This window comes from Pseudomonas sp. EA_15y_Pfl1_P101, from assembly GCF_963970835.1.
GTDB classification, from domain to species: domain Bacteria; phylum Pseudomonadota; class Gammaproteobacteria; order Pseudomonadales; family Pseudomonadaceae; genus Aquipseudomonas; species Aquipseudomonas tritici.
In genome coordinates, this window is sequence record NZ_CAXAPA010000012.1 from 57,672 (window position 1) to 115,342 (window position 57,671).

The 57,671-nt window shown below is 59.9% G+C and carries 48 protein-coding genes and 1 other RNA gene (2 of these 49 cut by a window edge); 20 read left to right on the forward strand and 29 right to left on the reverse strand.

Annotated features, from left to right (window positions below):
* Positions 1–240: the beginning of a DNA polymerase III subunit gamma/tau gene (gene dnaX / locus AACY36_RS19380; protein WP_339436439.1), read on the reverse strand. Its footprint begins 1,824 nt before the window's first position; the window shows 240 of its 2,064 coding nt (coding positions 1–240); its start codon is at positions 238–240; its stop codon lies beyond the left edge, outside the window.
* A gap of 133 nt (positions 241–373) precedes the next feature.
* Here dnaX and AACY36_RS19385 point away from each other — a divergent pair, with 133 nt between their 5' ends.
* Positions 374–1,132 (forward strand): substrate-binding periplasmic protein, encoded by a 759-nt coding sequence (locus tag AACY36_RS19385; protein ID WP_339418758.1) that lies wholly within the window; start codon positions 374–376, stop codon positions 1,130–1,132.
* On the opposite strand, the gene AACY36_RS19390 is transcribed toward AACY36_RS19385, so the two are convergent.
* The gene (locus AACY36_RS19390; protein WP_339418759.1) at positions 1,086–1,982 is read right to left on the reverse strand and encodes a DMT family transporter; all 897 of its coding nucleotides are present in this window, start codon (positions 1,980–1,982) and stop codon (positions 1,086–1,088) included. The genes AACY36_RS19385 and AACY36_RS19390 overlap by 47 nt on opposite strands.
* Positions 1,983–2,084: 102 nt before the next feature.
* On the opposite strand from AACY36_RS19390, the gene AACY36_RS19395 reads away from it, so the two are divergent.
* Entirely contained in the window at positions 2,085–2,948 is an 864-nt protein-coding gene (locus tag AACY36_RS19395) for a LysR family transcriptional regulator (RefSeq protein WP_339418760.1), read from the forward strand.
* A 61-nt stretch (positions 2,949–3,009) separates the two neighbouring features.
* Positions 3,010–3,912, forward strand: a complete 903-nt coding sequence (locus AACY36_RS19400) for a DUF2167 domain-containing protein (protein WP_339418761.1) — start codon at positions 3,010–3,012, stop codon at positions 3,910–3,912.
* Positions 3,913–4,001: 89 nt separating this feature from the next.
* On the opposite strand, the gene AACY36_RS19405 is transcribed toward AACY36_RS19400, so the two are convergent.
* Positions 4,002–4,511 (reverse strand): hypothetical protein, encoded by a 510-nt coding sequence (locus tag AACY36_RS19405; protein WP_339497430.1) that lies wholly within the window; start codon positions 4,509–4,511, stop codon positions 4,002–4,004.
* A gap of 260 nt (positions 4,512–4,771) precedes the next feature.
* Between AACY36_RS19405 and AACY36_RS19410 the strand changes: the two genes are divergently transcribed.
* The gene (locus tag AACY36_RS19410) at positions 4,772–5,338 is read left to right on the forward strand and encodes a hypothetical protein (RefSeq protein WP_339418764.1); all 567 of its coding nucleotides are present in this window, start codon (positions 4,772–4,774) and stop codon (positions 5,336–5,338) included.
* Positions 5,339–5,403: 65 nt separating this feature from the next.
* Here AACY36_RS19410 and AACY36_RS19415 read toward each other — a convergent pair whose 3' ends face one another.
* The 8 genes from AACY36_RS19415 to AACY36_RS19450 all read right to left on the reverse strand — a co-directional run bounded on the left by AACY36_RS19415 (position 5,404) and on the right by AACY36_RS19450 (position 17,376).
* Positions 5,404–7,365 (reverse strand): hypothetical protein, encoded by a 1,962-nt coding sequence (locus tag AACY36_RS19415; protein ID WP_339497432.1) that lies wholly within the window; start codon positions 7,363–7,365, stop codon positions 5,404–5,406.
* 38 nt (positions 7,366–7,403) lie between these two features.
* Positions 7,404–7,835: a hypothetical protein gene (locus tag AACY36_RS19420; protein WP_339418767.1), complete on the reverse strand. Its 432-nt coding sequence runs from the start codon at positions 7,833–7,835 to the stop codon at positions 7,404–7,406.
* Positions 7,836–7,961: 126 nt separating this feature from the next.
* An RNA gene (ffs, locus tag AACY36_RS19425) (signal recognition particle sRNA small type) lies at positions 7,962–8,058 on the reverse strand.
* A 212-nt stretch (positions 8,059–8,270) separates the two neighbouring features.
* Entirely contained in the window at positions 8,271–9,437 is a 1,167-nt protein-coding gene (locus tag AACY36_RS19430; RefSeq protein WP_339427942.1) for a zinc-binding metallopeptidase family protein, read from the reverse strand.
* 203 nt (positions 9,438–9,640) lie between these two features.
* A complete protein-coding gene (ligA, locus tag AACY36_RS19435; protein ID WP_339418771.1) occupies positions 9,641–11,998 on the reverse strand; it encodes an NAD-dependent DNA ligase LigA in 2,358 nt (785 codons plus the stop codon).
* An 87-nt stretch (positions 11,999–12,085) separates the two neighbouring features.
* Positions 12,086–12,955, reverse strand: a complete 870-nt coding sequence (gene zipA, locus AACY36_RS19440; protein WP_339418773.1) for a cell division protein ZipA — start codon at positions 12,953–12,955, stop codon at positions 12,086–12,088.
* 270 nt (positions 12,956–13,225) lie between these two features.
* Positions 13,226–16,714: a chromosome segregation protein SMC gene (gene smc / locus AACY36_RS19445; protein ID WP_339418774.1), complete on the reverse strand. Its 3,489-nt coding sequence runs from the start codon at positions 16,712–16,714 to the stop codon at positions 13,226–13,228.
* A 2-nt stretch (positions 16,715–16,716) separates the two neighbouring features.
* Positions 16,717–17,376: a GntR family transcriptional regulator gene (locus AACY36_RS19450; protein WP_339418775.1), complete on the reverse strand. Its 660-nt coding sequence runs from the start codon at positions 17,374–17,376 to the stop codon at positions 16,717–16,719.
* Positions 17,377–17,656: 280 nt separating this feature from the next.
* Here AACY36_RS19450 and xdhA point away from each other — a divergent pair, with 280 nt between their 5' ends.
* From xdhA to guaD, 4 genes are all read left to right on the forward strand, one after another.
* Positions 17,657–19,105: a xanthine dehydrogenase small subunit gene (gene xdhA, locus AACY36_RS19455; protein WP_339418777.1), complete on the forward strand. Its 1,449-nt coding sequence runs from the start codon at positions 17,657–17,659 to the stop codon at positions 19,103–19,105.
* A complete protein-coding gene (gene xdhB, locus AACY36_RS19460) occupies positions 19,098–21,497 on the forward strand; it encodes a xanthine dehydrogenase molybdopterin binding subunit (protein ID WP_339418779.1) in 2,400 nt (799 codons plus the stop codon). Before xdhA ends, xdhB begins: the two co-directional genes overlap by 8 nt.
* A gap of 67 nt (positions 21,498–21,564) precedes the next feature.
* Entirely contained in the window at positions 21,565–22,404 is an 840-nt protein-coding gene (xdhC, locus tag AACY36_RS19465; protein ID WP_339418780.1) for a xanthine dehydrogenase accessory protein XdhC, read from the forward strand.
* A 12-nt stretch (positions 22,405–22,416) separates the two neighbouring features.
* The gene (guaD, locus tag AACY36_RS19470) at positions 22,417–23,721 is read left to right on the forward strand and encodes a guanine deaminase (RefSeq protein WP_339418782.1); all 1,305 of its coding nucleotides are present in this window, start codon (positions 22,417–22,419) and stop codon (positions 23,719–23,721) included.
* A 74-nt stretch (positions 23,722–23,795) separates the two neighbouring features.
* On the opposite strand, the gene AACY36_RS19475 is transcribed toward guaD, so the two are convergent.
* Positions 23,796–24,560, reverse strand: a complete 765-nt coding sequence (locus tag AACY36_RS19475; protein ID WP_339418784.1) for a GntR family transcriptional regulator — start codon at positions 24,558–24,560, stop codon at positions 23,796–23,798.
* Positions 24,561–24,786: 226 nt separating this feature from the next.
* Here AACY36_RS19475 and AACY36_RS19480 point away from each other — a divergent pair, with 226 nt between their 5' ends.
* A complete protein-coding gene (locus tag AACY36_RS19480; RefSeq protein WP_339418786.1) occupies positions 24,787–25,977 on the forward strand; it encodes a benzoate/H(+) symporter BenE family transporter in 1,191 nt (396 codons plus the stop codon).
* Positions 25,978–26,051: 74 nt separating this feature from the next.
* Here AACY36_RS19480 and AACY36_RS19485 read toward each other — a convergent pair whose 3' ends face one another.
* A complete protein-coding gene (locus tag AACY36_RS19485) occupies positions 26,052–26,396 on the reverse strand; it encodes a YggL family protein (protein WP_339418787.1) in 345 nt (114 codons plus the stop codon).
* Between the two features lie 238 nt (positions 26,397–26,634).
* Here AACY36_RS19485 and dacB point away from each other — a divergent pair, with 238 nt between their 5' ends.
* On the forward strand, positions 26,635–28,092 hold the full coding sequence (dacB, locus tag AACY36_RS19490) for a D-alanyl-D-alanine carboxypeptidase/D-alanyl-D-alanine endopeptidase (RefSeq protein ID WP_339418788.1): 1,458 nt from the start codon (positions 26,635–26,637) through the stop codon (positions 28,090–28,092).
* A gap of 120 nt (positions 28,093–28,212) precedes the next feature.
* Here the strand turns inward: dacB and AACY36_RS19495 are convergent, their stop codons facing one another.
* Together AACY36_RS19495 and rlmKL are read right to left on the reverse strand one after the other, a co-directional pair.
* Positions 28,213–30,612: a sensor domain-containing diguanylate cyclase gene (locus AACY36_RS19495; protein WP_339497434.1), complete on the reverse strand. Its 2,400-nt coding sequence runs from the start codon at positions 30,610–30,612 to the stop codon at positions 28,213–28,215.
* A gap of 139 nt (positions 30,613–30,751) precedes the next feature.
* A complete protein-coding gene (gene rlmKL, locus AACY36_RS19500; protein ID WP_339418792.1) occupies positions 30,752–33,016 on the reverse strand; it encodes a bifunctional 23S rRNA (guanine(2069)-N(7))-methyltransferase RlmK/23S rRNA (guanine(2445)-N(2))-methyltransferase RlmL in 2,265 nt (754 codons plus the stop codon).
* A gap of 543 nt (positions 33,017–33,559) precedes the next feature.
* Between rlmKL and rmf the strand changes: the two genes are divergently transcribed.
* Positions 33,560–33,775, forward strand: a complete 216-nt coding sequence (gene rmf, locus AACY36_RS19505; protein WP_002553055.1) for a ribosome modulation factor — start codon at positions 33,560–33,562, stop codon at positions 33,773–33,775.
* Between the two features lie 144 nt (positions 33,776–33,919).
* Here the strand turns inward: rmf and AACY36_RS19510 are convergent, their stop codons facing one another.
* The 5 genes from AACY36_RS19510 to sctC all read right to left on the reverse strand — a co-directional run bounded on the left by AACY36_RS19510 (position 33,920) and on the right by sctC (position 37,720).
* Complete coding sequence (locus AACY36_RS19510; RefSeq protein WP_339418794.1) at positions 33,920–34,939, reverse strand: quinone-dependent dihydroorotate dehydrogenase; 1,020 nt, start codon at positions 34,937–34,939, stop codon at positions 33,920–33,922.
* Positions 34,940–35,028: 89 nt separating this feature from the next.
* Complete coding sequence (locus tag AACY36_RS19515; protein ID WP_339418796.1) at positions 35,029–35,487, reverse strand: transglycosylase SLT domain-containing protein; 459 nt, start codon at positions 35,485–35,487, stop codon at positions 35,029–35,031.
* Positions 35,480–35,884, reverse strand: a complete 405-nt coding sequence (locus tag AACY36_RS19520) for a winged helix-turn-helix domain-containing protein (RefSeq protein ID WP_339418889.1) — start codon at positions 35,882–35,884, stop codon at positions 35,480–35,482. The genes AACY36_RS19515 and AACY36_RS19520 overlap by 8 nt, the downstream gene beginning before the upstream one ends.
* 156 nt (positions 35,885–36,040) lie before the next feature.
* Complete coding sequence (locus tag AACY36_RS19525) at positions 36,041–36,265, reverse strand: FliM/FliN family flagellar motor switch protein (protein WP_339418798.1); 225 nt, start codon at positions 36,263–36,265, stop codon at positions 36,041–36,043.
* A gap of 15 nt (positions 36,266–36,280) precedes the next feature.
* A complete protein-coding gene (gene sctC, locus AACY36_RS19530) occupies positions 36,281–37,720 on the reverse strand; it encodes a type III secretion system outer membrane ring subunit SctC (protein WP_339418890.1) in 1,440 nt (479 codons plus the stop codon).
* 274 nt (positions 37,721–37,994) lie between these two features.
* Between sctC and AACY36_RS19535 the strand changes: the two genes are divergently transcribed.
* The 5 genes from AACY36_RS19535 to cobA all read left to right on the forward strand — a co-directional run bounded on the left by AACY36_RS19535 (position 37,995) and on the right by cobA (position 43,672).
* The gene (locus tag AACY36_RS19535; protein ID WP_339418799.1) at positions 37,995–39,221 is read left to right on the forward strand and encodes a CmpA/NrtA family ABC transporter substrate-binding protein; all 1,227 of its coding nucleotides are present in this window, start codon (positions 37,995–37,997) and stop codon (positions 39,219–39,221) included.
* A 13-nt stretch (positions 39,222–39,234) separates the two neighbouring features.
* Positions 39,235–39,810 (forward strand): ANTAR domain-containing response regulator, encoded by a 576-nt coding sequence (locus AACY36_RS19540; RefSeq protein ID WP_339418800.1) that lies wholly within the window; start codon positions 39,235–39,237, stop codon positions 39,808–39,810.
* Between the two features lie 210 nt (positions 39,811–40,020).
* The gene (locus AACY36_RS19545; RefSeq protein WP_339418802.1) at positions 40,021–41,232 is read left to right on the forward strand and encodes a nitrate/nitrite transporter; all 1,212 of its coding nucleotides are present in this window, start codon (positions 40,021–40,023) and stop codon (positions 41,230–41,232) included.
* A complete protein-coding gene (locus AACY36_RS19550; protein ID WP_339418804.1) occupies positions 41,232–42,902 on the forward strand; it encodes a bifunctional protein-serine/threonine kinase/phosphatase in 1,671 nt (556 codons plus the stop codon). The genes AACY36_RS19545 and AACY36_RS19550 overlap by 1 nt, the downstream gene beginning before the upstream one ends.
* Before the next feature lie 26 nt (positions 42,903–42,928).
* Positions 42,929–43,672 (forward strand): uroporphyrinogen-III C-methyltransferase, encoded by a 744-nt coding sequence (cobA, locus tag AACY36_RS19555; protein WP_339418806.1) that lies wholly within the window; start codon positions 42,929–42,931, stop codon positions 43,670–43,672.
* A gap of 60 nt (positions 43,673–43,732) precedes the next feature.
* Here cobA and AACY36_RS19560 read toward each other — a convergent pair whose 3' ends face one another.
* From AACY36_RS19560 to ppsA, 8 genes are all read right to left on the reverse strand, one after another.
* Positions 43,733–44,713, reverse strand: coding sequence for an OmpA family protein (locus AACY36_RS19560; protein ID WP_339418808.1), 981 nt, complete (start codon positions 44,711–44,713; stop codon positions 43,733–43,735).
* Positions 44,714–44,820: 107 nt separating this feature from the next.
* On the reverse strand, positions 44,821–45,411 hold the full coding sequence (gene sigX / locus AACY36_RS19565) for an RNA polymerase sigma factor SigX (RefSeq protein ID WP_003175518.1): 591 nt from the start codon (positions 45,409–45,411) through the stop codon (positions 44,821–44,823).
* An 87-nt stretch (positions 45,412–45,498) separates the two neighbouring features.
* Positions 45,499–46,323, reverse strand: coding sequence for a mechanosensitive ion channel family protein (locus AACY36_RS19570; RefSeq protein ID WP_131699687.1), 825 nt, complete (start codon positions 46,321–46,323; stop codon positions 45,499–45,501).
* A 2-nt stretch (positions 46,324–46,325) separates the two neighbouring features.
* Complete coding sequence (locus AACY36_RS19575; protein WP_025854229.1) at positions 46,326–46,571, reverse strand: hypothetical protein; 246 nt, start codon at positions 46,569–46,571, stop codon at positions 46,326–46,328.
* Between the two features lie 86 nt (positions 46,572–46,657).
* Positions 46,658–47,653: a zinc transporter ZntB gene (locus AACY36_RS19580; protein ID WP_339418813.1), complete on the reverse strand. Its 996-nt coding sequence runs from the start codon at positions 47,651–47,653 to the stop codon at positions 46,658–46,660.
* Between the two features lie 13 nt (positions 47,654–47,666).
* The gene (rraA, locus tag AACY36_RS19585; protein WP_339418815.1) at positions 47,667–48,158 is read right to left on the reverse strand and encodes a ribonuclease E activity regulator RraA; all 492 of its coding nucleotides are present in this window, start codon (positions 48,156–48,158) and stop codon (positions 47,667–47,669) included.
* A gap of 188 nt (positions 48,159–48,346) precedes the next feature.
* On the reverse strand, positions 48,347–49,336 hold the full coding sequence (locus AACY36_RS19590) for an alpha/beta fold hydrolase (protein ID WP_339418817.1): 990 nt from the start codon (positions 49,334–49,336) through the stop codon (positions 48,347–48,349).
* 106 nt (positions 49,337–49,442) lie between these two features.
* Entirely contained in the window at positions 49,443–51,818 is a 2,376-nt protein-coding gene (gene ppsA / locus AACY36_RS19595) for a phosphoenolpyruvate synthase (protein ID WP_339418818.1), read from the reverse strand.
* 178 nt (positions 51,819–51,996) lie between these two features.
* On the opposite strand from ppsA, the gene ppsR reads away from it, so the two are divergent.
* Positions 51,997–52,815, forward strand: coding sequence for a posphoenolpyruvate synthetase regulatory kinase/phosphorylase PpsR (gene ppsR, locus AACY36_RS19600; RefSeq protein ID WP_027603681.1), 819 nt, complete (start codon positions 51,997–51,999; stop codon positions 52,813–52,815).
* A 107-nt stretch (positions 52,816–52,922) separates the two neighbouring features.
* On the opposite strand, the gene AACY36_RS19605 is transcribed toward ppsR, so the two are convergent.
* Positions 52,923–54,347, reverse strand: coding sequence for an aminotransferase-like domain-containing protein (locus AACY36_RS19605; protein ID WP_339418822.1), 1,425 nt, complete (start codon positions 54,345–54,347; stop codon positions 52,923–52,925).
* Positions 54,348–54,507: 160 nt separating this feature from the next.
* On the opposite strand from AACY36_RS19605, the gene AACY36_RS19610 reads away from it, so the two are divergent.
* The 3 genes in view from AACY36_RS19610 to AACY36_RS19620 are tightly spaced (at most 38 nt apart) and all read left to right on the forward strand, a layout consistent with a single transcriptional unit that may run on beyond the window.
* Positions 54,508–55,401 (forward strand): DMT family transporter, encoded by an 894-nt coding sequence (locus AACY36_RS19610; RefSeq protein WP_339497493.1) that lies wholly within the window; start codon positions 54,508–54,510, stop codon positions 55,399–55,401.
* A gap of 38 nt (positions 55,402–55,439) precedes the next feature.
* Positions 55,440–57,302, forward strand: a complete 1,863-nt coding sequence (gene moeB, locus AACY36_RS19615) for a molybdopterin-synthase adenylyltransferase MoeB (RefSeq protein WP_339418824.1) — start codon at positions 55,440–55,442, stop codon at positions 57,300–57,302.
* Between the two features lie 15 nt (positions 57,303–57,317).
* Positions 57,318–57,671, forward strand: the beginning of a protein-coding gene (locus AACY36_RS19620) for a PLP-dependent cysteine synthase family protein (RefSeq protein WP_339418826.1). The gene runs 561 nt beyond the window's last position; the window shows 354 of its 915 coding nt (coding positions 1–354); its start codon is at positions 57,318–57,320; the stop codon falls past the right edge of the window.

The window sequence follows — 57,671 nt, forward strand, 5'->3', positions numbered from 1 at the left end:
CTTGCACACCGAGCAGGTGCCGCAGGGCGTCGAAGTGATACCGGTTTCACAGTTCAGGCATTTGGCGATGATGCGCGCAATGGTGGTCTTGCCCACTCCTCGGGTACCGGTGAACAGGTAGGCGTGGTGCAGCCGTTGGCTGTCCAAGGCATTGATCAGAGCCTTGAGCACATGGGTCTGGCCGACCATTTCGCGGAACGAGCGCGGACGCCATTTACGTGCAAGAACCTGATAACTCATCGAAAACCGTCGCAACTGGGAAGCGGAAGCCGGTAATGCTAGCGGAGCAAGGGGGAAATTGCATCCGGCACGCTCGCCTAATCTGACTAAGCTCTCCTGATTGGCCCCAAAAAGGCCTGAACCCGGAGAGCATATGCGCGTAGTCCTGGGCGCCTTATGGATGATCACCACAGCGAGCCTGGCAGCGCCCGCACCGTTGCGTTTCTCGGTTTCCGACAGCTGGGCGATGCCCATGGTGCAATTGGAGGACGGACGGCCCACCCAGGGCATTTTGTATGACCTGATGTTGAGCCTGGCCACCCAGGTCGGTCAGCCGGCCGAATTCCACGTATTGGCACGCGCGCGAATCTCCAGCGCCATGGAGCATGGCGAGATTGACGTGCGCTGTTATGTCACCCAGGCCTGGGTCGACAACCTGTCGGGTGATTACACGTGGAGTATCCCGTTGATGGTGCAGCGCAACCTGTTGGTCAGCACTCAGATACCTGCGCAGCCGCTTCAGGTTGGCAAACTTGCGCCACAGGCCATCGGCACGGTGCTCAATTATCGCTACGCCATCCTTGAGCCTTTGTTTGCCAGCGGCCGGCTCAGCCGTGACGATGCCCGCAGCGAAGAGCAGGTGCTGCAAAAACTGGTGGCCGGGCGCTTCAAGTTCGCCGTGACCAATGAATGGATACTCGACCGGTTCAACCAGCGGATGCCGGTCGGCAAACGCCTGCACAAGGCCGCAGTGATCGATCAGCAGAACCTGGGCTGCACTGTGCGCAATGATCCGAATGTGCCGGTGCAAAAAATCCTGCGCACCTTGTTGCGCATGAGGATGTCGGGCGAGATCGACGAAATCATCAAGCTGTATACCGGAGAGGCCACCGCCAACGCCCTTCCAGACTGATCGCTGCCACGCTGGCCAACACAATCACGCCGCCCAGCACCACTTGCAGGGCGATGTGCTCACCCAGCAACGTCGCCGCCATCACCATGGCGACGGGCGGGATCAGGTACATCGCCAACGAGGCGCGGCTGACTTCGACATGCTTCAACACGTAGCCCCACGCCAGGTACGCCAAAGCACTGGGGAAAATCCCGAGCACAAGCACCGCAAGGTTTTCCGGCAACGGCGCCTGCACCACGGCAGCGGGCAGGCCAGGCAGGTTCACGCAGAGCATCAACGTGCCCCCCCACACCATGTAGCACGCCATCGTCAGCGGGCTATAGCGATGGGCATAGTGTTTCTGGATAACGAAGTACAGGCTCCACGACACCGCCGCCAGCAGGATCAGCACACCGCGCGGGTCGATATCGCCCACGCCGTGATCGCCCCAGATCACCACCAGCACGCCAAACAAGCCAAGTAACACGCAGCTCCAGCGCCAGAGGCTGACCCGCTCCTTCAAGCAGAAAAACGCGATCAACACACTGAACAGTGGTGCCGATTGCGCCAGTACGCTGGACGCCGCCGCACTCACGAATTGCTGTCCATAATTGAGGCTGGTGTGATGCAGGAACACCCCGAAAAAGCTCAACACCAGCAGCCACGGCACATCCCGCAGGCGCGGCCGGCCGATGCCCATCACCAGCGCCACACCGGCCATGAACAGCGAAGCGATCAGAAACCGCAGCAGCGCGAGCTGCCCAGGGCTGTAGCTGTTCAGCCCCATGTGCACGCCAATCGGCGAATAGGCCCAACAGAGGATGACGCTGGCAATGACTAGCGTAAGCTTCAGGGGTGACGGGGTGTTCATCGACGGCATCCGAAAACTGAGAAGGAATGCCGTCAGTCTTGGCCCGGGCAAGGCGTAGGACAATTAAGCGTTTCTGACTTCTGAATTCACTGGAACTGAGTAATGGAACTGGCCCAACTGAAAATGGTGCGAGCCGTGGCGCAGACCGGCAGCGTGGCCCATGCTGCCCTGCAATTGCACTGTGTGCCGTCCAACATCACCACGCGTATCAAGCAGTTGGAAGGCGAGCTGGGCACGCCGCTGTTTATCCGCGCCGGGCGCGGGCTGGCGATCAGTGCTGCCGGTGAGATATTCCTGGAGTATTGCGAGCGCATCCTGGCATTGGTGGACGAATCCAAACGCGCGGTGGATGCCAACGCCATTCCCCGTGGCCCCCTGCGCATCGGTGCGGTGGAGTCCAGCGCCAGCGGCCGTCTGCCGCCGCTGCTGGCGGAGTATCACCGGCGCTACCCGGATGTCAGCCTGGAGCTGGTCACCGGCGCATGGGGCGAACTGCTCGATGACCTGCAACACCACCGCCTGGATGTGGCGCTGGTGGCAGCCGGCAACAAAAGCACGAAGCTCGAGCACAGCGTGGTCTACAGCGAACGCCTCGTATTGATCGCCAGCGCCTCCAGCGCACCGATCCACAGCGCCGAGGACCTCGCCGGCCGTACCCTGCTGGTGTGGCCGCCCGGCTGCCCATATCGGGCGGCGCTGGAGAACTGGGTCAAGCCCCACGCCTTCAAGCCGGCCATCGCCAGCTATGCCAGTTGGGGCACGATCATCGGTTGCGTCAGCGCGGGCATTGGCGTGGCGCTCGCGCCGGAAGGCATCCTGGCCCGCTATGAGCAGGCCAATCAGTTGGCGTCGTACCGATTTGATGAACTGCAGGCCGTGGACAACCTGCTGTTCTGGCACAAGGACACCCAGCGGCACCTGGCGCGGGATGCGTTTGCCGGGTTGTTGCGGGAGACCTTTCGCTAACCCGTAGCAGGTCCTTTCAGTTATTATTTTGCGAAATTAATTCAAAATGTAAGGGACTACCATGAATTACTTCCGCCTGTTGTTGGCGGCGGCCGCTTTGAGCCTGCCTGCCGCCCCCGCCTTTGCCGCTTCCCCACCCGCGCCCGTTGAAGCCAGTGCGCCCGCCGAAACGGCCGAACATTTCCTCAAGTCCCTCAAACAGAAGACCGGCACGGTCACCTTGCCCAGTGGCATTGCAACCCTCAAGCTCAACGACGAGTTCTATTACCTCGACCCCGCCGACACCGAGCGCTTGCTGACGGATGGCTGGGGCAACCCGCCGGGCTTCAAGACACTGGGCATGATCGTGCCAAAAGCCGTTAGCCCATTGTCGGAGCGCGGCTGGGGCGTGATCGTCAGCTACAAGGCCGACGGGCACATTTCCGACGAGGACGCCGCAAAAATCGACTACGCCGAACTGCTCAAACAGATGCAGGAAGAGGACGAGGCCGAAAACAAAGAACGCCAGCAACAAGGCTACGCCGGCTTGCACTTGCTGGGCTGGGCCGAGCCGCCGCACTACGACGACAGCACCCACAAGATGTATTGGGCCCGCGAACTGAAGGCCGACGACGCCGAGCAGACCACCCTCAACTACAGCATCCGTGTGCTGGGCCGTGAAGGCGTGCTGGAACTCAACGCCGTCGCCGCCATGGCCGACCTGCCCACCATCAAGCAGGAATTGCCCAAGGTCTTGGCCTTTACCAACTTCACCGACGGCAACCTGTACACCGACTTCAACCCGAGCACCGACAAGCTTGCCACTTACGGTCTCGCTGCGTTGGTCGCCGGTGGGATTGCAGCCAAAGCCGGGTTGTTCGCCAAAATCGGCATCTTCCTGTTGGCTGCAAAGAAATTTCTGGTGATTGGCGTGGTGGCGTTGTTCGCCGTGATCCGTAAGCTGTTCAACCGCAACAAAGCCTGAAACCAGACATGAGAACGCCGCAACGTGCGTGGCACGTTGCGGCGTAATCGGAGGTTCTGACTAGGGCTCTGTCTGCCTGGGGCGCGTGGCTAGGGTTTAGGCGCAGACAAACGGCTGTACTGATCCTGCCTGATCCGACCGGTAAACGAACGGGTCTGAGCATTGATGAACTCGACCTGCGCCCAGCCATGCTTGAAGGCCAGCACGCCGACCACGTCGTTTTTGACAATGTAGGGCCGCTTAGCCGCCTTGGCACTTGGGGTTTTCAGCAGGTACGCCTTGTCGGCGGACACCTTCGCCAGGCCGATCCATTTCTTGTTCGCGGTCTGGGTCAAGTCCAGGCCGGTGGCGATCTCTGGCATCAGCACGTTCAAGCAACCGGGGTGGGCGTATTTGAGGTGACGGAACTGGTACTGGCTGATGCACTGCACCAACTGGCCATCGCACTTGCCATTCTCGGCCAGCGGAAAACCCAGTTTGGGAATGATCAGATTGAATAAATACTGGATGCACTGCACATCGGCGGGCAAGTTGCGGGCTTCAGCGGGAGCCCCTACCGAAGCACTGATAAGACACGGTAACCCGTGCAGGCTTTTCATCACAGACATCCTTGTTAGTTAAAGAGGCGATAGCACTTCAATATCAAACGCTCACCCTTGTCATACTCTGAAATAAGTGGCTGGCGGAAACTAACAAGGTGGTTTGGGGTTGTTCAGAAAGTGTTTTAAAGCTGTGAGGGAGCCCTCAAGGACAGATCGGGAAAATGCAGTTTCTCAACTAAATAGGCGGTATTCAGCCGCCGGCTGGACTACTGTCTTTCGCGCAAGAGACTTGCCTCAAACTATTTTCAAGGATTGAAATGAAAATCACGCTAGTTGTTTTGTCTGTCTTGGCCCTGCTCTGCGGTTGCGCTTCGCCTCCAGCCACTGTTGCCCCCGACCTGTCGCGCCCCTCCATTGCCGAAACCAAATCGGTGGTGTTCGACGGCAAGACGTTCGTCCTGAAATTTCAGAAACCCGGCCTGTGGGAATACTTCCCGGCGCAGGAAAGCGTCGATGCCTGGAATGAGATGGTGGATTTTACCGTGGTCCCTCGCGAGATGAACCGTTTCGAACCCCTCGACCTCGCCAGGAATACCGTCCGGCTTCACCAGCAGGAAAACCCGAATATGCCGTCGATACTGGCGACGGACAATGCCACCGGCATCGTGTATTTGGTGATGTATTTCCACGAGTCTCTGCGCAAGGATGGGCGCTTCTCTGAAGTCAGTTTCTTCAAATACTACCGGGACAGTGGCACCGGCCAGACCATCATCTTTCACTTTGCCAGGAACATTCCCACACCGAGCAATCCGCCAAAAACGGTGGAGGCGATGGGCCCGGAAATAGTCCCGGTGATCAAGGCATTCCCGGTGTACCGGCCGTAATGCCGCTAAGCAGGCAGGCCCCATCGTCGGCCTAACCTGCTCGCCGCCAGTGCCTGTGAGTTCAATCAGTAACCGTGCGACCCTCTGAATCCCTGATAATTGTGGTACCCGAGCCATTCGACCACATCGTAAGGGACGTAAAGCTGTTGCTTTGCGCGGGAAATTGCGATGTACACGGCACAGATCCGCTGGTCGAACGCGTAGGCATCCTTGAACTTCACGTTGGTCAGCAGCTCAGGGGTCAGCAGCACCCGATCGAATTCCATGCCACCTGCCTCTTCCGCCAGCATCAGCAGGCAACGCTTGCCGGGGACCCCGCCCAGTCGGTTCAAGCGTGTGATATCGGCGACATTGAAGCCTTTTTCCAGCTCACTCTCGACCCACAGAAACGACTCATCGAACTGGCTGGCATCACGCACCTGTTGCCAGTCAGCCATGTCGCTGAAATACACGTGTGGCCCGTTTTCGTTGTGCTCGTTGCTGTAGAACTGCGGCTTGAACAAGGCGATGACGCTGACCATGAAGCGTTGGAGATCCTGCTGCGCCGCGTTGTCGGGGAACCCGAACGGGCAGTTGGCCTGCTGCAACTGAATGGCCCACTTCATGGTGTCCCAAGGCGAGGCGGTCAAGACCACGCAGCCTTCCGGCGGCACGAAGCCCTGGGGGTAATGTTCGATGCCGACGTCGGCATCCCGCGCGCCTTCGAAGGGGGTCTTGCATTTCTGCGAGTGCACGCTGATCAACGGGTTGACCAGCCGCTCGACGTTGCGGCCCGAGCGCACGGAATAACTGATGTCGGTGTGCCGGACTTCGCGCTTTCTTCTGACCATCACTCCGTTGGCCAATTGGTACTCATCGCCGAGGGTGATCAGCACTTGGCGGCCGCGTTCGATAATCTGCAACAACGAAGGCGGGATGTCCTGGCTTTCATCAATCAATACATGGGTGTACCGAGGCGGCACCACACAACCGTCGAGGCTCGCGCGCTTGATCAGCAACAGCGCCGCGAACGCGAGTGGGCTGGCCCATTGCGGGTTGGCCTCCAGGTAAGTCCACACACGGCTGGAATACTCCAGTAACACCTGGGCATCCACACCTGACAACGGTTGTTTGAAATGCGGCAAATGACTGGCCGACAGGCTGTGATGGCTGGAGTGGCAATAGCGTTCGAGCACCTTGAGACACACCTCGACGGTCACTGGACCATCGTGCCCGCGCCACCCATGGATATCCAGGGTTTGCGCCACAGCCAGTTTGCCGGGCAACCTGGCCGGCGCTGCCTGCGCGGGCGGGCGTGGCCCGTGCAACAGGGACTTGGCGAACGCGGCAAACGTCGAGCCGGCCTTGCTGTCGCGCCCCAACCCCATACGCTCGCGAAGTGTCGCCAGCTTTGCTTGCGTGCGCGCCAGTATGAGGGTCGTTTCAGGCCGCAGGCACTCCATCAACGCGCCGAGCAGGTGGCTCTTGCCGATGCCCGCGTAGCCTTGAACATGCAAGTCTTCATTCAAGTTGGCGCGAAAGGTGCGCACCAGCTTGTCCTGGGCCGGGCTGAGCCAGCGTTCGCGATGCCGGGGTGTAATCATCTGCTGGCTGAACGGATCATTGCTGCGCAGATGGCGGACCTTGTAGCCGATATCCCATTTACCCGTAGGCAACAGGTAATCCCGCGCCGCAACTTCTTCAGCTGAAAGCAGGCGCAGGTTCACGCTTTTGAGCGCGTTAAAACCAAAGTACAGCTTGCGCGGGTCGAACAGCCGTTGCGCCTCAGACAGCAACGCGGCAGCGACCGCAGGCGGTGAATCGACTGCCCAGCCGAGCAACTTTTCCAGGATGCGCTCGGCACCCGCGCACGTCAGGTCTTTTTCCGCGGCCTGGGCCAGGTTCTGGATGACGAGCACGGCGGCCAGCTCCGGGTCCGTCAGGCCGACCAAGGCCTCGGCACCGTCCGTGCCGAGCAGTGCGGTGCAGGTTTCATCCGTGACAGGCAGGAAGACGGGGCTGGATAAATCAAAGTGTTCCGGTTGCATAGTTCCTCGCAGCCAGGGGCCGACGTACGTCGCGTGGATCAGGCATGGTCCTGGCTACCCAGTTCGAACCGATACTCGCCCAGGGAGCCTGACATGCCACCGCAATGGGCCGGCAAGTCAGCCCCAGAGGCCATCGCATTGATCTGCTGCTGGAGTTCGAAAACCGCCATCTCAAGCAACCTGCGCAAATCTTCGGCGCTCTGCGCGGCCACATTCAATTGCAGCGTGCAGGCGCCCGCGAGTGGCAGCGGCGCGGGCTCGGCGATCAGCACCGGGGCATCCGTCACTTCCTCGGCCCGGATCATTTGCGCCTGGCTGAGGATTTGCGCGTGTTCGTCGTCCATGAGGTCCAATACCCTCGACAATTCCAGGGTCTGTTCAGGATGCGATTGAATACGGTCCTTGATCTCCAGGCGCCGCATCTGCCATTCCCGCAGTTTTTCGCGCGTGAGGTCGTCGACTTTTTCCACGTGTGCTGTCTCCGGATGCCAGGCATGGAGTATGCCGCCATGGACTGCACGATGGCAGATGGCGTGAAAGCATTTTTTTGAATTGAAAGTGATGAGATGTTGCTAGGAGGAGCGTTATGGAGGCAACCCCACCAGCCACACCCCGGCACACAATGTTCCCGCTGTGGCTGCTGCCTTCCGGCTCTGACCAGGTTCACGGGTAATCGTTGCGGGGGGACCGATGGGGTCACCATAACGACGCCTGCCTCTCGGCAAGCGGGGCCATTGTACCGATCTCATAGGAAGTTACAACCATTGGGCCGGATAAAAAATATGAAGGGGCTCAAGCACTTGTCTGCGCCCGTGGGAGCAATATAGAACGCTGTGGGAGCCGGGCTTGCTCGCTCTGCTGGCGACTCGGTCTGCCTGGGCTACCGAGCTGCCACACAAGGCGGATTACTGCGCCTGTACCACCTCCTCCGCACGGCCGCCCTCTTCCTGGATCACCAGGTGAATAAAGTGCAGCTTGGCGATCACCGCCGGTGGCAGCACGAAGGGATAGAAATCCGGCTGGCCCATGCTGCGCGATAGTTCGTTAAGCATGCCGGCCAGTTCGATCCAGGCATTGACGAACGACAGGAACGCTGCACCGCCAGGGTGTTCAGGGTCGTAGAGCGTGCTGAGCGGGAATGGCTGGTAATCCAGCTCCATCGTGCGGGCGCTCATGCCGAAGCCGAGGGCGGTGTCGACCGCGTCCATCATGTGCAGGTAATGGGCCCAGGTTTCGGCCCAGTCTTCCCAGGGGTGCATGGTGGCGTAGGCACTGACGCAGGTTTGCTGCCAGTCGGCGCGTGGGCCGTTCTGGTAGTGCTGGTCGAGCGCATCGGCATAACTGGCGCGTTCGTCGCCGAACAGGTTGCGAAACGCTTCAAGCCAGTGGGTATTGGCGATCAGGCGATCCCAGTAATAATGGCCGACTTCGTGACGAAAGTGCCCGAGCAAGGTGCGATAGGGCTCACGCATTTGCACGCGGAGTTTTTCACGGTGGGCGTCGTCGGCTTCCTTGATATCGAGGGTGATCAGGCCGTTCGCATGGCCTGTCATGGGGGCGTTGCCTTCCAGGTCGACACCGACGAAGTCGAAGGCCAGGCCGTTATCTTCATCGGCACTCTTGGGCACCACGCGTAAACCCAGGCTGATCAGTTGCGCGACCAAGCGGCGCTTGGCGGTTTCGACTTTGCGCCAGCGATCGTGGTTTTCCGCGATCGACAGGTCGGGGATGGTGCGGTTTAAGCTGCAGGCCACGCACAGCGATGCGGTGCTGTGGGCCGGGATCAGCCAGTTGCAGGCGGCCGGCGTGTCGAGGTTGGCGCAGCGGCGGAAGGCGCCGGCGGCGAGGTTGTCGTCCTGTAGCCAAGTGCCTTCGACGGGCCCGGGTTGCAGGGAGGACAGGCGGCTTTGTGGCGCTTGATACCCCAACAACGCCTGGCAGGCCAGGCATTGGCTGTTGCGAAAAAACAGCGATTGGCCGCAGCGGCACTGCCACACCTTGCTATCGCGAGACGTGCCGGCTACGAACGGTGCAGCGATGCGCGAACTGAGTTGTTCGAAGTAGCGGAACATGGCGATCTTTTCCTGCCTTGAGTACCAACAATAACCGCGTAGCAGCTGTCGAGCTTAAGCGAGGCTGCGTCGGCAACACTGCCCATCCAGCGCCGCGCTCTGCACCGCATCGCCGCCAACGCAGCCTCGCTGGCGCTCGACAGCTGCTACGGGGCGCGCGTAGGAACTCTGAGCATTGCCAGTAAGAGATCGTTCAGTAAGAATCAGACCGTGATGTTATGCGTGGCCAGGAAGGCGACGAAAGCTTCTTCGTCCAATACCTTCAAGCCCAGCTCGCTGGCCTTGGCCAGCTTGGAGCCGGCGCCTGGCCCAGCCACCACGCAATGGGTTTTCGCCGAGACGGAACCCGCCACCTTGGCGCCGAGGCTTTCGAGCTTTTCCTTCGCCACGTCACGACTCATCAGCTCCAGGGAGCCGGTGAGCACCCAGGTGTGCCCGGCTTCGGGCAAACCTTCGACGACTCTCTTCTCGCTCAGCCAGTGCATGCCGAAGTCCTTGAGCTGCTGCTCGATGGCCAGGGCGCGGTTGGCATTGCCTTCGCTGTCGAAAAAGTCGCGGACGGCCTTGGCCTGTTTCTCGGGCAGGGCCTGGCGCATGTCCAGCCAGTCCGCCTTGATCACGCCCTCGAGGGTGCCGAACTTGTCCGCCAGTTTCTGCGCAGCGCCCGGGCCGACGCTCGGCACGTGCAACTTGTCGAGCAAACCGCCCAACGTGGTGCTGGCGGCGAATTCGGCACTCAGGTCGCCCTGATCCTGCAATTGCAGACCGCATTCATCCGGCGACAGCAGCGCGCCGATCACGTCTTGGTTATGGCTGTCTTCAAAGAAGCTGTGGATCTCGTGCGCCACTTCCAGGCCCACGTCCGGCAAGTACGTCAGCACTTCCGGCAAGGCCTTCTGCACACGTTCCAGCGAGGCCAGGGAACGCGCCAGCACCTTGGCGGTCTCCTCGCCTACGTCGGGAATACCCAGGGCATAGATAAAGCGCGCCAGGGTCGGGGTCTTGCTGTTTTCGATGGCGGTAATCAGCTTCTTGCTGGAAATATCGGCGAAGCCTTCCAGGTCGATAATCTGCTCGTACTTAAGTTTGTAGAGATCAGCCGGCGAGCCGATGAGTTTTTCATCCACCAACTGTTCGATGGTCTTGTCGCCGAGGCCGTCGATATCCATGGCACGACGCGACACAAAATGGATGATCGCCTGCTTGAGCTGCGCGCCACAGGCCAGGCGGCCGACGCAACGGTACACCGCGCCTTCGCTCACGGTTTCCTTGCCTTTGCTGCGCTTGACCAGTTGCGTGCGCTCCACATGGGAGCCGCACACCGGGCAGCGCTCGGGAATCGGCACTGCACGTGCTGTTTCCGGGCGCCGCTCGAGCACCACCGACACGACTTGTGGGATGACGTCACCGGCACGGCGGATGATCACGGTATCGCCGATCATCACGCCCAGGCGCGCGACTTCGTCCATGTTGTGCAAGGTAGCGTTGGAGACGGTGACACCCGCGACCTTGACCGGCTTCAAGCGCGCCACCGGTGTGACGGCGCCGGTGCGGCCAACCTGAAATTCGACGTCGAGCAGTTCGGTCAGCTCTTCGAGGGCCGGGAATTTATGCGCGATGGCCCAGCGCGGTTCGCGGGCGCGGAAGCCCAGCTCACGCTGGGAGGCAATGCTATTGACCTTGAACACCACACCGTCGATCTCATACGGCAGGCTGTTACGCCGCTCGCCGATATCGCGGTAGTACTCCAGGCAATCCTGAATGCCCTTGGCCAGCTTCAGCTCGTGACTGATGGGCATGCCCCACTGCTTCAGTTGCTGCAGGTTGCCGATGTGGGTGTCGCTGATATCGGTGGTCACGCCATAACAGCAAAATTCCAGCGGGCGGCTGGCAGTGATCTTTGAGTCCAGCTGGCGCAAGCTGCCGGCAGCCGCGTTGCGCGGGTTGGCGAAGGTCTTGCCGCCGACTTCCAGTTGCGAGGCGTTGAGCCGCTCGAAACCGGCCTTGGACATGAACACTTCGCCGCGCACCTCGAGGGTGGCCGGCCAGCCGCTGCCGTGCAGCTTCAATGGGATATTGCGCACGGTGCGCACGTTGACGCTGATGTCTTCACCGGTGGTGCCGTCGCCACGGGTAGCACCCCGTACCAACTCGCCATCCTGGTACAGCAGGCTGACCGCCAGGCCGTCCAGCTTGGGCTCGCAGCTGTACTCCACCGCCGCGCCACCGCCCAACAGATCGCCTGCGGGCAGGTCGAGACCTTCGGTCACCCGGCGATCGAACTCCAGCAGGGTGGTTTCATCAAACGCGTTGCCCAGGCTGAGCATCGGAACCTCGTGCTTCACCTGAGTGAACGCCGACAGCGCCGCACTGCCGACCCGCTGCGTCGGTGAATCCCGCGTAATCAGCTCCGGATGCTCGGCCTCCAGGGCCTTGAGCTCATGGAACAACCGGTCGTACTCGGCGTCCGGAATGCTTGGCTCGTCGAGGACGTGATAACGGTAGTTGTGCTGATCCAGTTCAGCGCGCAGTTCGAGGATGCGGGTATGGGCGGCGGTCATGGGTGTTCTCTCATAAAGCAAAAGAGCAGCCGAAGCTGCTCAATATGTTAGTGCACGGATTCTACAGGCAACGCTTAAGATCAGGCCTCAGCGTTTCTGTGTCAGGGCGCGACGTTCGAACTCGACGATGCGCTGACGGTAATGTTCGATGGTCTGGGCCGTGAGGACGCTGCGCTGGTCGTCCTTGAGCTCGCCATTCAGTTCCTGGGACAGCTTGCGGGCTGCGGCCACCATCACGTCGAATGCTTGTTTCGGGTGACGTGGGCCTGGCAGGCCAAGGAAGAAGCTCACCGCCGGGGTGCTGAACAGGTCGATATCGTCCAGGTCGAAGGTGCCCGGCTTGACCGCATTGGCCATGGAGAACAGCACTTCGCCGTTACCCGCCATGCTTTCGTGACGGTGGAAAATATCCATCTCGCCAAAACGCAGGCCACTTTCCAGGATGTTCTGCAGCAGGGCCGGACCTTTGAAACCGGCGGCGTCGCGGCAGATCACGCTGATCACCAGCACTTCTTCGGCGGCGGGCTGGTCGTTGACCGATTGGCGCGGCGCGCTGGAGGTCTTGCCCACATTTTCGTCCGGGAAATCATCGTCGCGGCTGCTGAAGCTTGGGCCTTCATCGACGTCGAGGTTCAAGTCGCCCTGATGCGGCTCGGCAGCGCTGGCACTGGCGCGTTTGCCACGCTTGGACGACGGCTCGCGGGCTTCACGCAGCGGCGCGCTCATCGACGGCAAGTCGTGCTCGTCCAACTGGGGTTCTTTATGGGTATCAAGCACACGAGGCGGCCCCAGCAGCTCGGCGGCACCGTCGTCGTCAGGCAAGTTGGACAGGTTGCGGTCCAGACGAAATTTGAGCTTGCCCTTGCCACCGCGCATGCGGCGCCAGCCATCAAAAAGAATACCGGCAATGACAATAATGCCGATGACGATCAGCCACTCGCGCAGACCGATTTCCATGTAATCCCGTGCCTCTAATAAAAAATGCTGAAAAATAAGGGGTTTAGCACTGCGCAAACCGCTTTAAAACGTGGCGCCAACTCTATGTTCTGACTGACGTTTTGCCCACGCATATGAAAATTTGACATTAAATTAGCACAGTTGACGAAAGATGTATTGGATTGGCATCTTCGCTCCCCAATGGCCTTTTCGTACATTGGCGCCAACGGTGAGCTGCAAGCTTCAAGCTCAAGCCAACTCACTTGCAGCTTGCAGCTAAACGCTACGCCGCTAGGCGTCCACCATCGCCATCGCTTCTTCGACATCCACCGCTACCAAACGCGAGCAGCCAGGCTCATGCATCGTCACCCCCATCAACTGATCCGCCATTTCCATGGCGATCTTATTGTGGGTGATATAGATGAACTGCACGGTCTGGGACATCTCCTTTACCAACCGTGCGTAGCGTCCAACGTTAGCGTCATCCAGCGGGGCGTCAACTTCATCGAGCATGCAGAACGGCGCCGGGTTCAACTTGAAGATGGCAAACACCAGGGCCAATGCGGTCAGGGCTTTCTCGCCGCCGGACAACAAATGGATGGTGCTGTTCTTCTTGCCCGGAGGCCGCGCCATGATCGTTACCCCTGTATCGAGTAGATCTTCGCCCGTCAGTTCCAAGTAAGCGCTGCCACCACCGAAAACTTTTGGGAATAACGCCTGTAAACCGGCATTAATCTGATCAAAGGTATCTTTGAAGCGGTTACGGGTTTCCTTGTCGATCTTGCGGATCACATTTTCCAGGGTGTCCAAGGCTTCCACAAGGTCGGCGTTCTGGGCATCCAGATAACGTTTACGCTCGGATTGCTGCTGGTATTCGTCGATGGCCGCCAAGTTGATCGCGCCCAGTCGCTGGATACGCGCAGCAATGCGTTCGAGTTCTTCTTCGGCCTCTTTCTCGTTGGCCTGGGCGGTCAGGGTATTGAGCACGCCGTGCAGGTCGTAGCCGTCTTCCAGCAATTGGTCTTGCAAGGTCTTGCGGCGCACGGTCAAGGCTTGCCATTCCATGCGCTGTTGTTCGAGCTGACCGCGGATAAGCTGGGACTGCTGCTCGGCCTGGGTCCGGCGTTTTTCGGCGTCGCGCAATTCGCGATCGGCGTCTTCCAGGGCGATCTGCGCGGTCTTGAGCTCTTCGTCGACGGTCATGCGCTTGTCGAGCAATTCTTCGAGCTTGAGGCGCAGCTCTTCCAGCGGCGCTTCGCCCTCCTCCAGATTGAGGCTCAACTGCTCGCGCTTTTCGGTGAGGCGTTCCGATTGCATCTCCAGGCGCTCAAGGGCCTGAGCCGTGGAGTTGTGCTGGGCGCGCAGCGAGCCGAGGCGCACTGCCAATTGGTGGGCATGGTCCTTGTGTTGGCGGGCTTCCTGGCGCACGCGGTCGAGGCGCTCGCGCAGGCTGTCGCGCTGGGCCAACAGCAATTCGCGTTGCTCGGTGTCCAGGGCCATGCTGTCCAGGGCCTCCTGCAACTGCAGGCGCGCTTCGCCGATCTGCTCGTGTTCGAGAGCGCGTTGTTCGCCCATCTCGGCGACTTCTTCATCAAGACGGGTGCGGCGCAGGGTCAGCTGTTCGGCCTTGGCTTTGCTCGCGGAGAGCTGGGCCTTGAGTTCACCTTGCTGGCGCGCTTCGTCCTGCAACAGGCGGCGCAGGTGTTCGCGGCCGGTCTCTTGCTGGCGCTGGGTGGCGCGCAGGGTTTGCAGTTCGGTTTCCAGGCTTTCAAGGGTGGCTTCGCGTTCTTCGCGTTCGGCGCTCAGGTTGACGATTTCCTGGCCCCGGGCCAGGACGCCGCTTTCGGCTTCACTGGCACGGCGTACCCGCAGGAAATGGCGACCGACCCAGTAGCCATCGCGGCTGATCAGGCTCTCGCCGACGCCAAGCTGGCCGCGCTGGGCCAAGGCCTGCTCAAGTGATTCAACCGGTGTGACCTGGCCCAGCCACGGCGACAGATCAATTGCCGCTTCGACCTTGTCCAGCAAACTGCCCGGCACCCGCATGCCATCGGCCGCAGGGCTGAGCAAGCGCAGATCACCCTGGGCAAAACCGGCCAGGTCGAAGCCGCCAAAATCATCCACCAGCACAGCCTGCAGGTCGGCGCCGAGCACGGTTTCCACCGCCAGCTCCCAACCCGCCTCGACCTTCAAGCCTTCCGCTAATCGCGGTCGTTCGGCCAGATGCTGCTCGCGCAACCATTCAGCCGTACCGGTGCCTGGGTCCAGGGCGGCTTGCTGCAAGGCCTCAAGGGATGCCAAGCGCCCATTGAGCCGCTGCAAATCACCCTGGGCTTGCTGCTGCGCCTGAGTCGCCTGTTGCAGTTGCTGACGCAATTGCTCCAGACGCTCCACTTGCTGTTCTTCGCTGGCTTCCAGTTCCTCCAGCGTCATCTCGCTTTCGGCCAGTTGCTCGCTCAGTTCCATGATTGCCGCGTCTTCCGGGTCGGCGGCGAGCAACACACGCTCTTCCTGCAGACGACGCTGGCGTTCGGCCAGGCGCTCCATGCTGGTTTCCAGTTGCTGGATGCGCGACTGCTGCACCTCAGCCTGGCGACGCGGCTCGGCGGATTGCAGGTTGAAGGTGTCCCACTGCTCCTGCCAGCCGTGCATGGTAGTTTCGGCCTCTTCCAGCGCCGCCGCCGCCTCTTCGGCGGCGGCGCTGGTGATCTCCTGCTCGGGGGTGAGCATGTCCAGCTCTTCGCCGAGGGTCAGCAGTAACGTGCGGTCGTGCCCCAAGTGAGATTCTGTTTCCAGGCGCGCGCGCTCGGCTTCCTTCAAATCATCCTGCAGCTGGCGCAGCCGCTGCTGGCCGTGCTGGATGCTCTGCTCGACGCGGGCAATATCGCCGCCTACCGAATAGAAGCGGCCCTGCACCAGATTGAAGCGCTCGGACAGGTCGTGGTGCCCATCACGCAGGCGTTCGATGCTGGCGTCGGCATTGCGCTGCTCGGCCACCAGGGCTTCAAAGCTGATTTCCTGGGTGCCGATAATCGCTTCGCGCTGGCCAACCTGGTCATTCAGCGCCTGCCAACGCAGGGCCGACAGTTGTGCCTTGAGCTGGCGCTCTTCGCCCTTGTATTCCTGGTACTTCTCGGCGGCCTGGGCCTGGCGGTGCAGGCGCTCCAACTGGCGCTCCAGCTCTTCGCGCAGGTCGGTCAGGCGGGCGAGGTTTTCGTGGGTGCGGCGGATACGGTTTTCGGTCTCGCGGCGGCGCTCCTTGTACTTGGAGATGCCGGCTGCTTCTTCGATAAAGTTACGCAGGTCTTCGGGCTTGGCTTCGATCAGCTTGGAGATCATGCCCTGCTCGATGATCGAATAGCTGCGCGGGCCCAGGCCTGTGCCGAGGAAGATATCGGTGATGTCGCGACGGCGACACTTGGTGCCATTAAGGAAGTAACTGTTCTGGCTGTCGCGCGTCACTTTGCGGCGGATCGAGATTTCGGCGTAGGCCGCGTACTCACCGACCAGGGTGCCGTCGGCGTTGTCGAATACCAGTTCGATGCTGGCCTGGCTGACGGGCTTGCGGCTGGTGGAGCCGTTGAAGATGACGTCGGTCATCGATTCGCCGCGCAGGTTTTTTGCCGAGCTCTCGCCCATCACCCAGCGTACGGCGTCGATGATGTTCGACTTGCCGCAACCATTGGGCCCGACCACCGCTGCCATATTACTGGGGAAGTTCACCGTGGTCGGGTCGACGAAGGATTTGAACCCCGCCAGTTTGATGCACTTGAGCCGCACGTTTAGGCGTCCGCCAACGCGGCGATGACCAGCGAGCTGCTGCGCTGGCAGTAGGCCGACAGCACCAGGCGAATCTGCACCAGGTCACGGGCCAGTACAGCGGCGAGCAGTTGTTCGAACAGCGCCAGGTACTCGCTCATGGACGCCTTGCGTTGATCCAGGGCCAGGTAATAGGCACGGTTCATCGCAGGCTGCAGGTTCTCGACGGTTTCCTGCAAATACGGGTTGTTGGCGAAGGGGTACGCGGCACGCATGACATTGAAGCTTTCCTCAACGAAAGCGCGGATGTCCTCGCGCTCATAGCTGACCTGCAGGCGCTGCTGTATTTGCAGAAACGGTGCCATGTCGACCTGGGTCTGCCAGCCTTCGGCAACCGCATTGCCGAGCAGGATGTACATCTCGCCCATCAGGGTACACAGGCTCTGCACCTTGTGTGCGGTGAGTTCGGTGACGTGGGCGCCACGGCGCGGCAGAATCGCGATCAAGTGGCGACGTTCGAGGATCAGCAAGGCTTCACGCACGGAACCACGGCTGACATTGAGTGCCAGCGTGACCTTTTGCTCCTGGATCCGCTCCCCAGGCTTGAGATCGCCGCGAATAATGCGTTCGGCGAGGTGGTGAGCGATTTGCTCGGCGAGACTGTCCGGCGCCTTGAACGTCATGTTTTCCCTTCAAAATCTTCTATCAATACAGGCGCGGCAGTGTAGCGCATTGGCCCGCTGATGGCGCTACGCCCACCTTGGCGAATTTGGCACGGAATAAGCAAAGGTTGCAGTGTATAAGCCCGCAAAAACAACGGTTCCAGAAGACTGGACCATAATTGAACGTGTTGTGATCGGATTTTCTTGACCCTTAGGTCAGAAAACAATTGACCGAAAAGTCAGACATGACTAGATTCGGCGCAAAGCGGTTAACAACAATAATGAGTCTGCGAGGCCTTCCGTGATCCAGTTTTTACTTAACCAGGAACTCCGTAGCGAGCACGCCCTGGACCCCAACCTGACTGTGCTCAACTATCTACGCGAGCATGTGGGCAAATCCGGTACCAAGGAAGGCTGCGCCAGCGGCGATTGCGGTGCCTGCACCGTGGTGGTCGGCGAGCTGCACAAGGACGATCAAGGCGCCGAGCAGATCCGTTATCGCAGCCTCAACTCCTGCCTGACCTTTGTCTCGTCCCTGCACGGCAAACAACTGATCAGCGTCGAAGACCTCAAGCACCAGGGCCAACTGCACAGCGTGCAACAGGCCATGGTCGAGTGCCACGGTTCACAATGCGGCTTTTGCACCCCCGGTTTTGTGATGTCGTTGTTTGCCCTGCAAAAGAATAGCGACGCCCCCGACAGCCAGAAAGCCCATGAAGCCCTGGCCGGCAACCTGTGCCGCTGCACCGGTTATCGCCCGATTCTCGCTGCCGCCGAACAGGCTTGCTGCAACAAACCCCAGGATCACTTCGACAGCCGCCAGGCCGACACCATCGCCCGCCTCAAAGCCATTGCGCCGACGCAAACCGGTGAACTCAACAGCGGCGACAAACGCTGCCTGGTGCCCCTGACCGTTGCCGATCTGGCCGACCTCTACGATGCTTATCCCCAGGCGCGCTTGCTGGCCGGAGGCACCGACCTGGCGCTGGAAGTCACCCAGTTCCACCGCACGCTGCCGGTGATGATCTACGTCGGCAACATTGAAGAAATGAAGCACATCGAAGATCTCGACGACCACCTGGAAATCGGCGCGGCCACAGCCCTCTCCGATTGTTACGCCGCGTTGAACGCTGAATACCCGGACTTTGGCGAACTGCTGCATCGCTTCGCCTCTCTGCAAATCCGCAACCAGGGCACCCTGGGCGGCAATATCGGCAATGCGTCGCCGATTGGTGATTCGCCACCGCTGCTGATCGCCCTCGGCGCGCAGATCGTGCTGCGCAAGGGCGAAACCCGCCGCACCCTGGCGCTTGAAGACTACTTCATCGATTACCGCGTCACCGCGCGCCAGGACAGCGAGTTCATCGAGAAAATTATCGTGCCGAAGGGTCACGCGTTGTTCCGCGCCTACAAGGTTTCCAAGCGCCTGGACGATGACATTTCCGCCGTGTGCGCCGCGTTCAATTTGCAGATTGAAAACGGTGTGATCAGCGACGCCCGCGTTGCGTTCGGTGGCATGGCGGCCACGCCTAAACGCGCCAAGAGCTGCGAAGCCGCGTTGGTGGGCGCCACCTGGAACTCGACCACCGTCGAAAAAGCCTGCGCCGCCCTGGCCGAGGATTTCACCCCGCTGTCGGACTTCCGCGCCAGCAAGGAATATCGCCTGCTCAGCGCGCAGAACCTGTTGCGCAAATACTTCATCGAACTGCAAACGCCGCACATCGAGACTCGGGTGACCGCTTATGTCTAACCATCACGCCGTCGTTAAAACCCAAGCCGAACTCGCCGAGCTGTTCGCCCAGGATCTCACCTCTGGCGTGGGCCGCAGCGTCAAGCATGACAGCGCCGCCAAGCACGTCAGCGGTGAAGCGCACTACATCGATGACCGCCTTGAATTCCCCAACCAATTGCACCTGTATGCGCGCATGTCCGACCGTGCCCACGCGAAGATCATCAGCATCGACACCGCGCCCTGCTATGCCTTTGAAGGTGTGCGCATTGTTATCACCCATGAAGACGTGCCGGGCCTGAAAGACATCGGCCCGCTGATGCCCGGCGATCCGTTGCTGGCGATTGATACGGTGCAGTACGTCGGCCAGGTTGTACTCGCAGTGGCCGCCCGCGACCTGGGCACCGCACGCAAAGCAGCGATGGCTGCGGTGATCGAATACGAAGACCTGGAACCGGTGCTGGATGTGGTCGAGGCGTTTCGCAAAAAGCACTTCGTGCTCGACAGCCACACCCACCAGCGCGGTGATTCAGTCGGCGCATTGGCCACGGCCAAAAACCGTATCCAGGGCACTCTTCATATCGGCGGCCAGGAACACTTCTACCTGGAAACCCAGATCTCCTCGGTGATGCCCACCGAAGACGGCGGCATGATTGTCTATTGCTCTACGCAAAACCCCACCGAAGTGCAGAAACTGGTCGCCGAAGTGCTCGACGTGTCGATGAACAAGATCGTGGTGGATATGCGCCGCATGGGCGGTGGTTTCGGCGGCAAGGAAACCCAGGCCGCCAGCCCCGCGTGCTTGTGCGCGGTGGTCGCGCGCCTCACTGGCCAGCCGACCAAGATGCGCCTGCCGCGCGTGGAAGACATGCTGATGACCGGCAAGCGCCACCCCTTCTATATCGAATACGACGTCGGCTTTGACGACTCTGGTCGCCTGCATGGCATCAACCTGGAACTGGCGGGTAACTGCGGCTGTTCGCCGGACCTGTCCAACTCGATTGTCGACCGTGCGATGTTCCACTCCGACAACGCGTATTACCTGGGCGATGCCACGGTGAACGGCCATCGCTGCAAGACCAACACCGCGTCCAACACTGCCTACCGTGGCTTTGGCGGCCCGCAAGGCATGGTCGCCATCGAGGAAGTGATGGACGCCATCGCCCGCCATCTGGCGCTTGATCCGCTGGCGGTGCGCAAAGCCAACTACTACGGTAAGACCGAGCGCAACGTCACCCACTACTACCAGACGGTCGAGCACAACATGCTCGAAGAGATGACCGCTGAGCTTGAGGCCAGCAGCCAATACGCCGAGCGCCGCGAAGCGATTCGCCTGTACAACGCCCACAGCCCGATCCTGAAAAAAGGCCTGGCGCTGACCCCGGTGAAGTTCGGCATTTCGTTTACAGCCAGCTTTCTCAACCAGGCGGGTGCACTGATCCACATCTATACCGACGGCAGCATCCACCTGAACCACGGCGGCACCGAGATGGGCCAGGGCTTGAACACCAAGGTCGCGCAGGTGGTGGCCGAGGTGTTTCAGGTGGAGATCGACCGCGTACAGATCACCGCCACCAACACCGACAAAGTGCCCAACACCTCGCCGACCGCCGCCTCCAGCGGTGCTGACCTGAACGGTAAGGCCGCGCAGAACGCCGCCGAAACCATCAAGCAGCGACTGGTGGAATTTGCCGCGCGCAAGTACGACGTGAGCGAGGCCGATGTGGCATTCCGCAACGGTCATGTGCGCCTGCGTGACCAGATCCTGACCTTTGAGGCGTTGATCCAGCAGGCTTATTTCGCCCAGGTTTCGCTGTCGAGCACCGGCTTCTACAAGACCCCGAAAATCTTCTACGACCGCAGCCAGTCACGCGGTCGGCCGTTCTACTACTTCGCGTTCGGCGCGGCCTGTTGCGAAGTGATCGTCGACACCCTGACCGGCGAATACAAGATGCTGCGCACCGACATCCTCCACGACGTCGGCGCCTCGCTGAACCCGGCCATCGACATCGGTCAGGTCGAAGGCGGTTTTATCCAGGGTATGGGCTGGCTGACCATGGAAGAGCTGGTGTGGAACAACAAGGGCAAGCTGATGACCAACGGCCCGGCCAGCTACAAGATCCCAGCCGTGGCGGACATGCCGCTGGAGCTGCGCGTCAAGCTGGTGGAAAACCGCAAGAACCCGGAAGACACGGTGTTCCATTCCAAGGCCGTGGGCGAGCCGCCGTTCATGCTCGGGATTGCTTCGTGGTGCGCGATCAAGGACGCCGTAGCGAGCCTGGGTGATTATCGCCATCAACCGAAGATTGACGCACCGGCGACGCCGGAGCGGGTGTTGTGGGGGTGTGAGCAGATGCGGCAGTTGCAGGCTGTTGCGCCTGTGGTAACCGAAACCGAGTTGGCTTCGCTTTAGACCGAGACGCCGCCTTCGACTTGCTCGCAAAGACGGCCGAACGGACAACAGAAATGTTGAGGTAAACATGAACAACTGGATCAGCGCCCTCGCCGACCTGCAAAACCAGGGCGAACCCTGCGTCCTGGTGACCATCATCGAAGAGCTCGGCTCCACGCCGCGCAACGCCGGTTCGAAGATGGTAATCAGCGCCGCGCAGACCTTCGACACCATCGGCGGCGGGCACCTGGAATACAAGGCCATGCAGATCGCCCGGGACATGCTCGTAAGTGGCCAGCAGAACACTCATCTGGAACGCTTCAGCCTCGGCGCCAGCCTGGGCCAGTGCTGTGGCGGCGTGACCGTGCTGCTGTTCGAACCCATGGGCCAAGTGCAGGCGCAGATCGCGGTGTTTGGCGCCGGCCATGTTGGCCGCGCGTTGGTGCCATTGCTGGCGAGCCTGCCGTGCCGGGTGCGTTGGATCGATTCGCGCGACCAGGAGTTTCCGGAACATATCCCGCTAGGCGTGCGTAAAATCGTCAGCGAAGAGCCGGTCGACGAAGTCGCCGACTTGCCGGTGGGCAGTTACTGCATCGTCATGACCCACAATCATGCGCTGGACCTGGAACTGACCGCCGCCCTGCTCAAACGCAATGACTTTGCGTATTTCGGCCTGATTGGCTCAAAGACCAAACGGGTCAAATTCGAACACCGCTTGCGTGATCGCGGCTTCGACGCCGCACAGCTGCAACGCATGCGCTGCCCCATGGGCCTCACCGAGGTAAAGGGCAAATTACCGGTGGAGATCGCCGTCTCCATCGCCGGCGAAATCATCGCTACCTATAACGCGAATTTCGGCCAGCACACCGCCAGCGCCGAACCCATTGCCAAACTGCTGCCGGCTTCGCGTCGCAGCCAAGCCCTTTGAATTGAGACGACCATGCCTTTGACTCGCAAAGCCTACCGTGCCGCCATCCTGCACAGCATCGCCGATCCCGCTGAAGTGGGTATCGAAGCTTCCTACGAGTATTTCGAAGACGGCCTGCTGGTGATCGAAAACGGCCAGATCAGCGCGATTGGTCATGCCGGCGATTTGCTGCCGACGTTGCCCGCCGACATCGACATCACCCACTACCAGGACGCGCTGATCACACCCGGCCTGATCGATACACACATCCACCTGCCGCAAACCGGCATGGTCGGCGCGTATGGCGAGCAATTGCTGGATTGGCTGAACACTTACACCTTCCCGTGCGAAAGCCAGTTCGCCGACAAGGCTCACGCCGAAGAAGTCGCTGATATTTTTATCAAGGAGCTGCTGCGAAACGGCACCACCACCGCGCTGGTGTTTGGCAGCGTGCATCCGCAGTCAGTGAACGCATTTTTTGAGGTGGCAGAAAAGCTCGACCTGCGCATGATCGCCGGCAAGGTGATGATGGACCGCAACGCGCCGGACTACCTGACCGATACCGCAGAATCCGGCTACCAGGAGAGCAAGGCGCTGATCGAGCGCTGGCACGGCAAAGGCCGACTGCACTATGCGGTCACGCCGCGCTTTGCGCCGACCAGCACGCCGGAACAATTGGCCTTGGCCGGGCAACTGCTGGGCGAATACCCCGACCTGTACATGCAGACGCACATCAGCGAGAACACGCAGGAAGTCGAGTGGGTAAAAACGCTGTTCCCGGAGCGCAATGGCTACCTGGATGTGTACGACCACTACACATTGCTGGGCGAGCGCTCGGTGTTTGCCCACGGCGTGCACCTGTGCGATGACGAATGCGCGCGACTGGCAGAAACGGGCTCGGCCGTCGCGTTTTGCCCGACCTCGAACCTGTTCCTCGGCAGCGGCTTGTTCAACCTGCCGATGGCTGAGAAGCACAAGTTGAATGTGGGCCTGGGCACGGACGTGGGTGGCGGCACCAGTTTCTCGCTGCTGCAAACCTTGAACGAAGCCTACAAGGTCATGCAATTGCAGGGCGCGCGGTTGAGCCCGTTCAAATCGCTGTACCTGGCGACCCTGGGCGGCGCGCGGGCGCTGCGGCTGGAAGACAAGATCGGCACGTTGCAGCCGGGGACGGATGCGGACTTTTTAGTGCTGGACTACAACGCTACGCCGTTGTTGAGCTATCGCTTGAAGCAGGCGAATAACATTGCCGAGACGTTGTTTGTGTTGATGACACTGGGGGATGATCGGACGGTGATGCAGACGTATGCAGCCGGGCAGTTGGTGCATCAGCGCTAACTTTAAAATCACCGCAAAACAAAGGTGGGAGCAAGCCCGCTCCCACATTTAGAATCCCAGGTGAGCCTGGGAAATTACAGTTTGATCGAAGAGCGCCCTGGCTTCTTGGTCTGCAACAAATGCGAAAACACCGCATGCAAATCATCCGACGCGCTTTCCTCATCGAGGTTGAGCTTGCTGTCGATATGGTCCATGTGGTGCATCATCAAATTCACCGCCAACGCCGCATCCCGCGCTTCGATCGCATCGATCAACTGAGTGTGTTCATCGTAGGAACAGTGCGAGCGGTTGCCGCTTTCGTACTGGGCGATGATCAATGAGGTCTGCGACACCAGGCTGCGCTGGAAGCTGATCAGCGGCGCGTTCTTCGCCGCTTCGGCCAGCTTGAGGTGGAACTCGCCGGAGAGGCGGATACCCGCACCGCGGTCGCCACGAGAGAAGCTGTCGCGCTCGTCGTTGACCATCTGGCGCAGCTCGGCCAGTTGTTCGGCGGTGGCATGTTGCACCGCCAATTCAGTGATCGCCCGCTCTACCAGACGTCGCGCGAGGAACACCTGGCGCGCTTCCTCGACGCTCGGGCTGGCCACCACAGCACCGCGATTGGGCCGCAGCAGCACCACGCCTTCATGGGCCAGCCGCGACAGGGCGCGGCGAATGATGGTGCGGCTGACGCCGAAGATTTCGCCCAGTGCCTCTTCACTCAATTTAGTACCGGGTGCCAGGCGTTGTTCGAGGATCGCCTCGAAGATATGCGCGTAGACGATATCGTCCTGGGTTCCGCTGCGACCGACCTTGCCGGCTCGCGGTGTTTTCTTGAGAGGTTGCAACTGTTCGTTCATGGGCACTCGGGTTTGGAGAACGGCGGCGAATTAACGGTAATACGTCAACAGCGGGTCGCTGGCAAGTATCACCTAAAAACAGGGCACATTGTACACAACCGGATGCGCCAACACACTGTACGGCTGTTTGCGGCGTCGGCTGTATTGCAATGAGTCGTTACGTTTGAGTTTAGGCTTGAGTCCGTACCGCCAACGGTAAAAAAACAGGTAAAAGGAACACCTCTTCATGAACGACGCCACCCAAGCGCCTTTGCGCCCGCTGGCCGACACGTCTGCGTCGGCCGTCGTCGCCGGCTTCATCGCAATGATGACCGGCTACACCAGTTCCCTGGTGCTGATGTTCCAGGCCGGGCAGGCCGCCGGCTTGACCACGGCGCAGATTTCTTCATGGATCTGGGCGATTTCCATCGGTATGGCGGTGTGCAGCATCGGCCTATCCTTGCGTTATCGCACGCCCATCACCATTGCCTGGTCGACGCCGGGCGCGGCGCTGCTGATCACCAGCCTTGGCGGTGTCAGTTATGGCGAGGCCATCGGCGCCTACATCACCTGCGCCGTGCTGGTGACGATTTGCGGGCTGACCGGCAGCTTTGAAAAACTGGTCAGGCGTATTCCGGCGTCACTCGCGGCCGCCCTGCTGGCGGGGATTCTGTTCAAGATCGGCAGCGAGATCTTCGTTGCCGCGCAGCATCGTACCGGGCTGGTGCTGGGAATGTTCTTCACTTACTTGATCATCAAACGCCTGTCGCCGCGTTACGCGGTGCTGGCCGCGTTGGTGATCGGCACCATATTGTCCGGGTTGATGGGGCTGTTGGACTTCAGCGCTTTTCACCTGGAAGTGGCGACGCCGGTGTGGACCACGCCGCACTTCTCGCTGGCGGCGACCATCAGCATCGGCATTCCACTGTTCGTGGTCGCGATGACCTCGCAGAACATGCCCGGCGTCGCGGTACTCAGGGCCGACGGTTACAACGTGCCTGCCTCGCCCCTGATCACCGCCACCGGCCTGGCCTCCCTGGTGCTGGCGCCGTTCGGCTCCCACGGCATCAATCTGGCAGCGATCAGCGCGGCCATCTGCACCGGGCCGCATGCCCATGAGGATCGTAACAAGCGCTACACGGCAGCGGTGTGGTGTGGGGTGTTCTACGGGATCGCCGGGGTGTTCGGCGCGACCCTCGCGGCCTTGTTCGCGGCCTTGCCCAAGGAACTGGTGCTGTCGATTGCAGCCCTGGCGTTGTTTGGCTCGATCATCAATGGCTTGAGTATCGCCATGAATGAGCCGAAGGAACGGGAAGCGGCGCTGATCACTTTTATGGTCACCGCGTCTGGCTTGACGCTGTTTTCCATCGGTTCGGCGTTCTGGGGAATTGTGGCGGGGGTGTTGACGCTGCTGATTCTGAATTGGAGAAGGGATTAGCTTCAAGCTTCAAGCTTCAAGCTTCAAGCTTCAAGCCACATGAGCTTGCGGCTTGAAGCTTGGAACTTACCGCTTCAATTCTTGGAATTGATCGGCTTTTCCGGATACCACACGTCCAGCAGTGGGCTGACTTCAGCGCTTTTCAGTTCGCTGCGGCCTTTGAGCCAGCTTTCAACAGCTACGCGCTGTTCTTCGTTGACCGAGCCACGCTTCTGCAGGCAAACCAGACCGAAGTCATCGCCGCCGACATAGCCCAGACCATTGGCTTCCATGGCTTCTTTGATGAATGCTTCGAGGAAAGCGTCGGTAGCTTCTTCACTCAGGTCTTCTTTGAAGTCCAGGTTCAGTTCGAAACCCAGCTCTTGAAATTCATCAACGCACAGTTTTTTGCGCAGACGCTGGGAACGGTTAGTCGCCATTGGAACAATCCTCATAAGTAATAACGGGCGGCACTTTAGCAGTTTAAGGCGACGATTGCCCGACTCTCTGGGACAGGCGGCACAATGCCGACAAAAAAAACGCTGAATACCCGCTATCGTTCAGCTACAAGTGAGCCTACGTTGGGGCATAATGCCGACACTTTCATGACCATTGAGGGATTTTTCTTGTTTACCCCTCGCCTTTTTCACCCTCCTCAGCAGTAGGGTTTTACTTCTTATGATCAAATCTTTGCGTTCAGTGTTTTTCGCCGGTCTTATTCTGCCACTGGCCTTTTCCGCCACCGCTGCCCCCGTCAACAACACCCTGCCACCGAATGTTCAGCAGGCCCTTTCAAAAGCCAAACTGCAGAACAATGCGTTGTCCCTGGTAATGATCCCTCTGAACGGCCCGGGTACGCCTACCGTGTTCAATGCCGACGTCTCGGTGAACCCAGCGTCCACCATGAAACTGGTCACCACTTACGCGGCCTTGGAAATGCTCGGTCCCAACCACCAGTGGAAAACCGAGTTCTACACTGACGGCACCCTCAGCGGTGGTGTGTTGCACGGCAACCTGTACCTCAAGGGCGGCGGCGACCCCAAGCTGAACATGGAAAAACTCTGGCTGCTGATGCGCGACCTGCGCGCCAACGGCGTGCAGCAAGTCACCGGTGACCTGGTGCTGGACCGTGGCTTCTTTATCCAACCACAATTGCCCGAGTTCAATGACGATGGCAACGACGAGAACAAACCGTTCCTGGTCAAGCCAGACGCGCTGCTGGTCAACCTGAAGGCGCTACGTTTTGTGACTCGCAATGATTCCGGCCGGGTGCTGGTGTCGGTCGAGCCACCGATTGCCAGTATCCGCATCGACAACCAGGTCAAGGCCTCCAACGCCAAGCAATGCACCGGCGATGTGCGCTACAACCCAGTCACCGCCGCCGATGGCAGCGTGACAGTAACGGTCAGCGGCCAATTGGCCGATGGCTGCAGTTCGCAGACCTATCTGTCGCTGCTGGACCACGCCACCTACGCCGCCGGCGCCGTGCGGGCGATCTGGAAGGAATTGGGCGGCACTATCCAGGGCCGGAATGTCCAGGCGCCTGTGCCCAAGGATGCCAAAGTGCTGGCCCGGGCGTTCTCGCCGGACCTGGCGGAAATCATCCGCGACATCAACAAATACAGTAACAACACCATGGCCCAGCAGTTGTTCCTGAGCCTGGGTGCACAGTTTCGCAACGATGCCGATGGCGACGATGCCAAGGCGGCGCAACGCGTCGTGCGCCAGTGGCTGGCGAAGAAAGGCATCACCGCGCCGCACTTGGTGATGGAGAACGGCTCCGGTCTGTCCCGTGCTGAACGCGTCAGCGCCCGCGAGATGGCGGCGATGCTGCAAGCGGCGTGGAAAAGCCCTTACGCGGCGGAGTACATCAGCTCGATGCCGATTGCGGGCACCGACGGCACCATGCGCAAACGTCTGAAGACCACTGCCATGCGCGGCGAAGCCCACATCAAGACCGGCACCTTGAACACCGTGCGCGCCATCGCCGGGTTCAGCCGCGACAACAACGGCAATACCTGGGCAGTGGTGGCGATTCTCAACGATCCGAAGCCATGGGGCGCGTCGTCGGTGCTGGACCAGGTGCTGCTGGACCTGTATCGCCAGCCTAAATTGGCGGCTGCACCGATACTCTAAAAGGTACTGTAATACCCCTGTGGGAGCGGGCTTGCTCGCGAATGCGTTGGGTCAGTCTAAAAATTCGGCGCTGACACTCAGCATTCGAGAGCAAGCCCACATTGGGCCCTGCGGCGGCCTTCAGGTACGCAAGCGCTCCGCCTCGACCCGGTCCCTGCCCGCCTGCTTGGCCACGTACACCGCTGAGTCGGCGCGCAGCAGCAAGCCATCGACACCTTCATCCACCCGCCAACTGGCCACGCCAAAGCTGGCGGTGACAGTGCCGACCGGCTCCATCGGTGCACTGCGCAGTGACTCCCACAACTCTATGGCCAGGCGGTAGGCCTGCTCGCCATCGGTATGGGGGCACAGCACCATGAATTCCTCGCCTCCCAGGCGGCAGAACACATCAGTGCGGCGCAGGCGCTGGCTGATGCGTTTGCACAACGCCTGCAATACCCCATCGCCAACGGCATGCCCATGCCTGTCGTTGATGCGCTTGAAGTGATCGATATCCAGCATGATCACCGACAGTGCCCCCGAGGTGCGGTTAAGCCTCACCATCTCGGCCCTCAGGCGATCTTGAAAATAGCGGCGGTTGTGAATCCCGGTCAGGGAGTCGGTGATAGAAAGCGCGCGCAGTTCCTCTTCCACCCGCTTCAAGTCGGAAATATCCGACACATAGCCATGCCACAACGTGCCGCCTCCCGGTAACTCTTCAGGGGTGGCCTCCCCACGAATCCAACGCAGGCCGCGTTGCGGCAACTGCACCCGGTACTCTTCGCGCCAATGGCTCAACTGCAACGCGGACAAGCGGATTGATGCACGCACCCGTTCCACATCCAGCGGATGGATACGCTCAAAAACCTTCTTGGCGTCTTGCTGCAATACGCCGGGCTCGATTTCATAGAGGTCGTGCATGCCATCACTGGCGTAGATGAATGTCCAGTTGTTCTGGGGCTCCAGGGTGAACTGGAAGATTCCGCCGGGGACATGGGCGCTGAGTTTCTTGAGCAGGCGGTCCCGCGCCGCCAATGCCTCGTAGGCACGCTTTTGTTCGGTAACGTCCAGGTAAATCGCCAGGTGGCCGATCCACAAACCATGGTCGTCCAGCAGCACAGTGGCCAGCATGTTCACGGTCAGCTGGCTGCCGTCTTCGCGGACCAAGGTCCATTCGCGGGCTTCGTGCAGGCTGTCCGGGCCTTCCACCAACATCGCCTGGCTCGCGGGAATACGCTTGCCCAAGGCCACACTCAAACTGGCGGAGCGCGCCTCCAGTTCCACCGCCAGATGCAGGCTTTCCAGGGTGTGTGTGCCCACCACTTGCTCGGCCACGAACCCCAGCATCTGCTCCGCACCGGCGTTGAAGGTGTTGATGACGCCGCGCAGGTCGGTGGCAATGATTGCGACCTGCGTGGCCGCATTGAGCACGCTGCGCAACTGGCCATGGGCCGAGCGCAACTCCTGCTCACGCATACGCAGCTGCACGGTACGTTGCTCCACCAGTTTCAACGCGCGCTGGCGTTGGCTCACCAGTATATAGAGCAAGGCGCTGAGCAACAGGCTGAGCAGGCTCCCCATGGTCAGGATCGCGAACAACGAAGAGTGGTTGGCCTGTTCGAACACCTGACTCGGACGCAGGTTCAGGGCGAAGATGTGGTCGCCCAGCGTCAGGCGGCGCGTGCCGACAGGGTCGCTGATGGCCCCGAACGTGCCGGACTCGAAAAGCACGCGCTTGTGCAAGCCGGAGATGTCGACTACTTGCATCATCAGGTTATCCCGGTCAGGCTTGGGCAAACCGTCGGCCACCAACTGGCGAATGCTGATCACCGCCATCACATAGCCGTAGGGCTCGTTCTGGGATTGTCCGGAGATGGACAAGTGGCTCACCGGCGCGACCAGTAACACGCCGGTGGCATAGGCCGGTTCTACGCCCACCAATTGCATGGGCTGGGACACCGCCAGCTTGCCGGTCTTTTGCGCACGCTCAAGGGCCGAACGCCGCAGGGGCTGGGCCAGCAGATCAAAGCCGAGTGGTGCGCCCCGTAGGCTTTGGCTCTGGCTATACACCACCGGCACGTATTCATCGCGCTCGGTCGCAGGGGCCAGCTCACCCGCCGAATTCAACTCACGGATAACAAAGGGCGCGCCTCCCCGGCCGGACACGTCTTGCTCAAACTGGCTGCGCTGCTCGCGATACACCCGGGGCGCCCAGGAGTATGCGAGGGTGCGCAACAACAAGGGCTGGGCAAAACCGTCGAATTCTTCGCGGGACACATCATCGGAATTGACAAAGAAACGCCGCAGGCTGTCCAGGCGCTGCTCCTGGTCTTCGAAGCGCTCCTGCAGGTGGGTATAGCGTTCATTGACCAGCAATTGAAAGCGCTGGCGCAGTTGCTGCTGATAAAGGTCGGAGGCGGCCCAGGCGACAATCGCCGTCAAGGCAAATCCCGCCAGTAACACCACCAATGCCACCCGCCAAGCCGACGCCTGCTCACTGATAAGGCCTAGGATTTTCGGGCGAACAGCTTGCAACGGCATAAGCAACACTCACAGCGCCAGTGTGCGGGGTGTCACTTTGGCGGGACCTTAAGTTATAGCCATCGACCTTGAGTTTGACCAGCGTAAAAAAGCCGCAAGCCCGGAATAATCCAGGCTTGCGGCTTTTTAGTAGCGGCGATCAGCGAGCAGTGATTTTCCACGCCCGGTGGATCTTCGCATTACGTGCGAAATCCGGGTCGATGGTCTTGTCGCTGATCTCCTCGACCGCGTAGCGTTCGCTGAGGTTGTCCTCCAACGCGAACTTGCGGAAGTTGTTCGAGAAGTACAGCACGCCGCCCGGTGCCAGGCGTGCCATGGCTAGGTCGAGCAACTGCACGTGGTCACGCTGTACGTCGAAGATACCTTCCATGCGTTTGGAGTTGGAGAAGGTCGGCGGGTCGATGAAGATCATGTCGAACTCATCGCGGCTGGCTTCCAGCCACGCCATCACATCACCCTGCTCCAGGCGGTTCTTGTCGGAGAAACCGTTGAGCGAGAAGTTGCGACGCGCCCAGTCCAGGTAGGTCTTGGACAGGTCGACACTGGTGGTGCTGCGCGCGCCGCCCTTGGCCGCGTGCACACTGGCGGTAGCGGTGTAGCAATACAAATTGAGGAAGCGCTTGCCGGCGGCCTCTTTCTGGATGCGCATGCGCATCGGACGGTGGTCGAGAAACAGGCCGGTGTCCAGGTAATCGGTGAGGTTGACCAGCAACTTCACGCCGCCTTCGCTGACTTCGGTGAACTTGCCTTGGGCGCTCTGACGCTCGTACTGCTTGGTGCCGCTCTGACGCTCGCGGCGCTTGACCACCACGCGGCTCTTGTCGATATTCAGGGCCTGGGGAATCGCGGCCAGGGCATCGAACATGCGTGCGGAGGCTTTTTCCGGGTCGATGGACTTCGGCGCGACATATTCCTGCACGTGGACCCAATCGTGATACAGGTCGATGGCCATGGAGTATTCCGGCATGTCGGCGTCGTACACCCGGTAGCAGTCCACGCCTTCGCGCTTGGCCCACTTGCCCAGCAGCTTGAGGTTCTTCTGCAGGCGGTTGGCGAACATCTGCCCGCCTTCGCTCAGGCGCGGCTGCTCAACCACTGGCGCCGGAGCGGGTTTGATCGGGTTGCCGTTCTTGTTGTACTGACGCTCTTGCGGCTCAGCCGGGGCTTGATCGTAAGCGGCTTGCTCACGTTCGGCCTGACGCTGTTCTGGGGTGCGACGCTCACCGGTGACGAACTGGTCCGGGTTGACCTTGATAAGCAACAATTTGCACGGCAGGGCGCCGTTCCAGAACGAGTACTGCTTGTGGCTACGGATACCCATGCGCTTGCCCAGGTCCGGCGCGCCAGTGAATACCGCCGCTTCCCAGCCCATGCACGCTTGGCGCAGACGCTCGCCAAGGTTCTGGTAGAGGTACAACAAGCTGGCTTCGTCACCCAAACGCTCGCCGTACGGCGGGTTGCAGATGACCAGGCCTTTCTGGTTCTGGTCCGGGCGTGGCTCAAAAGTGCCGACTTCGCCCTGGTACACCTTGATCCAGTGGCTGAGGCCGGCACGCTCGATGTTGTTGCGCGCGGGCTGGATCAGGCGCGGATCGGCTTCGTAGCCACGAATCCACAGCGGTGGCTTGTTCATGCCGATGGCCGCACGTTCGGTGGCCTCGGTGTGCAGTTTTTTCCACAGCGCCGGGACGTGACCCAGCCAGGTGGTGAAACCCCACAGCTCGCGGTTCAGGTTGGGCGCCATATCGGCAGCGATCATCGCGCCCTCCACCAGGAAGGTACCCACGCCGCACATTGGGTCGCTCAGCGCGCCGCCTTCAGCAGCAATGCGCGGCCAGCCGGCACGAATCAGGATCGCGGCCGCCAGGTTTTCTTTCAGGGGTGCCGCGCCCTGCTGCAGACGGTAGCCACGCTGGTGCAGGCTGTGGCCGGAAAGGTCGAGGGACAGGATCGCTTCGCCGCGGTCCAGGCGCAGGTGGATGCGCAAGTCCGGGTTGATCTTGTCGATAGACGGGCGTTCGCCGGTCGGGGTGCGCAGCTTGTCGACAATCGCATCCTTGACCTTCAGCGCGCCGAAGTGGGTGTTATCGATGCCCGAGCCGTGGCCACTGAATTCGACCGCCAGGGAGCCATCGGAGACCATGTGCTCGGCCCACTCGATATCCAGCACACCGTGGTAGAGGTCTTCGGCGTCCTTCATCGGGAAGCGCTTAAGCACCAGCAGTACGCGGTTGGCCAAGCGTGACCAGAGACACAGACGGTAGGCGGTTTCCATGTCGGCCATGCCGCGCACGGCCGAGGTGTGCTCGCGGGCTTCCTCAAGGCCAAGCCCGACGGCTTCCTCGATCAGCAGGCCTTCGAGGCCTTTGGGGCAGGTGAGGAAGAGTTCAAAACGGTCCGACATGGGGCATTCCAGGCTTTTCAGCAATAAATGAACGGGCGACGCATCGCCAGCTCGGTTTTCAATCAAGCACTTTTCTTGAAGAGTGCCCGCGTGGCACGAATGTGCCGTCCCACCCCGTCTGTCTGGCCCTTGGGCCCTGATTGACGAGGCAGAGAGAACTGTTTAACAACAAAACGCGTAATAGAAAGAAATATTCCGCCCTTTCGTCGAATAATAACCGACCGCAACGGACGGGCATTCTCACTAAAGGATTAAACCCATCCTCTTTGCAGGGCACATCATAGCTGGGTTTGCCGGATAAATGGGGCAAAAAGCCAGCCCAGCTTATGGCTATAGCATCGTTATCGTTACGTGCTTATGACAAAACGATCATTGAATCCATGTGACCTATTGGTTAGAACTCACCACAGGTTGGTGCCGTAACGACGCCGACAAATAGGCTCGCCACGCCGGCAGCGAGCCGACCGACGGCAGAAAAACTCTGCCTGGCCCCAGACGAGGCCAAAGGATATCAAGACAGTCAACAAGTGAGGGAAACACCCTATGAGAAGACTTAAGCGTGATCCGTTGGAAAGAGCATTTTTACGCGGATATCAATATGGCGTTCATGGCAAATCCCGTGAGCTTTGCCCATTTACTCTACCGTCGGTACGCCAAGCCTGGATCAACGGCTGGCGAGAAGGACGCGGCGACAACTGGGACGGTATGACTGGCACTGCGGGAATCCACAGACTCAACGAACTTCACGCCGTCGGCTAATCAAGGGCAATTATTTCCGACATCATCACCTTTGAATGTGTAACGATTTAACCACGCACGTCCTATCCGGGCGGCGGGCTTCGGCCCAGGGGGCTCCTTGATGGAGCCCTTTTTAATGGCTGGTGAATAAACCTTGTGGGCGCATCAGCGCAGTGCGGCGATTGCATCCACCGACTGGCGGATCAGCGCCGGGCCTTTATAGATGAAGCCGGAGTAGAGCTGCACCAGGCTGGCACCCGCGGCGATCTTCTCGGCTGCGTGCTTGCCTTCGGTGATGCCACCTGCCGCGATAATCGGCAAACGCCCCGCCAACTCGGCAGCCAACACCTTGACGATATGCGTGCTCTGCTCGCGCACCGGGCCACCCGACAGGCCACCCGCTTCATCGCCATGGGCCAGGCCTTCGACGCCTACGCGGCTGAGGGTGGTGTTGGTCGCGATCACCGCGTCCATCCCTGAGTCCACCAGGGCCTGGGCGACCAGCACGGTTTCTTCGTCGCTCATGTCCGGGGCAATCTTGATCGCTAACGGCACGCGCTTGCCATGGCGCCCAGCCAGGTCTTCCTGGCGCTGGCGCAAGGCTTCGAGCAGTTGCTTGAGGGAGTCGCCGAACTGCAGGCTACGCAGGCCCGGGGTGTTGGGCGAGCTGACGTTGACCGTGACGTAGCTGGCGTGGGCGTAGACCTTGTCCAGGCAGATCAGGTAGTCATCCACGGCACGTTCAACCGGGGTATCGAAGTTCTTGCCGATATTGATGCCTAGGATGCCGTTGTACTTCGCCGCTTGAACCCGCGACAACAGATGATCAACCCCCAGGTTGTTGAAGCCCATGCGGTTGATGATCGCCTCGGCTTCCGGCAGGCGGAAGATACGCGGCTTGGGGTTACCCGGTTGTGGCCTTGGGGTCACCGTGCCGATTTCGACAAAACCGAAACCCAGCTGAGCAAAACCATCAATGGCCGCACCGTTTTTATCCAGGCCAGCCGCCAGCCCGACCGGATTGGGGAAATCGAGCCCCATCACCGATACCGGCATTTTTGCCGGCGCCTTGCATACCAGGCCATTGAGCCCCAGGCGGCCACCGGCACCGATCAGGTCCAGGGACAGATCGTGGGAGGTTTCCGGGGAGAGTTTGAACAACAGCTGGCGGGCCAGGGTATACATGGGCGGGCTAGACTCGGATGGCGGCGAAAGGTGACGGCGATTATAGCTGGGGAGACAGGGAGCGCGCGAGGCGTGAACCTCAATCGTCATTAGCGATGCGCGACCAACTGCTCGTAATACGCCCAGATTTTCTGCGCATACCGCATGCGCAACGCCTCACGCTCGGGCCCGGAGCCCGTCCCAACGTTGTAGGAACCTACCGCTGTCCAGTTGTAGCCAAAGCGCTGGATGAACTCGGCGAGAATCGAAGCGCCCACCTCAACCGACAGACAGGGCTCGTTGATCAGACGCTCCTCGGTAATACCCTGCTTGAGCAAGCGAGGCAGATGGATGCTGTTGATCTGCATCAGGCCGATGTCACGAGTGCCATTACGGTTGGCAAGATTCATCGCTTGCGCCCGATTACCTGACTCCACGACGGCGATCGCTTGCAGCAACTCTGGTTCGATATCGTAGTGCCTGGCGGCCTCCTGCCAACAATAGGCCACCGCTTGATGGCTGGTCATCACCATGCTCAACACCAAGCCTGTGCTCCAGAACCTAGCCACGGTTTATCGAACCATGGCTGACCTGGCCGCAGGCCGAGCACACATGTCTCATGCAGCCCGGCGCATGGCCCTCTGCAGTGACCGGGCATGTGAAGCGGTACCCTTGACCGTAGATCGTCTTGATAAACCCCTTGTCGACGCCAAGGTACTTGCGCAGTGAGTAAATGCAGCGCGTCAACGACTCCTCAGCCACCTCCCCCTGCGGCCAGGCCAGCTCCAGCAAGCGATCCTTGGTCATCAACGCGCCACCGGATGCCAGCAGCAGTCGCAACACCTGCCATTCCTTGGGCGGTAACTGAACATCCGAACCCTCGCCGGTCAGGCGACCGTCGTCATGCAGGGTCCAGCGCGAAAAAACCAGGGAAGTCGTCGTCCCTGCATCATCCATGACGGCCATCATTACCTCGGCATCCGGCTACTGACATTGAAGTCCTCACTTGCATCACTGACTCATGTACCTAGGTCACGACTATAAAAAACCTGCCTCCCGACTCACGCTAGGAAAAAGCCCAATCATCCAGCGGTTTTCGATACTGCTCTGTAAGACCTTTCGCTATCCGCCACCTCCAGGCAGCCACGCCTGATACACCTCATGCAACTCAACCCCTAGCCGGTCCTCCAACTGCACCAGTTCACCCAAGGCGAGTAATTGCCCATTCACCCGAACTTCTACGCAGTGGGTTATCTGCCGCGTCAATGGCAATATCTTTCCCGGCGCGAAGGCTACCAGGCGCCTGCGGCTGATCAGCTGTTCCTGTAGAAGAATTTCCAGATGCATGGCTTACCACCTTGGTTACGGTGAGACATCGCGCCCCGGCCGCACAAAAGCACGTTGAACACGCTCATATTGCACGGCTGTCAAGGGTGGTGGCCCTACGCCCTCGTCCGGCCCCTTCAACGCGCCGCCCACCGCTCTGGCCTGGATCACAAACAGGCGCACTAGAGCCGGGCGACCAGCTCCCCGTCCTTCTGACTCCCTTTGAAAAGCGCCCAGCCATAGGCGTCTGCCTTGGGGCAAACGCACCACACTGTTGACGCCCACTCGTCCCACCGCCGCGTTTTTTTCACGCCGTTTCGGCTCGGTCATCTGGCGACCCTCTTCGACCTCAAGGCGCATCTCGATCTGGTTGGCCTCGGCAAAACGCGGCAAGACACTGACTTGGGTGCCGTAACGCACCGGTTTCCAGTCGGTTTTGTCGTTTTCGGCAGGTGGCAGATAGAACGTGTGGTTGTCCTGAAAAACCGCCGGCACGTTCTCCTGGGTGAGAATCGCCGGCAGTGTTGTCACCTTCGCGCGCCGACGACGCTCCAATGCGCTGATCTGCGCCAGCAGGTGGCTATCATCCAACGGCGCTAAAACGCGCGATGTCGAAGCCTTGCTTTGCGTATCCCAGCCCAAGCCCAGCTTCTTCAGTTCGTCGCGCTCCACATCCACCCACCACAGCGAGACCTCAATCGCGCGCTTAGGTATGTCGAGTTCCGCTACCAGTTTCTGGATGAAACTCACCTGCGCTGGCTTACCCTTGATAAGCAGGCTGTTGCTATCCGGGTAGGCGATCACGCCAAGGCTCTTGTCGGACAGCAACCCCTTGTGCTCGCTGGTCAGCAGGGTTTCGATCATCGAAGCCATCCCCGGAACGGTGACCGGTCTGTCGCTTGTGCCGTACTGACGATCCGCCACATCGGTGTTGAGTACCTGGACAATGCCAAAGGCCTGCGCCCCCACCCGTAACTCAGCTTTTTGCCGGTCCATCAACTGGGCCAGGCGCAGCACCTGATCGACATAATTCGGTGGGCCGGAAACATAGAACGTTCGCCCTGCACTTTCACGCAAAGGATAGCGCGACTCATCGAGGCCCGACCGGCGCATGAGGCTACGCAGCCTGTCGACGGAAATATGCCGCAAGGTCACCGCAGAGCTTTTAGCCTCGCCCGCGTCATAGACATACAGCGCTTGCCCGTCGCTGTACCAGATCAATCCTTGTTGCAACGCAAGTGTCTCCAGGGCCTGTTGCGGTGCATCGAAATCCAGCGCTGTACTGAGGCGTTTGCGTGCCACCTCACGGCTGACAACAATGGGCAAGCCCAATGGCTCCGACAGTGCGGTGAACACGGTATACAGGCTTTGATCCTGTGCCTGGTAAAGCCCGGCCCAGGCAACAGCACTTTCGGACACCAGCACGGCGAGCAGCGCAGCAAAAAACAGCCGACGGCAAAGCCAGGGGCGGGGCATCGTTGCAAGGAAGTCGGCGTACACCGTGGGGTTTCCTGGGCGGTCTGACATTAAGAATGCGGCCATACTGAAAGGCCGCCAGGTTTCAATCTTGATGGAAAGTTGACGGCTGCCTGGGCCCCACTCCCCGTGGCATGTGCCTTGCTACACACTCTGCATCAGAGCACGCGCCAACGACGGAGCGAGCTTACGAACAAAGGCGTCGTTACCCGCACTGGCTTACATCGCCATCTGAGGGAACGACGCTTTTTTTTGAGAGAAAAGGTAGGTATTGATGAACGATTCGGTTGGCAACAGCCCGGTGAACGACCCGCTGGCTTGGGTCAACGGCAGTGATGCCCCGGAAAAGAGCAGCCTCGACCTGGGCTTCATGGCCTTGAGCGACTGCGCATCAATGATAGTGGCGGCCACCCAGGGCTTCGCTCAACCCTATGGCGTGACACTGAACCTAAAGCGCCAATCGTCCTGGGCCAACCTGCGCGACAAACTGGTCAGCGGCGAACTGGACGCCGCCCACAGCCTGTACGGGCTGATTTATGCCGTGCACCTGGGCATCGGCGGCGTAGCGCCCACCGACATGTCGGTACTGATGGGGCTTAACCAGAACGGGCAAAGCATCAACCTGTCCCACGGGTTGCAGCAACAAGGGGTGATCACTCCTGAGGCACTGGAGCGCCATGCGCACCAAAGCCGAACAAAACTGACCTTTGCCCAGACGTTTCCCACAGGCACCCACGCTATGTGGTTGTATTACTGGCTGGCGAGCCAAGGCATTCATCCCTTGCAGGATGTGGACAGCGTGGTGGTCCCGCCACCGCAAATGGTTGCGCACCTGCAAGCCGGACGCATCGATGGTTTTTGCGTCGGCGAACCCTGGTGCGCCAGCGCGGTCAAGCAAAACCAAGGGTTTACCCTGGCAACAACCCAGGCAATCTGGCCGGATCATCCAGAAAAGGTGCTCGGCTGTACCCAGGCGTTTGTCGACCAGTACCCCAACACCGCGCGTGTACTGATAATGGCGATCCTGGAGGCCAGTCGATTTATCGAAGAAAGCACCGAAAACCGCCGTTCCACCGCGCAATTGCTCAGTGGCCGCGAGTACCTCGACGCCCCGCTCGACTGCATCGAACCACGCCTGCTCGGCGCCTATGACGATGGCCTGGGCAACCAATGGCAGGATCCCCACGCCTTGCGCTTTTTTGCTGATGGCGAGGTGAACCTGCCCTACCTCTCTGACGGCATGTGGTTCATGACCCAGTTTCGGCGCTGGGGCCTTCTGCGTGAAGACCCGGACTATCTCGGCGTTGCGCGCCAAGTGCAGCAGCTGCCGCTGTTTCGCCAGGCGGCTGACGCGCTGGGTATCAAGGTGAAAGACCAGGACATGCGCAGCAGCCAACTGATCGACGGCAAAATCTGGGACGGTTCCGAACCCGCCGGCTATGCCCGCAGCTTCCGCCTGCATGCCCTGGCCAACACCACCCACCGCCAAGCCTTGCGCTGACAGGAGGACTTCCATGCTGCGAATCCTGTTGATCAACGACACCCCGCGCAAAGTCGGCCGCCTGAGGACGGCGCTGATCGAGGCCGGCTTTGAAGTCATTGACGAGTCCGGCCTGACCATCGACCTGCCCGCACGCGTCGAAACAGTGCGCCCGGACGTGATCCTGATCGATACCGAGTCACCGGGCCGTGATGTGATGGAGCAAGTGGTATTGGTCAGCCGCGACCAACCCCGGCCGATAGTGATGTTCACCGACGAACACGACCCGAGCGTGATGCGCCAGGCAATCAAATCCGGTGTCAGCGCTTATATCGTCGAAGGCATCCAGGCCGAGCGCCTGCAGCCGATCCTCGATGTGGCCATGGCGCGCTTCGAGAGCGACCAGGCCCTGCGCGCTCAGCTTCACGCTCGGGACCAGCAACTGGCGGAACGCAAGCGCATCGAGCTGGCCAAGGGCATGCTGATGAAAATGAAGGACTGCAATGAGGAAGATGCCTACACCCTCATGCGCCGGCAGGCCATGAGCCGCCAGCAGAAACTGATCCAGGTGGCGGAGCAGATTATCGCCATGAGTGAGTTGCTCGGCTGATTTGGCGCAGCTCTTGCTAAGTAAACATCACAGGTAGCCAACGGCGGTTGCCCCTCCACGACAAAGACGTCGCTCACCCGGTTTGCCCTCGCGAACCCGGTGGCGGCGTTTTTTTGTTTTAGCCCCCGCTAAAGGGGCCGGTGGGGCGGCCTTAACCGGCTGTTCCATCACCAGGCCTTCTTACAAGACTCCCAACCGTTGAGGTGCGTGATGAAATCAAGCTTCTGGAAATCCGGGCACACCCCGACCCTGTTTGCCGCGTTCCTGTATTTCGACCTGAGCTTCATGGTCTGGTACCTGCTGGGCCCACTGGCGATACAAATTGCCGCCGACTTGCACTTGACCACTCAACAACGCGGCCTGATGGTCGCAACGCCCATCCTCGCCGGTGCGATTTTGCGCTTTCTGATGGGGATGCTGGCTGACAAGCTGTCGCCGAAGACCGCGGGGCTAATTGGCCAGGTGATTGTGATCTGCGCCCTGTTCGGCGCCTGGAAGCTGGGAATCCACAGCTATGAGCAAGCCTTGCTGCTGGGCGTGTTTCTGGGCATGGCCGGCGCATCGTTTGCCGTCGCGCTGCCACTGGCCTCCCAATGGTACCCGGCAGAACACCAGGGCAAGGCCATGGGCATCGCTGGCGCGGGCAACTCCGGCACTGTATTCGCCGCATTGCTGGCGCCTGTGTTGGCGGCCGCTTTTGGCTGGAACAACGTCTTCGGCTTTGCCGTGATTCCACTGGTGATGACCCTGATCGTCTTTGCCTGGCTGGCGCGCAACGCCCCTGAACGGCCGAAAGCCAAGTCCATGGCTGACTACTTCAAGGCCCTGGGCGACCGTGACAGCTGGTGGTTCATGTTTTTCTACAGCGTGACCTTCGGCGGGTTTATCGGCCTGGCCAGCGCCCTGCCCGGCTACTTCAACGACCAATACGGCCTGAGCCCAGTGACCGCCGGTTACTACACCGCCGCCTGCGTGTTCGGCGGCAGCCTGATGCGCCCCCTAGGTGGCGCCTTGGCGGACCGTTTCGGCGGGATTCGTACCCTATTGGGCATGTACAGCGTGGCGGCGATTTGTATCGCGGCGGTGGGTTTCAACCTACCGAGTTCCTACGCGGCACTGGCACTTTTCGTCTGCACTATGCTCGGCCTGGGTGCCGGGAATGGCGCGGTGTTCCAACTGGTACCACAGCGTTTCCGTCGCGAGATCGGCGTGATGACCGGCCTGATCGGCATGGCCGGCGGTATCGGCGGTTTTGCTTTGGCGGCGGGCATGGGCGCGATCAAACAAAGTACCGGCAGCTATCAACTGGCCCTGTGGCTGTTCGCCAGCCTGGCCGTGTTGGCCTGGTTTGGCCTGCACGGCGTGAAGCGTCGCTGGAGGACCACCTGGGGCTCGGCTGCCGTGACGGCTGCGCGGGTCTGATGAGTCTGCAACTGAGCGTCGCCCAAGCCAGTGCCATCGGCCCACGGGCGGAAAACCAGGACGCGCTACGGGTGGTGACTCCTATGGCCGAACTGGCGGCGAGCAAAGGTTACCTGTGTGCCATCGCCGACGGCGTAAGCCAGTGCGCCGACGGTGGCTTGGCCGCGCGCTCGACCCTGCAGGCGCTGGCGATGGATTACTACGCCACGCCGCAAACCTGGGGCGTGGCCCAGGCCCTGGAACGTTTGCTGCTGGCACAGAATCGCTGGCTGCAGGCGAATGGCGGTGGTCAGCCCTTGTTGACCACCCTCAGCGCCCTGGTGTTTCGCGGCCAGCGCTTTACCCTGGCGCACGTCGGCGATTGCCGGGCCTATCGTTGGCTGGATGGCGAATTGCAGCGCATCAGCGAGGATCACGTGTGGGAACAACCGGGCATGCAGCATGTGCTCAAGCGCGCGCTCGGCCTGGATCAACACCTGGTGTTGGACTTTCTCGACGGCCAACTGCGCGAAGGCGAGTGTTTCCTGCTGCTCAGTGATGGCGTGTGGGCAACCCTGGGTGATCAGAGCATCCGCGCGATTTTGCGCGAGCAAACGGACCTGGATCTGGCAGTCAATACGCTGGTGAGCGCCGCACACCTAGCCGGTAGCCAGGACAATGCCAGCGCCCTGCTGGTGCGCATCGACAGCCTCGGCGCAGCCACGCTCGGCGATGCCTTGGTACAGTTGCAGCAATGGCCCCTGCCACCACCGCTGAAAGACGGGCAACACTTCGAAGGCTGGCAGGTGGAAACCGTACTGGCGCAAAGCCGCCAGTCGTTGTTATACCGGGTAAGGGACGCCCAGCAGCAACCCTGGCTGCTGAAAACACTGCCGTTGAGCCATGACGATAATCGCGACGCCGGCCAGGCGTTGCTGTCGGAGGAATGGTTTTTAAGGCGGGTTGCAGGGCGGGCGTTTCCTGAAGTCCACGTCGCCAGCGGGCGCCAGCATCTGTACTACGTGATGCGTGAATATTCCGGCGAAACCCTGGCTGAACGGTTCCAGCGCCAAGGTCCATTGCCCCTGGCGCAATGGCAATCGATGGCCGAACGCTTGCTGCGTGCGGTGGGCATGCTGCATCGGCGTCAGATTCTGCACCGTGATATAAAGCCGGAAAACCTCCTGCTGGGGGACGACGGCGAACTGCGGGTGCTGGATTTCGGCCTGGCGTACTGCCCAGGCCTGTCGGAAGACCATGCCCATGTGCTGCCGGGCACGCCAAGCTTCATCGCACCGGAGGCATTTAATGGCGACCGTCCTACAGCCCAACAGGATTTATACAGCGTCGGTGTCACCCTGTATTACTTGCTGACTGGGCATTACCCCTACGGTGAAATCGAAGCTTTCCAACGGCCAAGGTTCACCCACCCTGTCAGCGCCAGCCGCTATCGCCCCGATCTGCCGGATTGGTTGCCCCTCAGCCTGGAACGGGCCGTGGCTGCGAATCCGTCACACCGCTATGAAACCGCCGAAGAGTGGTTGCGGGTGCTGGACCAGGCTGACCGGCAGGAACTGAGCATCCGTCCCAGGCCGTTGCTGGAGCGTGAACCCTTGAAGGTCTGGCGCGCGCTGGGGTTGATCTCAATGCTGATCAACCTGGTGCTGTTGTACTCACTCTTTCACAGCTGACGTCATCCCTGGACGAGGAAAAACCTATGAACGCAAAAGTCTGGCTGGTAGGCGCAGGTCCCGGTGACCCGGAGCTGTTGACCCTCAAGGCCGTTCGGGCCATGCGCGAAGCCGATGTGGTACTGGTCGATGATCTGGTAAACCCGGCGGTGCTGGAACACTGTGCCGAAGCGCGGGTGATTATCGTGGGGAAACGCGGTGGCTGCCGCTCGACTCCGCAGGCTTTTATCCACCGCCTGATGCTGCGTTATGCGCGCCAGGGCAAATGCGTAGTGCGGCTCAAGGGTGGCGACCCGTGCATTTTCGGGCGCGGCGGTGAAGAAGCGGTGTGGTTGCGTGAGCGAGGCATCGAGGTGGAATTGGTCAACGGGATTACCGCGGGCCTGGCCGGCGCTACGAATTGCGCGGTTCCGTTGACGTTGCGCGGGGTAAGCCGTGGCGTGACCCTGGTCACGGCACATACTCAGGACGACAGCAGCCTGAATTGGCGTGCCCTGGCAGAGGGCGGGACAACCTTGGTGGTGTATATGGGCGTGGCGAAACTGGAGGAGATTCGCCAGCAATTACTGGATGGCGGGATGATGCCGGATATGCCGGTGGCGATGATCGAAAATGCATCGTTGCCGCAACAAAGGGAGTGCCGCAGCGATCTGTCCCATATGCATGAGGACGCCCGTGCGTTTGCCCTGAAGAGCCCGGCAATCTTGGTGATCGGCCGCGTTGCCGCCACCGAACAGGCTGTTTGCCTGGCAGATACAGCCAGCGCCTGAGGCAAATCACAGGCGAAAAAAAGCCCGGCCTAAGCCGGGCTTTTTTCTACAACTCAGTAATTACTGAGCGGTAGCTTCAACCGACGCTTCTACGCGACGGTTAACAGCGCGACCAGCTTCAGTTGCGTTGTCAGCAACTGGGCGGGATTCGCCGTAACCTACTGCGGTTACACGGCTTGGAGCAACGCCGTCTTTAACCAGGACTTGCTTAACAGCGTCAGCACGACGCTGGGACAGCTTCTGGTTGTAAGCGTCTGGACCTACGGAGTCAGTGTGACCAGCAACTTCTACGTTGGTAGCTGGGTACTGAGCCATGAAGTCGGCCAGGTTTTTAACGTCGCTGTAGCTGTTAGGCTTAACAACGGCCTTGTCGAAGTCGAACTTAACGTCCAGCTCAACACGAACAACCTGAGCAACTGGAGCTTCTGGCTCTGGAGTTGGCTCTGGAGCTGGTGCTGGGGTAGGGGCTGGAGCTGCTGCACCAGCGTTACCGCCGAAGTTCACGCCCAGGCCGACCAGTGCGGAGTAGTCCCACTTGCCGTTGTCCAGACCGTAGTCAGCTTCAACACCGGCACGAGCGTACAGGTTGTTGGTGAAGTAGTACTTCACGCCAGTACCAACGGTAGCGAAAGTAGTGTGGTCGCGACCGCTGTGGCCGTCAGCCAGAACGTTGGTACGGCTCTGGTGGCCGAAACCGCCTTCTACGTACGGACGCAGGCTGTCTACGCCAGCTTGACCGAAGTGATACTGGGCAACCAGGCTGCCGGTATCGCCTTTGATCTTCTGGTTACCAGTACCGTCGTTCGAACGGGTGTGGTTGGTCTTGTCGTACGACAGGTTCAAGGACAGGTCGTCGGTCAGGAAATAACCGATGCGAGCGCCAGGATTGAAGCCGTCTTCGATGTGCTTGACGCTATCGTTGTACTGCTTCTTGTAGAACAGCTCGCCTTCAACTGCGCCTTGGCCTTGTGCCAGAACGCCGAAAGAAGTAGCGGCAATAAGAGAACCAATGGCCAAGCCCAAGGTGTTTTTCAGTTTCATCCGTTAAATCCCCATCTGGTGATTGTAAAGCAGTCCCACAAACCGGGGGACAACTCGGCGACAAGTCTAACAGAACTTGCCTACACGTAAGAGATATTTGCCACGCACTAAGTTTCAGTCTCGCCCGCAAATTTCTCACGTAATTTATCAAGAGCACGTTTGTAACGCATTTTTGTAGCACTCAAACCCATGTGCATGATGTCAGCGATTTCCTGAAATTCCAGCTCTGCGACAAATCGTAGCACCAGAATTTCGCGGTCAATCGGGTTCACATACACCAACCAGCGATCAAGTCCGCCCTTCTCCTCGGGTGCCGGCGCCTTTTCTTCAGACGCCTCCTCAAGGGGGTCAAGACTCAAGGCGTCCATCAAGCGACGCTTTCGCCGTTCCTTCCGATACTGCGTGATGCACTCGTTGTAGGTGATGCTGTACAGCCACGTTTTGAACTTCGATTTGCCCTCGAAGTTCTTCAGGCCGTACAGCACCTTGAGCATCACTTCCTGACAGACATCATCCGCATCTCTATCGTTCCCTAAATACCTTGAACAAACGTTGAACAGAGTGCGTTGATATCTGCGCATCAATTCTTCATACGCACGAGTTACGTGAAACAGCTCCGTGTGCGCGCGCGCGACCAGCTCCTCATCAGAGAGCTCACGGGGGTCATAGCGCGTGGACAGCGTTTGGGCTTTATTCAAAACAAGTCGTGCCGACAGTCAGGTCAATGTCCGCCACTGCCCGGTCAGCCGGGCTCGCGGCGGCGTACATTAGCAGGGTTTTCCGGATTAGCGGCTACTGACCTGCTGCTCGAGGAGAATCCGATTGGACAACGACACTAGGTCGCCGTCATCGGTGAGTACTGTCGTCTTGACTGTGCCGATCTCTTCGATTTGCCCTTCGACCTCGCCCACACGCACCTGTTGCCCTACCTGATACAGCTCACGCACATAGATTCCCGCAAGAATCTGACTGGCAATTTCCCGGCTTCCCAAGCCCATGGCCAGCGCAACGGCCAGACCAACGGTAATCAAAACGATCACAATCACGTGGTTGAGCAGGTCAGTCTTGACCTCCAACTGGCTGATCGCGACCGAAATACTGATGATGATTACCAGTCCCTGAGCGATTCGCCCAAGACCGGCGGCATAGTCCAGCCCCACACCTTCAGCGGCGCCACGCACCAGCCCATTGGCCAATTGCGCCAGCAAAACGCCTACCAGCAATACCAGCGCGCCGCCGAAAACTTTCGGCAAATACAGCGCCAGCATGTCGAGCGTAGCTGATACTCGCTCAAGCCCAAGGGATTGAGCCGCAGAAACCAGGAAAATCAACAAAACAAACCAATAAACGATTTTGCCGATCAATGTGGAGATCGGCACCTGCAGCCCCGCGCGGCCCAGCAGCTTAGTCAGGCCAGTGCCTGCCATCAAGCGGTCGAGGCCCAGTTTTGCAAGCAATTTGGACAGCAGAGTGTCGAGCAACTTGGCCACGACAAAGCCCAGCAGTACCAGTACCAGTGCACCAAACAGGTTGGGAATGAAGTTCGCCACCTTAGTCCACAATGCGGTCATCGCGGTGACCAGGCTCTGGGTCCAGAGATCAAGTTCCATATTCAATCAGCCTTATCAGCAGTGCGAGCAAGAGGTTTACGACGGGAAACCGGCGATACGTGGGCCGAACCGTTGTTCAGGGCCATCATCAATGCCGGAACCCAGCGACCGAGCAGACCGAACAGGTCACCCGCACCCACCTGACGGTTGGCGGTTTTCAACACGCGGCCCAGGCAAGCATCGTCGTCGCGGTTGGACGGCGAGGCATTGAGCATGTCACGCAAAGACTGTTCGAACGGATCGTGCATAAAGACCTCTCGCAAGTGTTTTAAAAGACGAGGGTAAAATTCTCGGGGTCACATACGACCTTTCCTACGTTCAGCTCATATTCAGCTCAAACCCAGCGCAACCGTCGAAAAAGCCACCACTGGCCGAGCGCAACCGAGGCCATCAACAGGCACGCAATCATGAATCCATAGGGGCTGGCGGAGAACGGAATACCCCCCACATTTATACCCAGCAGACCGGTGAGAAAACTCATCGGCAGGAAGATCCCGGTAATGATCCCGAAGCGGTACATGGTGCGGTTCATACGCACGCTCAAGCGCCGATCTTCGGCCTCAAGCACAAGCCCCACGCGCTCTCGGGTCAATTCGAGCTCTTCCAAGTAACGGGTCAGGCTGTTGTTCAATTCGTTCCAGTAGTCGGCATCGTCATCGCAGAACCAGGGTAATTTGATGCGTGTGAGCTGGGCAAAAATATCCCGCTGCGGCGCGAGGAATCGCTTCAGCCCGGCCGCTCGCCGACGGATCTGTAAAACGCTGCCATGTTCCGGGGTATACCGTTCGTCGGTATCGAGTTTTTCTTCCTCAGCGTCGACGACTTCCGACAGGTCGGCGACCAAATCCTGCACTTTATGGGTCAAGTACTGCGCCATATAAAGGATGAGTTCCGACGCGGTTCTAGGCCCCTTACCGTCCGCCAATTGCACTAGCAACTCATCAGTGGCGCGCAACGGGCGCAATCGCAGGGAAATCACACGACTGGCCGCCGCGAAAATACGCACCGAAACCATATCTTCCGGTTCTGCGCCCGGGTTGAGGTTGACCCCACGCAGGAACAACAGCAATTCCGAGTCCGGCAGCGGCAACAGGCGCGGCCGGGTATTTTCCTCCAGCAACAGGTCACAGGCGAATTCACTCAACCCACTGGATTTACGTAGCCAGGTCTGGGTTTGCGGGTGGCTGCGATCCCAATGCAGCCAGAGGCTTTCCTGGGGCTGCAGTTGCAAATCATCGAGTTCAGTCCGGGCAATCGAACGCGCACCGCCTTTACCGTCCAGCACCAGGGCATGCACCAGCCCCCATTGCGCGTTTTCTTCCTCGAACATCCTCACTCCTGTCTTATTCAGGCATTTTCAGCGGACTGGGTGAAACGATCACGCCGTTGTTATCGGCGTATACGTATTCACCCGGGCGAAACGTCACGCCTGCAAACGTGACCACTACGTTCAGGTCACCGATACCGCGTTTGTCGGTCTTCATCGGATGGCTGGCCAGAGCCTGAACACCCAGGTCAGTCTGGGCGATCACATCGACGTCACGGATGCAGCCGTAGATCACCAGGCCTTCCCAGCCGTTTTTCGCGGCTTTCTCGGCAATCATGTCGCCCAGCAGCGCGCGGCGCAGCGAACCACCCCCGTCGACCACCAGCACCTTGCCAGCGCCAGGCTGGTCGGCTTGTTCCTTGACCAGGGAGTTATCTTCGAAGCATTTGATGGTGACAATCTCGCCGCCAAACGAATCTCGTCCGCCGAAATTGCTGAACATCGGCTCAAGCACTTGCACCCGATCCGGGTAGGCGTCGCACAGGTCGGGAGTCACGTAATGGTTCATTGAAAAATTCCTTTCAGTCAAAGAGGTGTCTTTCGAAAGAAGCGCCAGGCCAAGCAGGTGCGAAACATCCCATCCGCTTCGCCGCAACGCAATAGCCACTGCGCGACTGAATATGACCAGAAGCGTTTGACGCGTCATATCTTAGCCGCAACCACACACGAGTGAAACGCCCTTGGCAGAGCGCTCCTTCAAGCCTCGGCCAATACCTCGGCTTGCGCGCCAGACAAGGGTGTGAGCGGATCTTTCAGCCACTGCGCCACCAATGGCCACACTTCGACCTGCGCGGCTTTGCTGACGAGCATTTCCACATGCCCGAAATCCCCGCTAAACCCCCGCTGGCGGCCCAGGCACAAGTATTGGCGGTGCTCGGAGCCGACTTGCTCAAACAACTTGCGGCAGGCCCAGTCGGGGTCTTGATGATCCCCGGCAGCACTGACAGCCAGCAGCGGCACATCGACGCTTGCCAAGCCTTTCCACCAGTCGTGTTTACCTTCACCAAACCGCCCGAACAGGCCATTCCAGCGCATAGCTTCGATCAACACGCCCGCAGGCTCGTCCTCCGGGCCGCGCTTGAAGCGCGAGCCAGACAGCTCGCCGAAGCGCTTCAAGAGCAAGCGGCCCGTCCATTCCACCGGGGGGAGTTTCAACGGCCAGTGGGTGCGACTGACCTGACAGCCAAACAGTGCCACTGAAGCCACTGCCGGCGCGCCAAGGTGCTGCCCGCCCAAGGCCGCCGCCAAGCTTGTCCCGCCCAGGGAGTGGCCGATCCAGTGTGGAACCTGTCGGCTTTGCTCACGCACAAATGCGCCAATGGCCGGTAAGTCATAGCGTGCGTAGTCCGCGACGCGGTTGCGAGCGTAGTGATGATTGCGCTTGGACAAGCCGTGGCCACGCATTTCCGGGATCCACACATCAAAGCCCTGGCGCGCCAGATAAGCGCCCAGGCCGATCCCCTTGGGCGAATACCAGAAGCGCCGATTGGAAAAACTGCCATGCAACAAAATTACCGGAATACCGCGGTTTTCCGAGGCATCGGCCAAGCCCAAACGGGTAACCGCCAACTCCACGGTGCCGTCGGGGCTGTTGCCAGGTTTAAGGCGGTATACATCTTCACTCAGGTCGCCACGACGTTCAGCGCTGATCAGGGCGACGGGAAACAGGTTGCTGCTGCTTTGCATAATGCTCTTGCACAAAAAAGGGCGGCGTCCGGAAGGATTTCCGCCCTGCACAGATAAGAATGCCGGTCACCCTCAGCGGGTGACCGGCACTTTTGACGTGACGACCTTAGGCCGACGCTTGGCCTTCCGCCAGGAAGAACCAGGTTTCCAGCACGGAATCAGGGTTCAGCGAGACACTTTCGATGCCCTGCTCCATCAGCCATTTGGCCAGGTCCGGGTGATCGGAAGGGCCTTGGCCGCAGATACCGATGTACTTGCCGGCCTTGTTACAAGCCTGGATAGCATTGGCCAACAGCTTCTTGACGGCAGGGTTACGCTCGTCGAACAGGTGAGCGATGATCCCGGAGTCGCGATCCAGGCCCAGGGTCAGCTGGGTCAGGTCGTTGGAGCCGATGGAGAAACCGTCGAAGAATTCCAGGAACTCTTCAGCCAGGATGGCGTTGGACGGCAGTTCGCACATCATGATGATGCGCAGGCCGTTTTCGCCACGGGACAGGCCGTTTTCCGCCAGCAGGTCAACCACTTGGCTCGCTTCGCCCAGGGTGCGCACAAACGGCACCATGATCTCGACGTTGGTCAGGCCCATCTCGTTGCGCACGCGCTTGAGGGCGCGGCATTCGAGTTCGAAGCAGTCACGGAACGCTTCGCTGATGTAACGCGAGGCGCCACGGAAACCCAGCATCGGGTTTTCTTCTTCCGGCTCGTAGAGTTTTCCGCCGATCAGGTTGGCGTACTCGTTGGACTTGAAGTCCGACAGGCGCACGATGACCTTTTTCGGGTAGAACGCCGCCGCCAGGGTGCTGATGCCTTCCACCAGCTTCTCGACGTAGAAGCCCACCGGATCGTTATAGCCAGCGATGCGCTTGTCGACGCTTTCTTTAATATCCAGCGGCAGGCCGTCATAGTTCAACAGGGCCTTGGGGTGCACGCCGATCATGCGGTTGATGATGAACTCCAGGCGGGCCAGGCCAACACCGGCGTTCGGCAACTGCGCGAAGTCAAAGGCACGGTCCGGGTTGCCGACGTTCATCATGATCTTGAACGGCAGGTCGGGCATGGCGTCGATGGAGTTCTGCTTGATATCGAAGCCCAGTTCGCCTTCAAAGATAAAGCCGGTGTCACCTTCGGCGCAGGAAACCGTCACGCCCTGGCCGTCCTTGAGCAGTTGGGTGGCGTTACCGCAACCCACTACCGCAGGAATGCCCAGCTCACGGGCGATGATCGCCGCGTGGCAGGTACGCCCGCCCCGGTTGGTGACGATGGCGCTGGCGCGTTTCATCACCGGTTCCCAGTCCGGGTCGGTCATGTCGGAAACCAGTACGTCACCTGGCTGGACTTTGTCCATTTCGGACACGTCCTTGATGATCCGCACCTTGCCGGCGCCGATGCGCTGGCCGATGGCACGGCCTTCCACCAGAACAGTACCGGTTTCTTTCAGCAGGTAGCGTTCCATGACATTGGCCGAAGTGCGGCTCTTCACGGTTTCCGGACGGGCCTGCACGATGTAAAGCTTGCCGTCGTCACCGTCTTTGGCCCACTCGATGTCCATCGGGCACTTGTAGTGCTTTTCGATGATCATCGCTTGTTTAGCCAATTCGCTGACTTCAGCGTCGGTCAGGCAGAAACGCGCGCGCTCGGCCTTGTCGACATCAACGGTTTTAACCGAGCGACCGGCCTTGGCCTCGTCGCCGTAGATCATCTTGATGGCCTTGCTGCCCAGGTTGCGGCGCAAGATGGCCGGACGGCCGGCTTCAAGGGTGTGCTTGTGTACGTAGAATTCGTCTGGGTTGACCGCGCCCTGTACAACGGTTTCGCCCAGGCCGTAGGCGCCGGTGATGAACACCACGTCACGGAAGCCCGATTCGGTATCGAGGGTGAACATCACGCCGGCGGTGCCGGTTTCCGAACGCACCATACGCTGTACACCGGCGGACAAGGCCACCAGCTTGTGGTCGAAACCTTGGTGCACACGGTAGGAAATCGCGCGATCATTGAACAGCGAGGCGAACACTTCCTTGGCCGCGCGGATCACGTTTTCCACGCCGCGGATGTTCAGGAAGGTCTCTTGCTGGCCGGCAAAGGAGGCGTCTGGCAGGTCTTCGGCGGTGGCCGACGAGCGCACGGCGACGGCCATGTCCGGGTTGCCAGCCGACAGGGCAGCGAAGGCGACGCGGATTTCTTCGTTGAGCTTCTCAGGGAACTCGGCGTCCATGATCCACTGGCGGATCTGGGCGCCGGTCTTGGACAGGGCGTTGACGTCATCGACGTCCAGAGCGTCCAGCGCGGCGTGGATCTGAGCGTTGAGGCCGCTCAGTTCGAGGAAATCCCGGTAAGCCTGGGCCGTGGTGGCGAAACCACCAGGCACCGACACACCAGCGCCTGCAAGATTACTGATCATCTCGCCGAGGGATGCGTTCTTGCCCCCCACGTGCTCTACATCATGGACGCCGAGCTTATCGAGGGAAACTACGTACTCTACCAAGGTGATCTCTCCACTAACTGTGTTGGAAAAGCTCAGGACGCCGGCAGCTCAGTAGGAGCATTCGCCAGCGCTTGTGGCCTGGACCTGGAAAATAAGTGAGAATGCGGCCCACTGCGGGACGGCAAAATCGCGCCTATCATATCCAAGATTCGCCATCAGCTTAAGGCCCAGGGCTCAAATGAAACGATCTGCTTTCTTTATCTCCGACGGCACCGGCATCACAGCCGAAACATTGGGTCAAAGCCTGCTCGCGCAGTTCGAAAACAATACCTTCGCCAAATTCACGCGGCCCTATATCGACAGCGTGGATAAAGCGCGGGCCATGGTACAACAAATCAATCTGGCAGCTGAAAAAGACGGCTTTCGGCCGATCATTTTTGACACCATCGTCAATCAAGACATCCGTGAGATACTCGCAACCTCCAATGGTTTCATGATCGACATCTTCTCGACGTTCCTGGCGCCACTGGAGCAGGAGTTGAGTGAACACTCCTCCTATTCAGTAGGAAAGTCCCATTCCATTGGTCATAACTCCAACTATATGGAGCGTATCGAGGCCGTCAACTTCGCCCTCGACAACGATGACGGCGCCCGCACTCACTATTACGATAAAGCCGACCTGATCCTGGTGGGCGTGTCGCGCTGCGGCAAGACCCCGACCTGTCTGTACATGGCTATGCAATTCGGCATTCGTGCGGCCAACTACCCGCTGACCGAAGATGACATGGAGCACCTGACGCTGCCGGCCGCCCTGCGGGCGCATTCGCATAAGCTGTTTGGCCTGACAATCGATCCGGACCGCCTGACTGCGATCCGCAATGAGCGCAAGCCTAATAGCCGCTACTCTAGCTATGCCCAGTGCGAGTTCGAGGTGCGCGAGGTAGAAAATCTGTTCCGGCGCGAAAATATTGCGCATATCAATTCCACGCATTTTTCGGTGGAAGAGATTTCGGCGAAGATTCTGGTGGAGAAAGGTGTGGAGCGCAGGTTCAAGTGAAGCAGTTGCAAGCTACAAGCTACAAGAAAGAACCAATCAGCTCTTCTAGTCTTGCAGCTTGTGGCTTGTGGCTTGTGGCTTGTGGCTTGTGGCTTATAGCTTATAGCTTATAGCTGAAACCTTCCTCCCCCCTGCCCCAGCGCGGTGGCCAACGCATCAAACCCCGCCCGCAACAACTGATCATCCCCCGACGTATTACAGATACTCGCCCGAATAAATTGCGGCACCGCCGTCTGCCCCACGGCAAACGCCTCGGCCGTAGCAATCAAGTAGTTGTTCTGCCTGAGCTCCGCCTCGATTTCCGACGCCCGCCACGGCTCCGGTACTTCAATCCAGAAATGCGGGCTGTTGAGGTGGGTGCGGTATTCCAGGCCCGCCAGAAGATCACGTACCAGCGCCTTACGGCGGCTGATCTCATTGATCTGCTGGCGCAACAGGTATTGCGCCGTGCCGTTTTCGATCCACTGGGTGGCCAACTCAAGGGTGACAGGCGTGGCCATCCAGCAGGTCGAACGCAGCGCCGCCGAAATACGGCTGACCAACGCCGGCGGCGCATGCACATAGCCCACACGTAGCCCGGCCGACACCGCCTTGCTCAGACTACTGATCAAAATCGTACGCTCGGGGGCGAAATAGCTGAGGGGCGGTGGTCGGTCTTCGACCAGCACACCGTGGGCTTCATCCTCAAGAATCAGCAGGTTGTGTTCCCGACACACCCTGACCAAGGCTTCGCGACGCGCCACCGAGAGCACCGCGGTGGTCGGGTTCTGGATGGTCGGCGTGCAATACAGCGCTGAGACCCGGTGATTACGACAGACTTCATCCAGCGCGCTCGGCAGCACACCTTCTTCATCCATTTCCAGGCCGATCAACCGGATACCCAGCATGCGCGCGGCGGTGATCAAACCGGGGTAAGTCAGCTGTTCGGTGACCACCGTATCGCCGGCCCGCAACAGCGCCATCAGCGAGCACAGCAAGCCATGCTGGCCGCCGTTGACGCAGATGACTTGCTCGGGGATCGGATGAAAATCACGCTGCACCAGCCACTGCGCACCGGCTTCGCGGTAGCGCGGCAGGCCGGCGTCCGGGGTGTAGGCACTGATATCTTGGAGAAACTTGGCATTGGTCGACAGGGTTTGGAAGCTCTGGGCCAGAAACAGCGTTTCCTGCCCTGGGATGTGCATGTTGCGGCTCATGTCGAAAAACTGGCGCGGCTCTTCGCTGAAGTTGCGAAAACCTTCATCGCGCTGGCGCTCCATCCCACGCTTGCGCACGAACGTGCCGTCACCGACCCGCGCGACAACCAACCCCAGACGTTCCAGCTCGCCGTAAGCGCGGCTGATAGTGCCGATGGTGACGCCAAGATTGTCGGAAAGCACCCGATGGGGCGGCAGTTTTCGTCCCGGCTCAATCAAGCCTTCGAGGATGCCCCGCTCCATGACATCGGACAGGCGCTTGTACTTCACGCCCTGCCCGCTGGACAACCCCTCACGCATAATTGACACCATGTCAATATTTGTTTTGACAGCCATCTTTCGCCCTAATAGTGTGCTTTTACGGGTTCAATCGCCGAATTTTACAACTCATTACACGCTCAATATAGAGTTCAATTCCGGCTCAGGGAAGCAATAAACGATGCCAATGTCCGCCGTTCTCGAAAACACTGCCAAGACAAAACCCCAAAAACAGTGGTTGGCCGGCTTGGTCACCAGCGTGATGTTCCTGATCGTGTGCCTGAGCTGGGGCACAACCTGGCTGGGGATCAAGATTGCCGTGGAGAGCGTTCCGCCACTGACCTCCGCCGGTTTGCGCTTCCTCATCGCCTTCCCGCTGTTCCTGTGTTTTGCCATGGTGCGTCGCGAGCCGATCCTGTTTCCCCGTGAGAGCCACTGGTTCTTCGTGTTCGTGACCTTGTCCTACTTCAGCGTGCCCTACTACCTGCTCAACTACGGCGAGATGCATGTCTCGTCCGGCCTCACCGCTTTGTTATTCAGCTGCATGCCGGTATTCATCCTGATTTTCTCCGCGCTGTTCCTGCGCGAACGTATCTACTTTTCCCAGGTGGTCGGCATCGGTATCGGCTTCGGCAGCCTCTACATGATCATCAAGAGCCAGGGCCTGCACCTGGACCACGCGGAGTTCTTTGGCGTTCTGGCGATCCTGACCGCCGCAATCATGCATGCCTTGTGCTACGTGATTACCAAGCAAAAAGGCAGCGCCATCAGCGTTATCACCTACAACACTCTGCCCATCGGCATTGCCGGGATGATGCTGTTCGTCGCCGGGCTGTGGTTTGAAACACCGACATTCGAAGACATCACCCTGCGCTCCTGGAGTGCCCTGTTCTACCTGGGGCTGGTGGCTTCAGTGGGTGGGTTCATCGTGTACTTCATGCTGCTCAAGCGCTTGAGCCCGATCATCCTGTCGTTCGTGTTCATCATCTTTCCGGTGTTCGCGGTGATCATCGGCGCCTGGTACGAAGGCTTGGCGATTTCCCGCGACCTGATGCTGTATTCGGCCATTCTGCTGGCCGGCTTTGCGATTACCAAATTGCCCATCGAGAAACTCATGGCCAAGAAAAATTGACCCTCCTTTCCCATCAACATGAGCAACGCGAGAGAAACATGGACGTACTCCGCCCAAAAGCCCTGGAACAGATTTACGCCCACGCCAGCCGCAGCTACCCCGAGGAATGCTGTGGTTTTGTCTTCGCCGACGGCAGCGTGTACCTGGGCAGCAATATCCAAAATGAGCTGCACCGCAAGAACCCCGAGATGTACCCGCGCAGCGCCGCCAATGGCTACACGTTTTCGGTGGCCGACACCCTGCTGATGAACAAGGCGTTTCGTAGCGACAACCCGGTGGTGGTGATCTACCACTCCCATCCGGATGTGGGTGCCTATTTCAGCGACGAAGACCAGGACAAGGCGCTGTTCATGGGCGAGCCGATCTACCCCGCCAGCTACCTGGTGGTAGACGTTCGCCAGGGCCAGGCCCTGGGCTCCAAGCTGTTTGCCTGGGATGGCAAGCATTTCGCCCTTAAACCTTTCAACGACCTGCACACGGAGTTGTCCATGAACGCTGTCTCTTTCCCTGACATTCTGGTTCGCGTGGCCAAGCTGCCGGAATCGACCCTCAAGGGCACCGGATCGACATTGCGCGAAGTCATTGAAAACCTCTGCGGCAGCCACCCGCTATTGCGTCCGCACCTGTTTCACGAGAAGAACAACCAGCTCAAGGAACACTTCCTGTTTACCGCTGAGGAGGAGCTGATTGGTGCCGATGAACGGCTGCCTGAAAAAGCCAGAATCGAAGTACTGCTCGCCACGTCGGGCGGCATCGACGTCGACGCTTTGAGCAACGAGGAAGTACAGCGCTATGTGCGCCACATCACCCTACCGGGTGTCGGTCGCGGAGGTCAGTTGAACCTCAAGAAAGCCAAGGTGCTGATCATCGGCACCGGTGGCCTGGGTTCGCCGATCAGTCTGTACCTGGCAGCCGCCGGCATCGGCACCCTGGGGCTGGTGGACTTCGATGTGGTGGAAAGCAGCAACCTGCAACGCCAGATCGTCCACGGCAACAGCACATTGGGTATGCCAAAGGTCGAATCCGCCAAGCAGCGCCTGCAAGACCTCAACAGTCATATCCAGATCAATGCCCACGACACCGCCCTGAATGCCGACAACGCCCTGGAACTGGTGGGCGCCTACGACCTGGTGATCGACGGCACCGACAATTTCGACACCCGCTATTTGGTCAACGACGCCTGCGTGCAACTCGGCAAGCCCTTGGTGTACGGCGCCATCTACCGCTTCGACGGGCAGATCAGCGTGCTCAACTACAAAGGCGGCCCGTGCTACCGCTGCCTGTTTCCCAGCGCGCCGCCGGCCGAACTGGCCCCCAATTGCAGCGCCGGGGGCGTGATCGGCGTACTGCCCGGCGTGGTTGGGATGATCCAGGCGACCGAGGCCATCAAGCTATTGATCGGCATTGGCGAGCCTTTGTCCGGGCGCTTGATGCGTTTTGATGCGCTGGCGATGAAGTTCAGCGAGATCCGCTTCAAGCGCCGCGCTGATTGCCCGTGCTGCTCGGAACTGCGCCACAGCCAGGCCCACACTCCAACGGTCTGCGCCGACGCAGTGCCGAACAAGCCTTCACTGGCCGAAGAGCGCTATATCAAGCCCCGCGTGCTCAAGCAACTGCTCGACCACCCGCGCAGCGCCGACGTACTGGTGGACGTGCGTGACGCCAGCGAACTGGAAGTGTGCAAATTGCCGGGCGTGGTGCATATCCCCCTCGCCGAACTGGACGGGCACCTCGACAGCCTCAGTCGGGACAACACCCACTATTTGATCTGCTACGCCGGAACCCGGGCCGAACAAGCCGCCAGTACCTTGCTGGCAGCCGGCTTCGCTAACACCAAAGTCCTGCAAGGCGGCATGAAACACTGGGTTCGCGACGTCGAACCCGACATGCCTTTGTACTGAGCCGGGGGCTGACTGATGTTGCATAACTCCATTCTCGACGTGATCGGCCATACGCCAATCGTGCGCCTGGCGCAGTTTTCCGAAGACCTCGGCGTCGAGGTCTACGCCAAGCTGGAATCCCTAAACCCGGGCGGCAGCCACAAGGCGCGCATCGCGTTGGGCATGATCCTCGACGCCGAGCGCCGGGGTGTGCTGATCCGCGACTCCGGGCAAACCATCATCGAGCCCAGCGGCGGCAATACCGGCATTGGCCTGGTAATGGCCGGCAATGTGCTGGGCTACAAAGTAGTGCTGGTGATCCCCGACAACTACAGCCCCGAAAAACAGAAGTTGCTGCGTTTGTACGGAGCCAAGGTGGTGCTGTCGGAC

Coding starts and splice junctions, on each gene's coding strand:
- AACY36_RS19385 (WP_339418758.1), top strand. CDS start 374: ATGCGCGTAGTCCTGGGCGCCTTATGGATGATCACCACAGCGAGCCTG.
- AACY36_RS19390 (WP_339418759.1), bottom strand. CDS start 1,982: ATGAACACCCCGTCACCCCTGAAGCTTACGCTAGTCATTGCCAGCGTC.
- AACY36_RS19395 (WP_339418760.1), top strand. CDS start 2,085: ATGGAACTGGCCCAACTGAAAATGGTGCGAGCCGTGGCGCAGACCGGC.
- AACY36_RS19400 (WP_339418761.1), top strand. CDS start 3,010: ATGAATTACTTCCGCCTGTTGTTGGCGGCGGCCGCTTTGAGCCTGCCT.
- AACY36_RS19405 (WP_339497430.1), bottom strand. CDS start 4,511: ATGAAAAGCCTGCACGGGTTACCGTGTCTTATCAGTGCTTCGGTAGGG.
- AACY36_RS19410 (WP_339418764.1), top strand. CDS start 4,772: ATGAAAATCACGCTAGTTGTTTTGTCTGTCTTGGCCCTGCTCTGCGGT.
- AACY36_RS19415 (WP_339497432.1), bottom strand. CDS start 7,365: ATGCAACCGGAACACTTTGATTTATCCAGCCCCGTCTTCCTGCCTGTC.
- AACY36_RS19430 (WP_339427942.1), bottom strand. CDS start 9,437: ATGTTCCGCTACTTCGAACAACTCAGTTCGCGCATCGCTGCACCGTTC.
- ligA (WP_339418771.1), bottom strand. CDS start 11,998: ATGACCGCCGCCCATACCCGCATCCTCGAACTGCGCGCTGAACTGGAT.
- zipA (WP_339418773.1), bottom strand. CDS start 12,955: ATGGAAATCGGTCTGCGCGAGTGGCTGATCGTCATCGGCATTATTGTC.
- AACY36_RS19450 (WP_339418775.1), bottom strand. CDS start 17,376: ATGACGTTCAAGGCGCCGGACAGTCTCGCCGAGCAAATCGCTCACCAC.
- xdhB (WP_339418779.1), top strand. CDS start 19,098: ATGTCTAACCATCACGCCGTCGTTAAAACCCAAGCCGAACTCGCCGAG.
- xdhC (WP_339418780.1), top strand. CDS start 21,565: ATGAACAACTGGATCAGCGCCCTCGCCGACCTGCAAAACCAGGGCGAA.
- guaD (WP_339418782.1), top strand. CDS start 22,417: ATGCCTTTGACTCGCAAAGCCTACCGTGCCGCCATCCTGCACAGCATC.
- AACY36_RS19475 (WP_339418784.1), bottom strand. CDS start 24,560: ATGAACGAACAGTTGCAACCTCTCAAGAAAACACCGCGAGCCGGCAAG.
- AACY36_RS19480 (WP_339418786.1), top strand. CDS start 24,787: ATGAACGACGCCACCCAAGCGCCTTTGCGCCCGCTGGCCGACACGTCT.
- AACY36_RS19485 (WP_339418787.1), bottom strand. CDS start 26,396: ATGGCGACTAACCGTTCCCAGCGTCTGCGCAAAAAACTGTGCGTTGAT.
- dacB (WP_339418788.1), top strand. CDS start 26,635: ATGATCAAATCTTTGCGTTCAGTGTTTTTCGCCGGTCTTATTCTGCCA.
- AACY36_RS19495 (WP_339497434.1), bottom strand. CDS start 30,612: ATGCCGTTGCAAGCTGTTCGCCCGAAAATCCTAGGCCTTATCAGTGAG.
- rlmKL (WP_339418792.1), bottom strand. CDS start 33,016: ATGTCGGACCGTTTTGAACTCTTCCTCACCTGCCCCAAAGGCCTCGAA.
- rmf (WP_002553055.1), top strand. CDS start 33,560: ATGAGAAGACTTAAGCGTGATCCGTTGGAAAGAGCATTTTTACGCGGA.
- AACY36_RS19510 (WP_339418794.1), bottom strand. CDS start 34,939: ATGTATACCCTGGCCCGCCAGCTGTTGTTCAAACTCTCCCCGGAAACC.
- AACY36_RS19520 (WP_339418889.1), bottom strand. CDS start 35,884: ATGGCCGTCATGGATGATGCAGGGACGACGACTTCCCTGGTTTTTTCG.
- AACY36_RS19525 (WP_339418798.1), bottom strand. CDS start 36,265: ATGCATCTGGAAATTCTTCTACAGGAACAGCTGATCAGCCGCAGGCGC.
- sctC (WP_339418890.1), bottom strand. CDS start 37,720: ATGCCCCGCCCCTGGCTTTGCCGTCGGCTGTTTTTTGCTGCGCTGCTC.
- AACY36_RS19535 (WP_339418799.1), top strand. CDS start 37,995: ATGAACGATTCGGTTGGCAACAGCCCGGTGAACGACCCGCTGGCTTGG.
- AACY36_RS19540 (WP_339418800.1), top strand. CDS start 39,235: ATGCTGCGAATCCTGTTGATCAACGACACCCCGCGCAAAGTCGGCCGC.
- AACY36_RS19545 (WP_339418802.1), top strand. CDS start 40,021: ATGAAATCAAGCTTCTGGAAATCCGGGCACACCCCGACCCTGTTTGCC.
- AACY36_RS19550 (WP_339418804.1), top strand. CDS start 41,232: ATGAGTCTGCAACTGAGCGTCGCCCAAGCCAGTGCCATCGGCCCACGG.
- cobA (WP_339418806.1), top strand. CDS start 42,929: ATGAACGCAAAAGTCTGGCTGGTAGGCGCAGGTCCCGGTGACCCGGAG.
- AACY36_RS19560 (WP_339418808.1), bottom strand. CDS start 44,713: ATGAAACTGAAAAACACCTTGGGCTTGGCCATTGGTTCTCTTATTGCC.
- AACY36_RS19570 (WP_131699687.1), bottom strand. CDS start 46,323: ATGGAACTTGATCTCTGGACCCAGAGCCTGGTCACCGCGATGACCGCA.
- AACY36_RS19575 (WP_025854229.1), bottom strand. CDS start 46,571: ATGCACGATCCGTTCGAACAGTCTTTGCGTGACATGCTCAATGCCTCG.
- AACY36_RS19580 (WP_339418813.1), bottom strand. CDS start 47,653: ATGTTCGAGGAAGAAAACGCGCAATGGGGGCTGGTGCATGCCCTGGTG.
- rraA (WP_339418815.1), bottom strand. CDS start 48,158: ATGAACCATTACGTGACTCCCGACCTGTGCGACGCCTACCCGGATCGG.
- AACY36_RS19590 (WP_339418817.1), bottom strand. CDS start 49,336: ATGCAAAGCAGCAGCAACCTGTTTCCCGTCGCCCTGATCAGCGCTGAA.
- ppsR (WP_027603681.1), top strand. CDS start 51,997: ATGAAACGATCTGCTTTCTTTATCTCCGACGGCACCGGCATCACAGCC.
- AACY36_RS19605 (WP_339418822.1), bottom strand. CDS start 54,347: ATGGCTGTCAAAACAAATATTGACATGGTGTCAATTATGCGTGAGGGG.
- moeB (WP_339418824.1), top strand. CDS start 55,440: ATGGACGTACTCCGCCCAAAAGCCCTGGAACAGATTTACGCCCACGCC.